The sequence below is a fragment of the Paenibacillus alvei DSM 29 genome, assembly GCF_000293805.1.
In the GTDB taxonomy this organism is placed as follows: Bacteria; Bacillota; Bacilli; order Paenibacillales; family Paenibacillaceae; genus Paenibacillus_B; species Paenibacillus_B alvei.
The window spans coordinates 488,700-546,127 of record NZ_AMBZ01000002.1 but is presented as its reverse complement, the minus strand read 5'-3'; the positions used below and the strand labels follow the sequence as shown (position 1 = coordinate 546,127).

General features: G+C 46.8%; 60 protein-coding genes and 1 pseudogene (2 of these 61 cut by a window edge). 30 read left to right on the top strand and 31 right to left on the bottom strand.

What is annotated here, in order from left to right; genetic code table 11:
* Positions 1-1,373 carry the 3' portion of a TerD family protein gene (locus tag PAV_RS08885; protein ID WP_005545310.1) on the top strand. 730 nt of this gene lie to the left of the window's left edge, so only the last 1,373 of its 2,103 coding nucleotides appear in the window; its start codon lies beyond the left edge, outside the window; it ends in the stop codon at positions 1,371-1,373.
* Positions 1,374-1,454: 81 nt separating this feature from the next.
* On the opposite strand, the gene PAV_RS08880 is transcribed toward PAV_RS08885, so the two are convergent.
* Positions 1,455-1,973, bottom strand: a complete 519-nt coding sequence (locus PAV_RS08880; RefSeq protein WP_081505713.1) for a DUF2798 domain-containing protein — start codon at positions 1,971-1,973, stop codon at positions 1,455-1,457.
* Between the two features lie 295 nt (positions 1,974-2,268).
* On the opposite strand from PAV_RS08880, the gene PAV_RS08875 reads away from it, so the two are divergent.
* The gene (locus PAV_RS08875; RefSeq protein WP_005545308.1) at positions 2,269-3,279 is read left to right on the top strand and encodes a LacI family DNA-binding transcriptional regulator; all 1,011 of its coding nucleotides are present in this window, start codon (positions 2,269-2,271) and stop codon (positions 3,277-3,279) included.
* A 119-nt stretch (positions 3,280-3,398) separates the two neighbouring features.
* The gene (locus PAV_RS08870; RefSeq protein WP_005545307.1) at positions 3,399-5,042 is read left to right on the top strand and encodes a glycoside hydrolase family 13 protein; all 1,644 of its coding nucleotides are present in this window, start codon (positions 3,399-3,401) and stop codon (positions 5,040-5,042) included.
* Between the two features lie 393 nt (positions 5,043-5,435).
* Here the strand turns inward: PAV_RS08870 and PAV_RS08865 are convergent, their stop codons facing one another.
* On the bottom strand, positions 5,436-5,660 hold the full coding sequence (locus PAV_RS08865; protein ID WP_005545306.1) for a hypothetical protein: 225 nt from the start codon (positions 5,658-5,660) through the stop codon (positions 5,436-5,438).
* 344 nt (positions 5,661-6,004) lie between these two features.
* Here PAV_RS08865 and PAV_RS34540 point away from each other — a divergent pair, with 344 nt between their 5' ends.
* Together PAV_RS34540 and PAV_RS08860 are read left to right on the top strand one after the other, a co-directional pair.
* A complete protein-coding gene (locus tag PAV_RS34540) occupies positions 6,005-6,478 on the top strand; it encodes a hypothetical protein (RefSeq protein WP_005545305.1) in 474 nt (157 codons plus the stop codon).
* Between the two features lie 337 nt (positions 6,479-6,815).
* Positions 6,816-7,400, top strand: coding sequence for a GNAT family N-acetyltransferase (locus tag PAV_RS08860; RefSeq protein ID WP_040735633.1), 585 nt, complete (start codon positions 6,816-6,818; stop codon positions 7,398-7,400).
* Positions 7,401-7,407: 7 nt separating this feature from the next.
* Here PAV_RS08860 and PAV_RS08855 read toward each other — a convergent pair whose 3' ends face one another.
* From PAV_RS08855 to PAV_RS08845, 3 genes are read right to left on the bottom strand one after another with little or no spacing between them, the layout of a single operon-like run.
* Complete coding sequence (locus PAV_RS08855; protein WP_005545303.1) at positions 7,408-8,013, bottom strand: response regulator transcription factor; 606 nt, start codon at positions 8,011-8,013, stop codon at positions 7,408-7,410.
* Complete coding sequence (locus PAV_RS08850; protein ID WP_005545301.1) at positions 8,010-9,122, bottom strand: sensor histidine kinase; 1,113 nt, start codon at positions 9,120-9,122, stop codon at positions 8,010-8,012. Before PAV_RS08850 ends, PAV_RS08855 begins: the two co-directional genes overlap by 4 nt.
* Before the next feature lie 15 nt (positions 9,123-9,137).
* Positions 9,138-10,271, bottom strand: coding sequence for a DUF418 domain-containing protein (locus tag PAV_RS08845; RefSeq protein WP_005545299.1), 1,134 nt, complete (start codon positions 10,269-10,271; stop codon positions 9,138-9,140).
* 184 nt (positions 10,272-10,455) lie between these two features.
* Here PAV_RS08845 and PAV_RS08840 point away from each other — a divergent pair.
* Positions 10,456-11,675, top strand: a pseudogene (locus tag PAV_RS08840) (cation:proton antiporter).
* Positions 11,676-11,695: 20 nt separating this feature from the next.
* Positions 11,696-12,184 (top strand): cation:proton antiporter regulatory subunit, encoded by a 489-nt coding sequence (locus tag PAV_RS08835; RefSeq protein WP_005545294.1) that lies wholly within the window; start codon positions 11,696-11,698, stop codon positions 12,182-12,184.
* 68 nt (positions 12,185-12,252) lie between these two features.
* Here PAV_RS08835 and PAV_RS08830 read toward each other — a convergent pair whose 3' ends face one another.
* Entirely contained in the window at positions 12,253-13,146 is an 894-nt protein-coding gene (locus tag PAV_RS08830; RefSeq protein ID WP_005545292.1) for a LysR family transcriptional regulator, read from the bottom strand.
* Positions 13,147-13,257: 111 nt separating this feature from the next.
* On the opposite strand from PAV_RS08830, the gene PAV_RS08825 reads away from it, so the two are divergent.
* A complete protein-coding gene (locus PAV_RS08825) occupies positions 13,258-13,686 on the top strand; it encodes a tautomerase family protein (RefSeq protein ID WP_005545290.1) in 429 nt (142 codons plus the stop codon).
* The gene (locus PAV_RS08820; RefSeq protein ID WP_005545288.1) at positions 13,667-13,996 is read left to right on the top strand and encodes a carboxymuconolactone decarboxylase family protein; all 330 of its coding nucleotides are present in this window, start codon (positions 13,667-13,669) and stop codon (positions 13,994-13,996) included. The genes PAV_RS08825 and PAV_RS08820 overlap by 20 nt, the downstream gene beginning before the upstream one ends.
* 77 nt (positions 13,997-14,073) lie before the next feature.
* Here PAV_RS08820 and PAV_RS08815 read toward each other — a convergent pair whose 3' ends face one another.
* From PAV_RS08815 to PAV_RS08805, 3 genes are all read right to left on the bottom strand, one after another.
* Positions 14,074-14,766, bottom strand: coding sequence for a Dph6-related ATP pyrophosphatase (locus tag PAV_RS08815; RefSeq protein ID WP_005545286.1), 693 nt, complete (start codon positions 14,764-14,766; stop codon positions 14,074-14,076).
* A gap of 297 nt (positions 14,767-15,063) precedes the next feature.
* Positions 15,064-16,158: an ETX/MTX2 family pore-forming toxin gene (locus tag PAV_RS08810; protein ID WP_005545285.1), complete on the bottom strand. Its 1,095-nt coding sequence runs from the start codon at positions 16,156-16,158 to the stop codon at positions 15,064-15,066.
* Positions 16,159-16,208: 50 nt separating this feature from the next.
* Entirely contained in the window at positions 16,209-16,454 is a 246-nt protein-coding gene (locus PAV_RS08805) for a hypothetical protein (protein WP_005545283.1), read from the bottom strand.
* A 192-nt stretch (positions 16,455-16,646) separates the two neighbouring features.
* Here PAV_RS08805 and PAV_RS08800 point away from each other — a divergent pair, with 192 nt between their 5' ends.
* Together PAV_RS08800 and PAV_RS08795 are read left to right on the top strand one after the other, a co-directional pair.
* A complete protein-coding gene (locus PAV_RS08800) occupies positions 16,647-17,573 on the top strand; it encodes a helix-turn-helix domain-containing protein (protein WP_005545281.1) in 927 nt (308 codons plus the stop codon).
* Positions 17,574-17,607: 34 nt separating this feature from the next.
* On the top strand, positions 17,608-18,168 hold the full coding sequence (locus PAV_RS08795) for an NADAR family protein (RefSeq protein ID WP_005545279.1): 561 nt from the start codon (positions 17,608-17,610) through the stop codon (positions 18,166-18,168).
* A 112-nt stretch (positions 18,169-18,280) separates the two neighbouring features.
* Here the strand turns inward: PAV_RS08795 and PAV_RS08790 are convergent, their stop codons facing one another.
* The 5 genes from PAV_RS08790 to PAV_RS08770 all read right to left on the bottom strand — a co-directional run bounded on the left by PAV_RS08790 (position 18,281) and on the right by PAV_RS08770 (position 23,466).
* Complete coding sequence (locus PAV_RS08790) at positions 18,281-19,108, bottom strand: carbohydrate ABC transporter permease (protein ID WP_005545278.1); 828 nt, start codon at positions 19,106-19,108, stop codon at positions 18,281-18,283.
* Position 19,109: 1 nt separating this feature from the next.
* Positions 19,110-20,066 (bottom strand): carbohydrate ABC transporter permease, encoded by a 957-nt coding sequence (locus PAV_RS08785; RefSeq protein WP_005545276.1) that lies wholly within the window; start codon positions 20,064-20,066, stop codon positions 19,110-19,112.
* 20 nt (positions 20,067-20,086) lie between these two features.
* Entirely contained in the window at positions 20,087-21,385 is a 1,299-nt protein-coding gene (locus PAV_RS08780) for an ABC transporter substrate-binding protein (RefSeq protein ID WP_005545274.1), read from the bottom strand.
* Between the two features lie 168 nt (positions 21,386-21,553).
* Positions 21,554-22,546, bottom strand: a complete 993-nt coding sequence (locus tag PAV_RS08775) for a helix-turn-helix domain-containing protein (RefSeq protein WP_238555785.1) — start codon at positions 22,544-22,546, stop codon at positions 21,554-21,556.
* Positions 22,547-22,725: 179 nt separating this feature from the next.
* Positions 22,726-23,466: an SDR family NAD(P)-dependent oxidoreductase gene (locus PAV_RS08770; protein WP_005545270.1), complete on the bottom strand. Its 741-nt coding sequence runs from the start codon at positions 23,464-23,466 to the stop codon at positions 22,726-22,728.
* A gap of 127 nt (positions 23,467-23,593) precedes the next feature.
* On the opposite strand from PAV_RS08770, the gene PAV_RS08765 reads away from it, so the two are divergent.
* The 3 genes from PAV_RS08765 (at position 23,594) to PAV_RS08760 (ending at position 25,038) form a co-directional block, all read left to right on the top strand.
* Positions 23,594-24,484 carry a LysR family transcriptional regulator gene (locus PAV_RS08765; protein ID WP_005545268.1) on the top strand — a complete coding sequence of 297 codons (891 nt, stop codon included), beginning with the start codon at positions 23,594-23,596 and terminating at the stop codon, positions 24,482-24,484.
* A gap of 143 nt (positions 24,485-24,627) precedes the next feature.
* The gene (locus PAV_RS33270) at positions 24,628-24,786 is read left to right on the top strand and encodes a DUF2975 domain-containing protein (protein WP_081505703.1); all 159 of its coding nucleotides are present in this window, start codon (positions 24,628-24,630) and stop codon (positions 24,784-24,786) included.
* Positions 24,787-24,828: 42 nt separating this feature from the next.
* Entirely contained in the window at positions 24,829-25,038 is a 210-nt protein-coding gene (locus PAV_RS08760) for a helix-turn-helix domain-containing protein (protein ID WP_206703677.1), read from the top strand.
* 106 nt (positions 25,039-25,144) lie between these two features.
* On the opposite strand, the gene PAV_RS08755 is transcribed toward PAV_RS08760, so the two are convergent.
* The 3 genes from PAV_RS08755 to PAV_RS08745 form a co-directional block, all read right to left on the bottom strand.
* The gene (locus PAV_RS08755; protein WP_005545264.1) at positions 25,145-26,635 is read right to left on the bottom strand and encodes a hypothetical protein; all 1,491 of its coding nucleotides are present in this window, start codon (positions 26,633-26,635) and stop codon (positions 25,145-25,147) included.
* A gap of 140 nt (positions 26,636-26,775) precedes the next feature.
* Positions 26,776-27,630: a Gfo/Idh/MocA family oxidoreductase gene (locus PAV_RS08750; RefSeq protein ID WP_005545262.1), complete on the bottom strand. Its 855-nt coding sequence runs from the start codon at positions 27,628-27,630 to the stop codon at positions 26,776-26,778.
* The gene (locus PAV_RS08745; protein WP_005545261.1) at positions 27,627-28,706 is read right to left on the bottom strand and encodes a Gfo/Idh/MocA family protein; all 1,080 of its coding nucleotides are present in this window, start codon (positions 28,704-28,706) and stop codon (positions 27,627-27,629) included. The genes PAV_RS08750 and PAV_RS08745 overlap by 4 nt, the downstream gene beginning before the upstream one ends.
* Before the next feature lie 351 nt (positions 28,707-29,057).
* Here PAV_RS08745 and PAV_RS08740 point away from each other — a divergent pair, with 351 nt between their 5' ends.
* A complete protein-coding gene (locus PAV_RS08740) occupies positions 29,058-29,399 on the top strand; it encodes a zinc ribbon domain-containing protein YjdM (RefSeq protein WP_005545259.1) in 342 nt (113 codons plus the stop codon).
* Positions 29,400-29,529: 130 nt separating this feature from the next.
* On the opposite strand, the gene PAV_RS08735 is transcribed toward PAV_RS08740, so the two are convergent.
* Positions 29,530-30,429 carry an SDR family oxidoreductase gene (locus tag PAV_RS08735; protein ID WP_005545258.1) on the bottom strand — a complete coding sequence of 300 codons (900 nt, stop codon included), beginning with the start codon at positions 30,427-30,429 and terminating at the stop codon, positions 29,530-29,532.
* A gap of 236 nt (positions 30,430-30,665) precedes the next feature.
* Between PAV_RS08735 and PAV_RS08730 the strand changes: the two genes are divergently transcribed.
* Together PAV_RS08730 and PAV_RS08725 are read left to right on the top strand one after the other, a co-directional pair.
* Positions 30,666-31,805: a DNA cytosine methyltransferase gene (locus tag PAV_RS08730; protein ID WP_005545257.1), complete on the top strand. Its 1,140-nt coding sequence runs from the start codon at positions 30,666-30,668 to the stop codon at positions 31,803-31,805.
* Positions 31,806-31,998: 193 nt separating this feature from the next.
* A complete protein-coding gene (locus tag PAV_RS08725) occupies positions 31,999-32,739 on the top strand; it encodes a Bax inhibitor-1/YccA family protein (protein ID WP_005545256.1) in 741 nt (246 codons plus the stop codon).
* Between the two features lie 167 nt (positions 32,740-32,906).
* On the opposite strand, the gene PAV_RS08720 is transcribed toward PAV_RS08725, so the two are convergent.
* Positions 32,907-33,473 carry a hypothetical protein gene (locus tag PAV_RS08720; RefSeq protein ID WP_005545254.1) on the bottom strand — a complete coding sequence of 189 codons (567 nt, stop codon included), beginning with the start codon at positions 33,471-33,473 and terminating at the stop codon, positions 32,907-32,909.
* Positions 33,474-33,606: 133 nt separating this feature from the next.
* On the bottom strand, positions 33,607-33,864 hold the full coding sequence (locus PAV_RS08715; RefSeq protein ID WP_040735630.1) for a hypothetical protein: 258 nt from the start codon (positions 33,862-33,864) through the stop codon (positions 33,607-33,609).
* A gap of 144 nt (positions 33,865-34,008) precedes the next feature.
* On the opposite strand from PAV_RS08715, the gene PAV_RS08705 reads away from it, so the two are divergent.
* A protein-coding gene (locus PAV_RS08705) for an IS3 family transposase (protein WP_085981350.1) occupies positions 34,009-35,153 on the top strand; the annotation gives its coding sequence in 2 pieces (ribosomal slippage) (positions 34,009-34,282 and positions 34,282-35,153; 1,146 coding nt in all).
* Here the strand turns inward: PAV_RS08705 and PAV_RS08700 are convergent.
* Entirely contained in the window at positions 35,128-35,556 is a 429-nt protein-coding gene (locus PAV_RS08700) for a hypothetical protein (protein WP_005545252.1), read from the bottom strand. The genes PAV_RS08705 and PAV_RS08700 overlap by 26 nt on opposite strands.
* Before the next feature lie 750 nt (positions 35,557-36,306).
* On the opposite strand from PAV_RS08700, the gene PAV_RS08695 reads away from it, so the two are divergent.
* The 3 genes from PAV_RS08695 (at position 36,307) to PAV_RS08685 (ending at position 39,528) form a co-directional block, all read left to right on the top strand.
* Positions 36,307-37,662, top strand: coding sequence for an extracellular solute-binding protein (locus tag PAV_RS08695; protein ID WP_005545250.1), 1,356 nt, complete (start codon positions 36,307-36,309; stop codon positions 37,660-37,662).
* Positions 37,663-37,810: 148 nt separating this feature from the next.
* Positions 37,811-38,698: a carbohydrate ABC transporter permease gene (locus PAV_RS08690; RefSeq protein ID WP_005545248.1), complete on the top strand. Its 888-nt coding sequence runs from the start codon at positions 37,811-37,813 to the stop codon at positions 38,696-38,698.
* Entirely contained in the window at positions 38,698-39,528 is an 831-nt protein-coding gene (locus tag PAV_RS08685) for a carbohydrate ABC transporter permease (RefSeq protein ID WP_005545246.1), read from the top strand. Before PAV_RS08690 ends, PAV_RS08685 begins: the two co-directional genes overlap by 1 nt.
* Before the next feature lie 240 nt (positions 39,529-39,768).
* Here PAV_RS08685 and PAV_RS08680 read toward each other — a convergent pair whose 3' ends face one another.
* The 5 genes from PAV_RS08680 to PAV_RS08660 all read right to left on the bottom strand — a co-directional run bounded on the left by PAV_RS08680 (position 39,769) and on the right by PAV_RS08660 (position 43,377).
* Entirely contained in the window at positions 39,769-40,092 is a 324-nt protein-coding gene (locus PAV_RS08680) for a hypothetical protein (protein ID WP_005545244.1), read from the bottom strand.
* An 87-nt stretch (positions 40,093-40,179) separates the two neighbouring features.
* Positions 40,180-40,968, bottom strand: coding sequence for a DODA-type extradiol aromatic ring-opening family dioxygenase (locus PAV_RS08675; protein WP_005545242.1), 789 nt, complete (start codon positions 40,966-40,968; stop codon positions 40,180-40,182).
* Positions 40,969-41,003: 35 nt separating this feature from the next.
* Entirely contained in the window at positions 41,004-41,756 is a 753-nt protein-coding gene (locus PAV_RS08670; protein WP_005545240.1) for an amino acid ABC transporter ATP-binding protein, read from the bottom strand.
* Complete coding sequence (locus PAV_RS08665; protein ID WP_005545238.1) at positions 41,719-42,471, bottom strand: amino acid ABC transporter permease; 753 nt, start codon at positions 42,469-42,471, stop codon at positions 41,719-41,721. The genes PAV_RS08670 and PAV_RS08665 overlap by 38 nt, the downstream gene beginning before the upstream one ends.
* A 48-nt stretch (positions 42,472-42,519) precedes the next feature.
* Positions 42,520-43,377 (bottom strand): transporter substrate-binding domain-containing protein, encoded by an 858-nt coding sequence (locus PAV_RS08660; RefSeq protein WP_005545237.1) that lies wholly within the window; start codon positions 43,375-43,377, stop codon positions 42,520-42,522.
* A 245-nt stretch (positions 43,378-43,622) separates the two neighbouring features.
* Between PAV_RS08660 and PAV_RS08655 the strand changes: the two genes are divergently transcribed.
* Positions 43,623-44,429 (top strand): helix-turn-helix domain-containing protein, encoded by an 807-nt coding sequence (locus PAV_RS08655; RefSeq protein WP_005545235.1) that lies wholly within the window; start codon positions 43,623-43,625, stop codon positions 44,427-44,429.
* 149 nt (positions 44,430-44,578) lie between these two features.
* Here PAV_RS08655 and PAV_RS08650 read toward each other — a convergent pair whose 3' ends face one another.
* The 4 genes from PAV_RS08650 to PAV_RS08635 form a co-directional block, all read right to left on the bottom strand.
* Positions 44,579-45,586 (bottom strand): FecCD family ABC transporter permease, encoded by a 1,008-nt coding sequence (locus PAV_RS08650; protein WP_005545233.1) that lies wholly within the window; start codon positions 45,584-45,586, stop codon positions 44,579-44,581.
* On the bottom strand, positions 45,583-46,593 hold the full coding sequence (locus PAV_RS08645) for a FecCD family ABC transporter permease (protein ID WP_005545231.1): 1,011 nt from the start codon (positions 46,591-46,593) through the stop codon (positions 45,583-45,585). The genes PAV_RS08650 and PAV_RS08645 overlap by 4 nt, the downstream gene beginning before the upstream one ends.
* A gap of 79 nt (positions 46,594-46,672) precedes the next feature.
* Positions 46,673-47,602, bottom strand: coding sequence for an iron-hydroxamate ABC transporter substrate-binding protein (locus PAV_RS08640; protein WP_005545229.1), 930 nt, complete (start codon positions 47,600-47,602; stop codon positions 46,673-46,675).
* Positions 47,599-48,399 (bottom strand): ABC transporter ATP-binding protein, encoded by an 801-nt coding sequence (locus PAV_RS08635; protein ID WP_005545227.1) that lies wholly within the window; start codon positions 48,397-48,399, stop codon positions 47,599-47,601. The genes PAV_RS08640 and PAV_RS08635 overlap by 4 nt, the downstream gene beginning before the upstream one ends.
* Positions 48,400-48,595: 196 nt before the next feature.
* Here PAV_RS08635 and PAV_RS08630 point away from each other — a divergent pair, with 196 nt between their 5' ends.
* A complete protein-coding gene (locus tag PAV_RS08630) occupies positions 48,596-49,654 on the top strand; it encodes an NAD(P)/FAD-dependent oxidoreductase (protein ID WP_005545225.1) in 1,059 nt (352 codons plus the stop codon).
* Positions 49,655-49,780: 126 nt separating this feature from the next.
* On the opposite strand, the gene PAV_RS08625 is transcribed toward PAV_RS08630, so the two are convergent.
* A complete protein-coding gene (locus PAV_RS08625; RefSeq protein WP_040735629.1) occupies positions 49,781-50,278 on the bottom strand; it encodes a DJ-1/PfpI family protein in 498 nt (165 codons plus the stop codon).
* A 242-nt stretch (positions 50,279-50,520) separates the two neighbouring features.
* Here PAV_RS08625 and PAV_RS08620 point away from each other — a divergent pair, with 242 nt between their 5' ends.
* From PAV_RS08620 to rlmN, 7 genes are all read left to right on the top strand, one after another.
* Complete coding sequence (locus tag PAV_RS08620) at positions 50,521-50,907, top strand: winged helix-turn-helix transcriptional regulator (RefSeq protein WP_005545221.1); 387 nt, start codon at positions 50,521-50,523, stop codon at positions 50,905-50,907.
* Positions 50,908-51,177: 270 nt separating this feature from the next.
* Positions 51,178-51,915, top strand: coding sequence for a UMP kinase (gene pyrH / locus PAV_RS08610; RefSeq protein ID WP_005545219.1), 738 nt, complete (start codon positions 51,178-51,180; stop codon positions 51,913-51,915).
* A gap of 409 nt (positions 51,916-52,324) precedes the next feature.
* Positions 52,325-52,765 carry a sigma-70 family RNA polymerase sigma factor gene (locus PAV_RS08605; RefSeq protein ID WP_005545217.1) on the top strand — a complete coding sequence of 147 codons (441 nt, stop codon included), beginning with the start codon at positions 52,325-52,327 and terminating at the stop codon, positions 52,763-52,765.
* A gap of 81 nt (positions 52,766-52,846) precedes the next feature.
* On the top strand, positions 52,847-55,243 hold the full coding sequence (locus PAV_RS08600) for a DUF4179 domain-containing protein (RefSeq protein WP_005545215.1): 2,397 nt from the start codon (positions 52,847-52,849) through the stop codon (positions 55,241-55,243).
* A 29-nt stretch (positions 55,244-55,272) separates the two neighbouring features.
* Positions 55,273-56,313, top strand: a complete 1,041-nt coding sequence (locus tag PAV_RS08595; RefSeq protein ID WP_005545213.1) for a hypothetical protein — start codon at positions 55,273-55,275, stop codon at positions 56,311-56,313.
* A 38-nt stretch (positions 56,314-56,351) separates the two neighbouring features.
* Positions 56,352-56,666 (top strand): hypothetical protein, encoded by a 315-nt coding sequence (locus tag PAV_RS08590; protein WP_005545211.1) that lies wholly within the window; start codon positions 56,352-56,354, stop codon positions 56,664-56,666.
* Between the two features lie 421 nt (positions 56,667-57,087).
* Positions 57,088-57,428 carry the beginning of a dual-specificity RNA methyltransferase RlmN gene (gene rlmN / locus PAV_RS08585; RefSeq protein ID WP_005545210.1) on the top strand. It continues 742 nt past the right edge of the window, so 341 of the gene's 1,083 nt are visible here — the first part of the coding sequence; the start codon lies at positions 57,088-57,090; its stop codon lies off the right edge, out of view.

Genomic DNA, 57,428 nt, shown 5'->3' with positions numbered 1-57,428 from the left:
AGAGACGGCTGTTGCTTGGCCTGCTGGAACAATGTGGAGCGATTACCGAGGATATGCTGAAATATAAGCAGCGCTGGATTCGATTAGGCGAGATTTTGCATCCATCTGAATATAAGCAGCAGTTTACAAAATGCAAGGATGCCTTTGATATTTTGCGCAATAACAAGCCCTTCACCACCTTTAACGGGAGCGTGGAGCTCGCTTTCCAATATCAGAATATGTGGACGCTGATCGATCTGTTGATGAAGCGCCCAGGCGAGTTTGCCAGAAGACTGGATCACATGCTTCGCATTGCGGAGCAGGCGGAGTACGTAGTGCTGGCATTCGGTGAAATCGCCAATCAGGTATCAACGCCCGTGCTTATGCAAGTAAAGTCCCATTTTACTCATCGTAACGAGCCTAAGGAGCTCCGTACCTTTTTCCCGAAAGGGAATGTTGCCAAGGCTGTAGCGATTCCCAATACGCTGCCGGAGATTGGCGAGGCGATATGCCAAGACATTGTGCGACTGTGCGATCAGACGCTTAGGGAGCGATTCTCGGCACTTCCAGTGCTCGGAAAAACATATGTTGATGAACGCATGAAGCGCTATAACGTGCCGTTCTCCCAGCGTTCGGCAAGCAAGGCGCTGCGTACGATCATTCGGGGAAGCCGTGTGCCGATGGAAGCAGGGGATACCGTTCGCTTCTTCAACTGGTGGAAGGAAGGTACGGTGAATGGAAATCCTACAGGCCGTGTAGATATTGATCTCTCTGCTGTCATGTACGATCGCAATTGGCAGTATGTTGAGCATATTTCATACACGAATTTGCGATCGTCAAAGTACCGAGCTGTGCACAGCGGCGACATCGTAGCCGCTCCACAGGGAGCCTGTGAATTTATCGATCTGCATATTCCATCCATTGTGGATTATGGCGGTCGTTATATTGTCGCTTCACTTCATTCCTTTACGATGCAGCCGTATTGCGACTTGCCGGAGTGCTTCGTAGGCTGGATGATGCGCAAAAAGCCCGGTTCCGGCGAGATTTTCGAGCCGGCGACAGTCTCCAATAAAATCGACGTCACCGCCGATACACAGATTGCAATCCCTGTCATCTTGGATTTGATAGAGCGCACCGTCATTTGGACCGATCTCTCGCTGACAAGACACCCGAGCTACTATAACAATGTAGAAGGGAATCAAAGCGGAATGGTCTTGATGGGCAAAGCGATGACTACGTTGCAAAAGCCGAATCTGTACGATCTGTTCATGCTCCATGCCCAAGCAAGAGGGGAACTTGTTGCAACGGCAGATCAAGCAGATACGATTTTCTCTGTAGACGAAGGAGTCACTCCATTCGATATCGAGCAGATCATGGCTGAATTCCTTGTATAGATGAACAAGCGGATGCAAGATCATCAGCGGTGAACGAAGAGGGTTGTAATAACGCCTTAGTTCACCGCTTGAACCTGTTAATTAGCCTTTTACCATTTCCGGCAGTCCTTTATGTTTGACGAAACGCTGAAAGAGGAACCGAACGATCGGCCCTATGATCAGGAGCTGAAGCGGAAACGCGAAAATGAAATTTTTCACGACAAATGAGAAGTAATTTTCAAGCAAGGATCCTTCCATGCGGCTGCTCGCAAGATAGGCTGTTATCAACCCGTACAAGGACATGCAAAGAACCATTCCACTCACCATAAAGAAGGCAACGGATACGACTACGTTCAGTTTCTTGGACTTGTCATAGGGGAAGGAAAAAGCAATTTTCTTCGCTACAGGTCCCACAATAAAGGATTCCAATGTGAACGCAATGAAGAGGGCCAAAATAAGTTGGGCTAGTATGCTTCGCCAAGATAATGTATTGAGCAAGCCGTGCAGGTATAGGTTATAAAAGGTCATGCATACAACCATCCCGGAGCACATCATCAGCCCAAAGTAGACTTGTTCTTTTTTGTTATCGGCAATGTGATCATCCTTTCTTTTCGACCTCATCATTATAGAAAAAGCAGACATCTTCACATAAGTGAACATTTTGCGAACTTTTCCGGTAGCAAGGACGATGTTTGCCGTATGAGAAAGTGCGCTTAATTATCAAGATCGACACACGACCACTGTGCCATATAGAAGTATCTAGTCGACAACAATTGAAAACGCTTCAAAAATACATTGACATAGCAATAACTAGGATCTAATATTGATTACGTAAACGTTTAACTAACAAACAGGATCAGCACTGCTCCTGTTTAAGCAAATTATTCAAAAACGTTTACTTACGAGAGGTGGTTAGATGGCAGCTACGATTAAAGATATTGCACGAGTTGCCGGTGTCTCTACCGCGACCGTATCGAGAGTCATCAATAATCTTGGCGGATATAACGAAGAGACGGAGAAGAAGGTTATCGCCGTTGCCAAGGAATTGGGATATCGGAAAAATGAAAATGCGAGAAGCTTGGTGCAGAAGTCGACCAATACGATAGGTATCATTATGCCAGATGTAGCAACCTCTTTTTATGGCGATATTATCAGAGGGATTGAGGATATTTCGTATGCGCATGGTTACAGCGTAATCCTGACCCATGCCGGCAGCAATGGTTCCCGAATTCAGGATTGCTTGAAATTGATGGGAGAGCGCAGAGTAGACGGGCTCATTATCGTTTCCATCGAGCTGCAAGAGGCTGCAATCGACGCTATGACATCACTCGAAATTCCTTTTGTTTTGCTTTCTACCAAGACGGATCGGGATGATGCGCCATATCTTAAAGTGGATGATTTCCGAGCGGCATATACCGCGGTTCAGTATCTGATTGAGCATGGACACCGGAAGATCGGGATGGCCGGGGCAAATCCTAGAGATCCGATATCCGGAGCGCCGAGAATCGATGGGTATACGCAAGCATTGCGAGATCAGGGGATCAAGGTGGATTTGAACCTGATTAAGCCCGGGAACTTTAGCTTCGAATCCGGCAAAAAGGCCATGCAGGAGTTCCTAGAAGAGGAAGCGGATATTACCGCAGTGTTCTGCGCAAGCGACGAGGCTGCACTAGGAATTATATCGACATGCTTTGAGCATGGTATTGAGGTTCCAGAGAAGGTATCCGTGGTCGGATACGATAACTCTAAGGTGTCGCGTATGTCAATTCCTCCGCTTACGACAGTCGCGCAGCCCTTGTATGACATGGGGAGAGAAGGCTGCCGGAAATTAATTGATGCGATTCAGCATAGGATTAAGATTGAGTCCGAAGTGATACCGCATGAGTTAGTGGTACGCAAATCAGTCAAGTCGTTGGAACAAAAGTAAGCATTTTAAAATATATGTATTTGCACACGGACGTAATATAGATGATTTTTACGCATTACGTAAACGTTTACGTTAGAATCTGACAGCTTCACATTAGAACCCGAAAGGATAGGTATCCGATGAGTGAAACAATGAAACAAGAAAAAGACGTGAAATGGTGGCAGACGGCCGTTATCTATCAAATTTATCCGCGCAGCTTTCAGGACAGTGATGGAGATGGAATTGGCGATTTGAGAGGGATCATTAATCGAATCGACTATTTGAAGCTGCTCGGCATTACCGCAATCTGGCTGTCTCCTGTATATAAATCGCCGAACGATGACAATGGCTATGACATTAGCGATTATCAAGATATTATGGATGAGTTCGGTACAATGGATGATATGGACGAGTTAATTGCCAAGGCCAATGAGGCCGGCATCAAGATCATTATGGATCTTGTCGTGAACCATACCTCTGACGAGCATAAATGGTTCGTTGAAGCGAAAAAAGGCAAAGACAATGAGTACCGCGATTACTATATTTGGCGCGATCCAGTGAACGGCGGCGTGCCGAATGGACTAGGCTCTACCTTTAGCGGCCCGGCATGGGAGTTTGATGAAGCAAGCGGACAGTATTTCTTGCATCTATTCAGCAAGCGTCAGCCAGACCTGAACTGGGAGAATCCGAAGGTTCGCCAGGAAGTGTACGACATGATGAACTTCTGGCTGGATAAGGGCGTCGGCGGCTTCCGCATGGACGTTATCGACCTCATCGGCAAAATTCCGGATCAAGAAATTACGGGCAACGGACCGAAGCTGCATGAGTATTTGCAGGAAATGAACCAAAAAACGTTCGGCTCCCACGACGTTCTGACGGTAGGGGAAACATGGGGGGCGACGCCAGAAATCGCGAAGCTGTATTCCGATCCGGCACGGAACGAGCTGTCTATGGTGTTCCAATTCGAGCACGTGGGATTGGATCAGCAGGAAGGCAAGGATAAATGGGATCTGAAGCCGTTGAAAATTGCGGACTTAAAACGGGTTCTTGCGAAGTGGCAGACCTCGCTTGGCGATCAAGGCTGGAACAGCTTGTTCTGGAACAATCATGACTTGCCGCGCATCGTGTCCAGATGGGGCAATGACAAGGAATACCATGAGCAAAGCGCGAAAATGTTCGCTGTTCTTCTCCATATGATGAAGGGTACGCCATACATTTATCAAGGGGAAGAGATTGGCATGACGAACCGCCCTGTGTCGAGCATCGACGAGGTAGAGGATATTGAATCCATCAATATGTACAATGACCGTTTGTCCAAGGGATACGCGGCAGAGGACATTATCGCCTCGATCAATGCAAAAGGAAGAGACAATGCCCGTACGCCAATCCAATGGGATGACAGTGCGAACGGAGGCTTTACAACGGGTACGCCTTGGCTGCACGTGAATGACAACTACAAGACGATCAACGTGAAGCGTAATCTGGAGAATCCGAATTCGATCTTCTATACGTATCAGCGCTTAATCAAGCTGCGCCAAGAGAACCCGATTATCGTATGGGGCGACTTCGAACTGATCGAGCATACACCGGAAGAGGTATTTGCATACTACCGCATCTATGAAGGCGAGAAATGGCTCGTGGCAGCGAACATGTCCAAGCAGGAGCATGGAATCGCTGTAGATGGTAAGGTATCCGAGATCATTATGAGCAACTACGACCGCGCTGAAATAGACGTTACTGCGTTTACGATGAAGCCATATGAGGTATTTGCAGTGAAGTTGTAAATCGTATATGTGATGGTGGCTCACACATTCTTTGTGTGGGCCATTTGTTGTACACCCATCTTGGGCGTTTTTCTTTAGAGTGAAAGTCTCAAATGGACTGACAAGCACCTCCATTAGCCAAGAGTAAGGGTGCTCATCGTGAAGTAGAATCTTACGGAAACTGTAGGCAAAGCAAGGCTTGAGGTAAACGAATCAAATTTTGAGCCGATTAGTTCTCCATTAATGAAAAAACGGCAGGATATGGGATCTCCTACCGCCTAACGAATAAACTTATAGCGAATGTGTTTAAGTATACACAGCAAATGATATTTTGCTAGCGGAACTTTGTCAAATACCTGCAGTTGCATCAATTTCTTCCGCGACAGTGTAATTGCATAATAGCAAGCCCAAACATCATTTTTTTTCTTTAAAGGATAAAGCAAAGAAGATAATAGACAGTATTAATGAACTCAGAACCAGCTTGTTATCTGTAATATCTGCATAAGTTGGAGTAGTATCATAGCCGTTTACCTGTCCTATTACTGCAATTGAAGCAGCGATTTTTGCTGCAATTCGTTCCAGAGTAAATAAAGTAGCACTACACAAAAATAAAACTAATCCTATCGTTGAATACTTCATATCATTTTACCTCCTTCCTAAAAATAGTATGAACTATGAAAAATAAAATAATAATCCCCTTTAATGTGTTATGTTACGTATTTAAGAAAAAACACCTATGAAGGTAGGTATGTGAAAAAGATTTTGGGTCTCTCATTGTCTTTATGTCTAGTATTTTCTTTGTTTTGCTGCAGTCTCATCCGCTCAAGAAAGTACACCAAAAAATCATGTTGCTTACAGTGTTTAGGTTAATGGAGTAAGCATCAAGTTGTCTGATAATGTGGTCGGTAAGGTTTCTCAAGAAGAATTGAAAACGATTGCCAGACAAGCACAAGCAAACGGGGGTGGAGACGTAACGATTCACAATGTTGTATATGCTTCTCCACAAACAGAAAGATTTACACCTTCCGCTTGGTATGACACAAGCGTTGACTGATCAGTTGTTAAGAGTAATAACACATAATAATCCCGATCAGGCGCAATTAATTATTTATGTAGCACGTGGAGCATCAAAAAAATTATCAAGTTCAGTTACAAAAAAGACAACAAGAAGTGTATCTTGGAGTGGAGGAGTATCTATACCATCAGGAGCTTCTAGCAAATTAGATGCTAGCGTAACCGAAGAAGAATCGAGAACATATTCCAAAGAAGAAACTTGGACTGGCCCATCTGAAGGTTCTCCTTACATCACTAGAAACCATTATTTCACAGGGTTTAGAGATTATGGTAGTTTTAAAATAACCGGGGTTGACTGGCCTTCTGGGGACTCATATGGTTCGTATACTGGTACCTATAAAGAGCCTACTCACTATCAAGAGTGGAGTCAAGATATAAAGTAAACAAAAGGGAATAGCTTTCATAAAAAGAGGATAGCCCTTTTTAATTGTACGCCCAGCATGGGTGTGATCTTTAGGGTGAAATTCTCGAAAGAGACTGGTAAGTACATCGTTATGGGCAGAGGAGGAGGTTGTCTAATGGGGATAATTACTCTAGTTCTGCCGTATTTAGCGGCAGCATTATTTGTTTTTATTGTTTATAAAGTAATCAAAAAACTAAAATAATATCTATCATATTGATAGATTGAGTAAAAATGATTCTATAAATAACAGTAGAAGTGACAGAAACGAGTTGCTCCTAATTTTCGTTTCCTGCGTCGAAACGTGAAAGAGAGAACTGATATTGACTATTACCGTACTATCAATAAATTATAATCTGGCACCTGCAACCCTGCGGAGAGAGATTGCCGTCTTACTTAATCGCGTATGGCCGGAGGAGGATGGATTGCCGGAGGATACGATTCCGACCGCCCATGATGAAGCGCTGAATGCGCGTTCCTTCTATGCCTATGCAGATGGAAAATTAGTCAGCTATACAGGAGTTATCACCAAAGCGATCGAGCATAAGGGAGAGAGGTTCGTTCTATCAGGGCTTAGCTGCGTAGCGACTGACCCTGATTATCGCGATCTGGGATATGGGCTCAAAACGGTCGCTGCCGCCACCCGATGGATGGAGCAGAGCGGCGTGGATCTCGGCATATTTACCTGCAATCCATCGCTGACAGATTTCTACCATCGTGCCGGCTCCTGGCCGGCTGTGCCCGACGTGAGCCTCATTGGCTCTCGTGATGAAGGGGCGTTAACAAGCGACTCGTTGCAGGTCGTCGTGCTGATGCGCCTGTTTTCAGCAAAGGCAATTGCCCACAAGAAGATGCTGCGCCACACAACGATCAATCTTGATCTCCCTGTCGGACAATTTCTGTAGGGATGGTTCAAAGCCATCCCTTCTCCTCGGCAATGGCCGCGGCCTGCTGCCTCGACTCGGCATCCAGCTTTTGAATAGCAGAAGACAGATAATTTCGTACCGTTCCAATCGTCAGGAAGAGGGATTTGCTGATTTCACTAGTCGTCATGCCTTCCTTCGTAAGCCGCAGCATCTCAGCTTCTCTCTCGCTTAATGGATTCTCATTGTTCATAAAGAGTACCGCAGCCAGATCAGTACTGATTACCCGTTCTCCGGCCATCACTCTGCGAATGGACTCAATCAGATAGTCGATCGGTTCATCTTTAAGCAGATAGGCATTCACTTGGGCATTCATTGCCTTTTGCAAATAACCAGGCCGGGCAAAGGTCGTAACGATCATGATTTTGCAGGGAAGGTTGGCGTTTCTGATCTGTATTGCCAACTCTAAGCCGTTCATGTGCGGCATTTCAATATCCACCACGCATACGTCTGGCTTATGCTGCTGAATGGCTTCCCATGCCTGCTTTCCGTCCGCCACTTCCGCCAATACTTCAATATCGTCTTCAAACTTCAGCAATGAGGCAAAGGCACCACGCAGCATCTGCTGATCCTCAGCAATCACAACACGGATCATGTAGCAGCACTCTCCTTTCTAAGTTGATAAAGGGGGAGCATCATTGTAACCGCAGTCCCTCCGGTAGACGAGCATTCTACAGTAAGAGTGCCGTTCAGCGCCTGCATTCGCTCCTTCATTGACAGAATGCCATTCCCGCCTTCTTTTTGATTCAGCCCGATACCGTCATCCGTTATGCATATGGTATATCTGCTATCTGCTGCCTGAAGCCGTATCGTGCAGTGCTGAGCCTGGCTATGCTTAATCATATTTGTAACTGCTTCCCGCACAGAGAGAGCCATCATCGTTTCCTCGACACTGGACAGCAGTGGGGGAGTCCCCTGCTCTACAATTTCAAGCTCAATGCCAGCCGTATGCAGCAGCTTGCGCGAGTGCGCCAGTTCGCTCGATAGTGATATGAACTTCATTTCGGAAACGAGTTCCCGCACTTGCTTCAAGGCAATTCGCGATGTGTCCATGATGTCCTTCAGCTCTTCCTTGGCCTGCACAGGGTCTTTATCTACCCATCTGGCAGCAAGTTCGCTTTTCAATTTGATCATCGTTAAGGTTTGCCCCAGCGTATCATGGAGATCGCGCGCGATGCGGTGTCTTTCCTCCTGCAGGACATAGTGTTCAAGCTGTTCATTGGCAGCGTCCAGTTGACCTTGTAGGCTGGCGGCTCTCGCTCTTATGTATAAAATAGAGGGCAGGAGCATCTGGATAATCATAATGGGGAGATACATGATATGATTGGCAATAAAATTACCTATTCCTCCCCATCCTGCAACTAGCGCAAGGGCTATGGCTGCAGTTCCGACGCCGATTTGCCATTTGGACTTCGATCTGCCCAGCAGATCGGCAAATATAAATCCGAACATGAGAAGATTGGGGTCAATATAGATACTGAGTACCGCAATCGTACCGAGACCAGATACAACAGCTGCTAGCAGATATATATTCCGATGCCATAATGCAATATAGAAGGAAATCAAAAATACGCTTAGGATCATAAGGGATCCCAAGAGACCAAGATCGGAACGCGTGCTTAGGACGAAGTAGCACAAATATACGATCGCAATTACATCTATGAGCAGAAAATGTTTGATCTGATCTCTTGGGTAGATCTTCATCGATAGCCTCCAGATTCACCTGGATTGAAAAATGCCTACCGCACGCTTGCGGACAGACTCCATAGGGCCAAGCTTGAAGACCCGCAGCCACCTTGAAGCAAACCATAGCTGGAATACGGAAATCTCAATCCAAATTGCGATAATGATGAAAGAATTCAACTTGCCGCCAAATGCTAGGCCCCAGCCATAACAGAGCATAGATGCAATCACATTTTGCATCACATAGCAGCTTAACGACATCTTCCCTGTGTTCTCAAACAGACGCCACAGCCGATCCCATTTATTATATTGTATCATTTTACCAATAATGGCTATATACCCAAGTGATAGAAATGGGGCAAATAAATAGCGGACAGGCATATCGAAAATGCCGCCGGGTATGAAGATAAGCAGGTTCAATGGCACCCCGGCGTAGAGGCTCAGCTTCAGAAGCTTGTTACGTTGACGCTGCCCATTCCCATCTGGAGCGAACACTCCGGAGCGCATAAGGCGAACGCCAAGCAAAAATAGAAATACATTCAATGGGATGACAAAAAGGGGTTCAAATCGAAGCTGTACAAAATGAGACAGTCGGTATTGGACTTGATCCAGCCATGAACCGTCTCGGTAAAGGGCGACCACCTGGTCAAAGTTCCCCAGTGACATATTGGCGCCCATTAACCCAAGCAGAAGCATGCCTAATATTACGATGACATGTACGCTGCCAATCACTTTCATCGTGATGGATATGGCGCGATCTCCACCTCGAATAATGAAGGCGGCAATCATGCCTGTTATGCCGTAGCTCATTAAGATGTCATACTCCATGACGAGCACGAAATGAAGCAAGCCCTCCAATAGCAAAATAAGAAGAACCCACATATACACGCCCGGCCAGGCCTTGCCTGTACGCTTCGCTTGCCGGTATTTCATTTCCATGCCTACTCCGAACATGATCGTTAATAAGCCGAGCATCTTGCCATTTACGAAAAATAATACGATCATACGGAGCAGATCATCAAGCTTCCACCAGCCCGTATAAGCATACGTAGTGAGATAAGATAAATCTCCTAGATGTGCAAATATCCAAATATTTGTCCCCAATGTGCCCAGAATCGCGAATCCCCGCAATATATCGAGCAGACGGATTCTCTCCTGACGTTGTTCCACATGTACTCATCCTTCCCTCATATCATCATGCAGCTTTATTGTAGTGGGGAAGAGGGGCGGCGGAACATTCACAGCTGTAAAGAAATCGAGATGACAGGTGTCATATTGTTTGGATTTGGATAGCAAGGAATATTGTTGCGCAGGATAAGACTACAGGATCTTGAAAGAGGGAGATAGCCGCCATATGGATCATATGATTTTTCAGGTTGGAACCGCCTTGCTGTTAGTTACCGCCGCTTCGCTGCTTGCGGGTAAACTCAAATTCTCGATCATTCCATTTCTCATCGTTCTCGGTATGTTAGTCGGCCCGCACGCTCCCGTGATCGGCTTGTTCGACTTAACCTTTGTGGAAAGTCAGTCCATTATATCCTTTCTCGGACGCATGGGGGTTCTGTTCCTACTCTTCTACATTGGGCTGGAGTTCTCGGTCTCGAAGCTGATTAAGTCAGGCCGCAATATTGTATTTGGCGGTACCGTATATGTTGTATTGAATTTTTTGCTGGCAATGGTATACGGCTTCTTGGTTCATTTTCCGCTGTATGAAACGTTAATCGTTGCAGGAATGATGTCTGTATCCTCCACTGCCATCGTAGCCAAGGTGTTGGTTGATCTCAGGCGCACAGGCAACTCCGAGACAGAGTTAATATTGGGCATGATTTTGTTCGACGATCTCTTCTTGGCCGTGTTTCTATCCGTCATGTCGGGCCTTCTGCTTGGAGGGGCAACTTCTGTTGGGGGAGTGCTGCTTTCCGTAGGTATTTCAATGGGGTATATGCTTGTATTTTTCATTATCGCAAGAGTAGGACCGCCTTTATTAAATAAGCTGTTGAACATCACCTCAAGTGAAATATTTATTATAGTTGTGTTTTCCTTGCTATTTTTCATTGCGGGGTTCTCGGAGACGCTGCATGTAGCCGAAGCGATCGGCGCGCTCTTATTTGGACTTGCTTTGTCCGAGACCGAGCACAGCAAGCGAATTGAGCATCTGGTTGTGCCATTCCGTGACTTCTTTGGCGCCATTTTTTCTTCAGCTTCGGTCTTAGCATTGATCCGCTGACGCTGGGCGATGCTGCTTGGATGGCGATAGGAGCTGTGCTGCTCACGGTGGTATCCAATATGGTTGCAGGCTGGATGGCAGGGCGTCAGGCAGGACTAACCTATAAAGCATCAACGAATATTGGACTTACGATCATGGCTCGCGGAGAGTTTACGATTATTGTCGCGAACCTCGGTATTTCAGCTGGATTGATGCCCTTGTTGAAGCCCTTTTCCGCTCTGTATGTTCTCGTGCTGGCGATTGTTGGACCGCTACTGGCAAAAGAGTCGAAATCCGTGTATGGTGGACTGAACCGGATATTTAAATGGAGCAGCACCAAAGAGAAAGCAAACATCGAAAATAAATAGGATTGAAGGGAGATGGCCATATGGCAACGATAAGGGAATCCGAACTGCCGGGAATCGGAAAAAAGTATCAGATGGAGACCGTTTCGGGAGATAAGGTAGTCGTCGTTATTCATGATGATGGCAGAAGGGAAGTCTATCATTTTGAAGATAATGATCCAGAGATGAGCATTTCCCAAGTGACACTGGAGGACGAAGAAGCAAGGCAGCTTGCTTCTATTATCGGCGGCATGAGCTATAAGCCCAAGGCGTTGGATACCATCCAGGTGGAGCTTGATGAACTGGTCATTGAATGGTGCAAGGTGGGGCAGTCCTTTCCATGCATTAATAAATCCATTGCTGAGCTGCAAATCCGTCAGCGCACGGGAGCGACGATCCTGGCTGCTATAGAAAAAGGAAAGCAGTATATCAATCCTGATCCTGAGGTACGGCTTACGCCCAATATGACGCTTGTGATTGCAGGAGAGCGCAAACAAATCAAGCAGCTCAAAGAGCTGCTCGCTCAAGGATAACCAATAATTGTGAAACGAGAGCATCTGCATGGTCAACAGCGGGTGCTTTTTTATTCCAATGAAATAACCTACCCTTTCTTACTTCTTCCTTCAATTTCTTCTCTGATGATTTTCATGAGCAAATGAACAGAGGATCTCTGCGTATACTCCTGGCCGCCTCTTTTTTGCAGGATACCGATTTGAATGAGGGGCTCGGCCATGTTGACGTCAATTGCTGCGACTTCCTTTATCAGCGATGTCGTATCCAATACAACCCCCACGGAAGAAGTGTTCTTCACAAAGTGAGGAATCGAGGATATTTGACTTATGGTGTTTAGGTTGGGCGACGATTCGAATCTGGCAAAATGCTTTGCTAGACGCAAAGAATACAAGCAGGTTGGCCCCCCAGCTATGATCGGGTAATGAAGAAGCTCATCCAATGAAATGGTTTGCTGTGTACACAATGGATGCCTTTTATCTGCTATGAAAGTGATCTTCTCGTGATACAGCGGCTGAAAATAGAAGGGAGATGCGTCAGACGGCTCGCCGCAGATGGCAAAGTCCAGCTCTTTTTGCAGGATGGAATGCGAAAGGAAATCGGTATTTCCCGTCACGACATGATAGTGCATGTTCGGCTTATGCTCCCGGAATCTCCGCAAGGCGTTCGGAAAAACCGTCTCCATCATGGAGTCAATGCCTCCTATCCGCATGGATTCAATTTCGTCATGCTGCAATGCCTTCGCTTGTTCCGCGACATAGTTCCAATGCTGTATGAGACTGTCGATTTCCGCTGCCAGCATGTGGCCGGCATGGGTCAATTCCGCATCCCAGCCTCTGTTGAACAAGGGTATGCCCAGCTCTTTTTCCAAACGTTGAATTTGACTTGTAATTGTTGATTGGGCGTAATTTAATTTCTCGGCTGCTCGGGAAAATGTCCCTTCTTCAAGTATGGTTTTGAACGCGGTTAGTTCTTTGAGATCCACTGGCTGACACCTCTATCGAAATAATCGAACAAGATTATGATTTTATTCAATTATACAAATGATTTTCCCAGGCGTACAATGGAGGCATCTCAGAGAAGGAGTTGATCGAACATGCCATTCATTCGGGTCAGTTACATGGAGGGGCAATACGACACCTGTCAACTTGAACAAATCAGTAAGACAATCATGTACGCTTTGATTAAACACTTCAAAGTGCCGGAAGATGATTATTTTCAAGTTTTCCATGCGCATCGGGCGGGGGAATTTTTCTTTAGCAAGAACTACTTGAATGTTGAACGGAGCGAAGGCTTGCTCTATATACAAATCACACTTAAATCAGGGAGGACGGAACAGCAGAAAATAGGCTTTTATGCGATGCTGGCGAAGGAGCTGTCAAATACGGTGAGCATAAGGAAAGAGGATGTATTTGTCGTGCTTGTCGATAATGAATTCGATGATTGGTCGTTCGGCAACGGCATTGCTCAAATGCTGGATCGTCAGAAAAAGGGGGATGCTGGGCATGGCGCATCGAGCAATTAAACCACATGCAAGCGAGTCGTTAAGGAAATTAGCACCGGCATTTATTGATTACTCAGAGAATGTGTTGTTCGGGGACTTGTGGCGACGAGAGCAGTTGTCGCTGCGGGATCGGAGTCTAGTCACGATTTCTGCGTTAGTTGCGGGCGGATTGACAGAACAGCTTCCTTATCATTTGCGCCTATCGGTAGAGAATGGACTGCAGCAGGAGGAAATCGTGGAAACGATAACGCATCTGGCGTATTATGCAGGCTGGCCGCGAGCTGCTTCAGCGCTGCAGGTTGTAGAGACGGTCTTCGAGAATAAGGGGTGATCAAGGATAGAAAAAGCACAGAACCTAGTGAATGGCTAAGAACTGTGCTTTTAGCGTTTCATCAGTTATGGCTGCCCCTAAGTGTTTTGCAGCTCTAAAGGCAAGAAGGCGTAATCTCCATCCCTCACGATCTCGCATTTTCGAACCGGAATTGGTTGCTTGAAAATTGGACCATCAATTACCGTTGTATGGAACTCTCCGCCTTCGCCGCATGGATCGATGCCGCGTGCGAGAAGCTCGTCCACGAACTCATGAGTCAGCACTCGCCCTAAATCTTCTTCCTTCATGCCCTTTGACAGATTTACAGTCACCAGAATGGTAACGAAGCCAAGGTTAATAAACTCCTGTACAGCTTCCAGGTGATCCATCCCCCATAGCGGCATTCCTAAGCCTAGCCCTGCATTTTTCGTCACTCGGTCATGCCAGCAGCCGTGTTCGGGCACATCCAGGTCTCCGGTTACTAATACTTCGGCTCCGCGACTCTTCGCTTCCGCTAACAGACCCATAAAGACAGACTCATAGTCTGTCCAGCTCGCCGCACCCGCTAACACGGGCAATCCAATGGCTTCTGCTTGAGCCCGAATCAACTCGGGGGGCATACCGTGGGAACGAGAGCGCTTGCCTTCTTCTTCCAGCATGACGATCAATCCTGCCGCTTCGCCGGCTTGCATGGCTTTATACAGTGCCAACGTGCTGTCCTTCCCGCCGCTGAAGGAAGCGATGAATGTATGTCCGTCAGCCCCGTTTTTCCAAGTTGCTGCGTCTGTCATGATTTTCTCTCCTTTGCTGTTTAAAGCGTTATACGCTGACTGGAATATGCCAATTGTATAAGATATACGAAGTTATGCATGTAATTGATGTCATTTTAACACGGACAGATCGAAGAAAGGGCATGAAGGTTCAGTATAGAGTGGGTAATCTTGACAAGTTGCAGTTACATTGGGGAAAGGAGCAGCCTGAAATCGACTCTATAACATGAAAATCCTCTCTCACTTTACTTTGCGAGAGAGGTGGATGTCAGGCCATCTAGGTGCTGTTATATTTAAACGAGGGGGAGGCACCAAGGATTACTCAAACTCCGCAATCATTTTGGATTGGACCAAATTGCCGTCCTTGTCATATTCTTTGAAGTCAGCTCGATAATAAGGAGTAGCTCCATTAAAAGTGAACTGCACCGGGGTATCGATGTACAACGTCGTTCCATTCTTTAAATAATTGCGAGGACCCATCATTTGGTATAAGTCTATTTTCGGCCAGCCGTTCCATTGGCTTATCGCATTGATTGTATTGCGTGCGTCATCTAACGTGATTGTTTTATAGTTCGGGTAATAGAATTTTTGAACCAATTCTTTATCGTCGAAGGTGATTTTCAAATCTCCCTTCAGATCGTGCGTTCCGGAGTATACCATCTTTCTCAGATCATGCGTGACGACCGCTTTATGACCTGGCGGAAGCGTGACTTCTTGGGAAGGAACGGTATATTTATCCGATTCCGTATACGTTTCCGTCTTGGTAGTGGATAAGTTATAGGTTACGCTCGTTTCAAAATCGGCCCCTGCCAAAGCGACTACGCCTTTGGCAGCCACTTTAAATCCTAGCTGCAAGCCGTTCGTGACGGAAATGGCTTGGGATTTTGTGTAATCCTTTTGGAAGCTGTCTGTTTTCATTTTCTGTGTTGAGGAAGTATAATTCGTCAATTCCGAAGTGCCGCGATATATCGTATCCCCTGTATTTGATGTGTACTGAATATTGGATACATTCATATCATTAACCGCTTCGATTTTTAATCCCATTTGCTCGGCAACGCTGTCATAGCCTCTGGAACTTGCCAGGTTGTCCTTGAACCAGGAAATAAACCGGTTGGATTGGTGGGAGGATTGATCTTTCAGAATCCAGTATCTAGCCAGGAACCAGCTATCCAATATTTGTTCCTGCATATTAATAGGCTGGTTCGTCATCTTTGCCTGTCTATCTCTCTCTTTGATTCTCAGATATACCGTATCGATATATGATTCTGCAAACGGAACCGCAATTTCGGAAGATGAAATGGCAACGCTCTGTACCGGAGCGAGATCCGCAGCCATGGCCGGCAAAGCCCATGCTGGAACCATACTTAAGGCCAGCGCGCCAGCGATTAGTTTTTTCTTGTTTTTTTCAAGCATTTCATGTGTCCTCCTTTTTGTTTAGAAGATCAGTACCTACTGTCTAGTGCCTAGTGCCCTCCAATCAGATGATGGTCGCCCCGCAAGTCCCCTTTTGCGACCGTGGGCGATGAGTCGGCGCCGGACAAAGCTGCTTGCTGATAACCGAAAAACAATGCAAAACCAAAAAGGCGCTCGCTATCTTCCGCATTCTCCTCCTCCTTTCGTCCTACCTTTTTGTTATTCACTGTTGCTAACTCAACGATAACACGGTTCGAATCCGAGCGATAAATAAGGATAGTTATATTGTGTTCCAATCATGTGAATCCGACCGGAAACTGTACTGCATCAGTCGAAAAGTATAAAAATCATTACCGAAAATCCATTAAAATGTGACTCTATCTTCCAAAAATAGAATTGGGGGCAATGCAATTCTTGCGGCGGGATGTCAAACTTATCTTCTCCACATCTTAGATACCAAGTGAAGTCGGCAAAGGGGAGATCATGTGGTGTATACGTTGAATGCAAGCGAAATCGGGAAAATTATTAAAGAATTGCGCCTAAGGCGAGGATTGAGTCAACAGGCGTTGGCGAAAGGAATTTGTACGCAGCCTCATATCAGCAACATTGAAAATGGCAGAGAAATGCCGTCTGGCTTTATTTTGTATTTATTGTCAAAAAAACTAAGAGTCAATGTGAAATATTTGTTTGATAGTCACAATGATTCCAATATACCCTATAAAAATAATATTAAATTTATTGTCCACTCGTTTATTCAAGAAAATGATTTCGATCAAGTCATAAAGATACTGGACGAAGAAAGCCATCTTTTTAAAGCACCCGAAGATCAACAATTCCTCCTTTGGGCAAAAGCCATATCACATTACTACTCTTATAAGGACTTTCATTTCAGCTTCATGCTGCTCAAAACGTCGTTAAGAAAAACGTGCAAATGTTTGAAGTTTTGTTCGGAACAGGAACTTACGATTATGAATAGCATCAGCATTTTATTATCTGAATCCGGTCAGAATCGCAAGGCACTCCGCATTTTGAAATGGACATACCGCCACATTCATCGGCATTACTATATCGAAGACAGGACACTTCCTATCAAAAACATCTACGCGCTTGCACGCTCATTATCGAGAAATCATGATTATCACGCCTGTATACACTATTGCAGCCAAGGAATTGAACAATGCTTGAAATATAATTCTCTCTATCTTTTTGGCGAACTGTATTATGAAAAAGGGTTGAATCACTATTTTTTACATCAGCATCAAGCGGCATTAGAGGATTTCGAGCAAGCCATTATGCTGTTTAAACTCAAGAAACAATACAACTTCCAGCGTTTTGTAGAAATGAAAATAAAGGAGTTTAAGCTTGGGGTGCATTGTAACCAGGATAGAAAGGAAGGGGAATTCACTCCGTTATAGTACAATGGGGAGAGGAACTAATGGAGGTGATAGTATGATTTATAATCTGGAAGATTTGCAGAAAGCGCATCAGGCGGGGAAGAAGATCAAATACTTATTTTTCTGGGGACATACGCCTCCAGCAGATGGAAGCATCAATCAGAGCTGCTTCAGCCAGTGGTGGAACTCTAGCTTTACGATAGACGGCCATAAATATCGCTGTACTGAGCAGTACATGATGGCAGAAAAAGCGCGGCTGTTCGGCGATGACGAGATGCTGGAAGCCATTATGAATGCGAAGCACCCGAAACAAATGAAAGCCTTCGGGCGGGCCGTAAAACGCTTTGATAACGACGTATGGAATCGCGAATGCTATGATATCGTGAAGCGGGGCAATCTTGCAAAGTTTTCGCAAAACGAGGGGCTGTGTGCATTTATAAAAGGCACTAAGCAGCGTATTTTGGTAGAAGCGAGCCCCGTTGATCGGATATGGGGGATTGGCATGGCGAAGGATCATCCTGACGTGGAGAACCCGATGAAATGGCGGGGCACCAACCTGCTAGGCTTCGCCTTGACTGAGGTGAGGGATCAGTTGTTAGCGAATGAAACCAAATAAAGACCAAGCTGAATTGGCTGCCCCAACGATTCATGTACGATTCGAAGGGCAGCCTCTCAGCCTATCTGCTATTTAGTTAATGATTGCGATTCATTCCAATCTCCCCCCTCTTTTATTTAAACCCGGTCAAGGCCGATCCAGACTGCATGAAATACTTCTGTCCGAAGAAATAGAGAATGATCATCGGCAGCGTCATAATGGTGGAGGCAGCCATAAGCTTCTCCCACTGTGCGCCGTGGTCTTGCTGGAAGCCCTGCAGGCCGAGCGTAATGGTCCATTTTGCTGAATCATTCAAATAAATAAGCGGCCCCATAAAATCTACATACGACCAGACGAAGGAGAATAAGGCTACCGTCACGAGCGCAGGCTTCAAAATCGGCAAAATGATGCGGATATAAATCCGGATTTCAGAAGCACCATCTATCTTGGCGGCCTCGGATAACTCTGTGGGTACCCCCATGAGAAATTGGCGCAGAAGGAAGATAAAGAAGGGAGCCCCGAAGAAGGCGCCGATCGTCAGCGGCAATATCGTGTTTACCCACCCAAGCTTCGTGAAAATGATGTATTGCGGGATAAGCTGCACCTGAGCGGGCAAAATCATGGTGGCGACAACGATGGAGAAGATGATACCGCGCCCTTTCCATGGAATTCTGGATATCGAATAGGCGACGAGCGGCGCGGCGAATAATTGTCCGACAATATTAATGGCGCAGATGAGGAGTGTATTCGTCATATAGCGGGCGAAAGGGATTGTCTCCAACGCTGCAGCATAGTTGGACCATTGAAAGGTGTCGGGCAAGAGACTGGGCGGAAGCTGGAAAATCTCGTCTGGCGTTTTCAACGAGGTCATGACCAGCCATAAGAACGGAAACAGAAACAAAATGGAGAACAGAATCAGCACGGCATGCGACAAAATGGATTTCCGAAGCTTCGAGGCCATATTAGTCACCTCCGTAATAGACCCATCGTGCCGAGGTCTTCAAGAGTACGAATGTAATGAGCAGTACGATGATGAATAGAATCCAGGCAAGGGCAGAGGCGTAGCCCATTTTCAAGTAAACGAATGCTTCCTGATACAAATTGACCGTATAGAACAGCAAGGATTGATCTGGCCCGCCGAGCGATTTCCCCCCATCTACCTTCCCCCCAGCCAGAATGTACGATTCTGTAAAAATCTGAAACGATCCTATCAACCCCATAATGAGCTGGAACAAGATGATCGGCGAGAGTCCCGGAATCGTAATGTTCCAAAATCGATGCCACCAGTTGGCTCCATCGACTTGAGCCGCTTCGTAATACTGCTTTGAAACGCCCTGAAGGGCAGCGAGGAAGATGAGGGCCCCTGCCCCGGTTCCCCATAAGCTCATTAAAATTAAAGAAGGCTTCGTATATTGCGGATCCAGCAGCCAAGCGGGGTCGGGAAGGCCTAGGGAGCGCAGAATCGTGTTCATTAAGCCGAAATCCGGGTTCAGCATCCACGTCCACAAGAGGGCGCTGGCAACGATCGGAATGACAGACGGCAAGTAAAAGATCGTCCGGTAATAATTAATTCCCTTCACCTTCGTGTTCAGAAGCAGCGCGATCATTAGGGATACAATGAGCGTGATGGGTACGGATATAAAGGTCATGAACAGTGTATTGCCAAGTGAACGATAGAAGCTCTCGTCTGCGAAAATGTGCTCATAGTTGCGTAGGCCAACCCACTGCGGGGAACGGAACAGATCATACTCGGTCAGGCTGAAGTACAAGGAGCCGAAGAATGGATAGACAGTAAAGGCTAGAAAACCAATAATCCAAGGCGACGCAAATGCCAGACCGAGAAAGAAGACATGCCGCTCTTTCTTCGTCCAGCCTGTTTTCTTTTGTTGCGGGACAACGACTGGGGAGATGTTCATCATAAGTACCCTCCCAACGGCTTCTATTTGACGAGTGGCTGAATCTTGTCTTTCACCTTCTTCAAACCTTCCTCCATACTGACAGTTCCCCTTAAAATTGCGTCAACCTGTACTGCGAACTCGGCAATGTACTCATTGGCGAAGGAAGTAGCGGGGAAGGAACGCAGGTTTTTGCTTGTAGAGTAGTCTAGGAACTCTTTGAATCCAGGTACGTCATGATAGACCGGATCCTTCAGCGCGGACAGTCTCGTTGGCAGGTTCCCAATCGCAGCGGTGAACTCGGCCATCTGCTGCGGCTCCGTCATCCATTTCAGGAACTTCCATGAAGCGTCTGGGTGCTTTACACCCTTCGGAATATAGAACACGCTCGTCGTGACATTGCCGGGGTTCTTCCGCTCAGAATGCTTTTCATCATATGGAATGGGAGCAATACCGTAGTTCAAATTCGGAGCGAACTGCTTAATGAAGGTCGGCAGCCATTCGCCGTCGATCGTCATCGCGTACTTGCCGGAGAAGAATGGATTTTGGGCGGACATATATTGTCCGAGACCGGAAGAGAAGCGATCCAGATTAGCTGAGCCGTATTGATCCCAAATGCCCTTGGATAGTTCGAGAGCTGATTTGACACCAGGGTTGTCGGGTGTAACCTGCTTTGCAGCTTCATCATAGAACGAACCGTTGTACGCATTGGCGAAGGTGTACGTGTCCATTCCCGGCCATAGTCCAAGCCGCTGCAGCCGTCCTCCATTCTCCACGATACTGAGTGCCTTAATATACGCCTTGAGCTGACTAATCGTCTCTGGCGGGCCATTAAAGCCGGCTTCCTTTAAGATATCCTTGTTATAGAACAGCATCGTGACGTGCATGGCAATGGGAAAGGCATAGGTTTTGCCCTCATGTTGCGAGATGCTGAGCGCGGCAGGAACAAAGTCTTTCAGATCGACACTGTCCTTGGAAATATAATCGTCAAGCGGCATCATCGCGCCACGAAGCCCCCAAGGCACGACATTTTGCCCAAATTGAGAGGCGATATCGGGAGGATTGCCGCCTGTAATTGCAGTGAGCTGCTTCTGATAGTCGCTTTGAGACAGCCCTTTTACCTGAATATCAGAGTTGGAGGCATTCCACTTGGCAATCAGCTTTTCCAGTGCAGCGGCCTCCGGCCCGGTCCACCCATACCAGAAGCTGAGCTCTACCTTATCTTTGGAGTCCGAATTGCCAGTCGATCCTCCTTCACCGGATGTGCTTCCCCCGGAGCAGCCAGCAAGCAAGGAGAACGCAACAATCAGTGCAAGGCACCACTTCATTGGCTTTCTTTTCATGCTTATTCCCCCTCAACACTCAGAAATGGGTATTATCGACACCGATTATACAGTTTTAGATTCGAAGGCAGTCTACTTGTGATAAGCAATACCGTGTATTCAGAGTAGTCGTCAATTCCCTCCTTATTCGTGTGAAGTATCCCCATGGTAGCATGTATGCGCTTTATTTTATTTCAAATTTGTGTGTAAAAGTGGGATTATCGTATGCGTGCATGGCTCTTGCTGGATCGCTTGCTTGCGGTAGGAGGTAGGGGAAATGCCGGTGTATTTCTTGAACATGCGGCAGAAGTAGGACAGTTCGTTGAATCCGATCGCATAGCAGACATCCGTAACGGACAATTCGGGCTGCTTCAGCATGGTAAGAGCATGGAACATGCGAAGGTCTGCCAGGTAACGATTGAACGTCTTGCCCGTCCACGTCTTGAATACACTGCAAAAGGTAGACCGCGACAAATTCGACAAGGAACACAGAGTATTCAAATGCAAATCCTCGTGATAGGCGGCATGGATATAATCAATAACCCCTGTCATAATCGATCTGTATTTCTCCTCCTTCTCAAATCCTGCTTGCACAACGTCTTTGTTAATTTCTCTTACGAGAATGGAGAGGAGAAGAAGTAAATGGGATTTCAACACCAATTGAAAAAAAGGAGAACGCCGTTGATATTCAGCGAGCATTTCCTTGAGTACGTTGAGTACGCGAATCTCCGCAACGTGTCCGAGCGTAATCTTCGATTGCATGCTGTCATCCCGGCGAAGGAAATATTCCAGGTAGGCAACGTCAAAAAAGAGAGGAGCCACCGGTTTTTCTTCAAAGCGTTCGTTAATAAAAGAAGGCATAAACTCGCAGCCATAGACTTCAATGTCTTGATCGGGAGGTATTTCAATCCGGTGCACGGTGAATGGGGAAATTACAAATATATCACCCTTTCCAATATCGAATCGTCGATTGCTGACAGTATGTTGGAAATTCCCCTTTGCCACATACCAAATTTGAAAATAGTCGTGACAATGATGGGTTAAGCTGTGCTGTCTGAGCAGCTTGTACATTTTGCAGGGAACATCCTCAAGCATCTCCATCTTGGAGGTGAAATAAATGATGCCTGAACGAGCCCATTTGCCAATTTCGGCTGTTTTCCACTGGATATCCAATGTGATCACTCCTGTTCATCTTGTAAATGAGAAAGCCTAACTCACTCACACTATACGATATTGACGGAGGATAACCGCAAGTTAGACATGATAGACAAATATCCTCCCGCAGAAGAGGTGCAGGAGGATTGGTTGCCTTACTGTAGTATATTCGCTTGATCGTCAGAACTTAGGCCCCGATTTTCAGGCTATAGGGTTTGCCCACTGTCTACCGTGATGATTTGTCCCGTCATGGCTTCCTGTTCTAGGACGGAGCAAATGAATTGTGCGATATCCTCCGATGTTGAGAGGTGCTGCAGCAATAGATTCGGGGCGAGCTGCTGCATTCGCTCCTCTTGTCCGCGCCACCATCTGGTCGCTACTGCACCGGGCGCGACGCAATTGACTCGAATGGCAGGCGCTAGTGCGCGTGCCAGCGATTTGGTCAGGCCATGGACTGCCGACTTGGATACCGCGTAGGGGAGCGAGGAACCGAGCCCTGTCTGTCCGGCAATACTGCCAACGTTGACGATTGCGCCATTCTGCGTCTGCTTCATGTAAGGAGCAACGGCCCGAGCACAATAGAACATCCCTTTTACATTAACGTTAAAAAGCTCATCCCATACCGCATCCGTTGCGGCATCCAGATCCTCTATCGGTATATGCTTCGTAATGCCCGCATTGTTTACAAGCACGTCAATCGTACCGAAGGCATGCACGATCTGGTTCACCATCATCTTAACTTCGTGATCCCGTGAAATATCTGCTTGAACAGCTATGGCGCGACCGCCGTTGGCTTGAATGCTTCGTACCGTTTCTTCCGCATCGGCTGCGGATCGGGAATAGTTGATCGCTACGAATGCCCCCCGCTTTGATAATTCGATCGCGGTCGCCCTGCCAATTCCAGTACCCCCGCCTGTCACCAATGCTACCTTATGCTTCAAGTCCATGCTTACGCCCTCCCGTTCCCTTTCTTTATCTGTTCATATTCATTGTACTGAGCTCGTATGTATTTGTATAATTGAATGTAATGAAGATATAGTTCAATTAAAATGAATTGATGAGTAGGGATTCCTGGTGGACATCAAAACCTTAAAAACATTCCAATGTATCGTAAAATCAGGCAGCTTTATCCGAGCGGCAGAGGAAATGAACTATGCACAATCGACGATCACGATGCAAATACAGAAGCTGGAGAAGGAAATCGGCGCACAGCTTTTTGATCGCGGGAAGGCGATTCATCTGACAGAAGCAGGCAGGCTGTTCTACGAGCAAAGTCTGGAAATCGTACACCGTATGGAGCAACTGCAAAGCAATATCGCGGATATGAGTAACGGAGAAGCCGGATCTGTTCGAATCGGCGTAACAGAACCTACAGCAAGCAGTCGCTTGCCCTACAGATTAGCGGAATTCATGGGCGACCATCCACAAATTCGTATCGCTGTTGAGATCGCCAGCACCCCTGCATTAGTAGAGCAATTGCTTCACAGCGATCTCGATTTTGCGATATGCTCGTCGCCTGAGGTAGGCACCGATCTGCATTTTGAGCCACTCTTTCTTGAAACATTTGCCATGCTGCTGCCAGAACATCATCCGCTAGCATCCCATGACATCATTCAGCCAGCAGACTTGGAGGGAAATCGCCTATTGATAACCGCAGATGCTTGTCCCTATCGGAAGAAGCTCGATTTTATCCTGCAGGACATGGGGCAGATCGGCATAGACACGATGGAGATTGGGAGCATGGGTGCACTGAAGCATTATGTGCAAAGCGGGCTAGGCATTGCCTTCGTGCCGGAGATCATGGTAGATTCTGCGCCATTAGGCACAGTGGTTCGCACAATGGAAGGAGCCTCGGTCGATATGCTGACCGGCATGCTTTGCAGAGTGCAGCCGCATCGAATGAGTTTGGCCGCCGCGAAGTTATATCATTTTTTAAAGAGGTCGCTTCATTTGAACGGACACTGACACGATGCGAGTTTCAATTACGGGCCTTCTTAATGGTAACGAACGTGCTTGTGTTATTGTTTTAAAGCTAATATTTATTGACAAACGATAATTCAATCTCTACAATGAGGAAATTCTTTTGTTTAATGGGTGTTCTATAATTTTTGTTGTATGCGTACGACATGTTTTTGGATGCACTGACCATCGTTCCGATGGTGGTTGTGTCATTCCTTGCACTCGCTATTGGTTTTTTGAGCCTGACCTTGGCTCAGCTATTTGAGGAGGCGACAAGAATCAAAGAAGAAAACGATCAAACGATATAAAGTGGGGTTATCATTGTGGCAATTCGAGTTAATCTGGATGTAATGATGGCCAAGCGAAAGATGAGCTCTACCGAGCTCTCCAGAAGATTAGATATTACGATGGCCAATCTTTCGATATTAAAAACGAACAAGGCGAAAGCGATTCGCTTCTCGACATTGGATGCCTTATGCAGCATCTTAGAATGCCAGCCCGGCGATATTTTAGAGTATGTAGAAGAGGAAGGGGATCACGCAGATCGTTCTCTCACATAAGAAAATATCGCGATTCGTCTGTAACCCAAGAGATTGTATCAAGAAAAATGCGAAAAGCAATCAACTATCCCCATAAGAACGCGGGAGCCGGTTGATTGCTTTTTTTCTATTCAGGCACTGTTATAATTGTAACGCCCTTCATAACATTGGCGGGGTTATCCTTGTTATACAGCCAATAGGCAGGCGTGTCGGCGATATGCTGAAGCCGCAGACAGAATTCTGTCAGTGGCAGCCTGTCAGAGTGAATAATCAGCCTATTTCCGTCCACGGTAATGGTTTCCGGGGGAAGAGGAAGCTCTCCCTTGCCCGTCACGATGCTCACACTGCCCGGACGCTTCGCAGAAGCCTCATCAATCCGCTTTTGAAAGGATACGACGGCCTTGTCGCGCTCGGGTCTGCTGACCGCAGTAGGGACAGGGGCTTCATCGTACATATATTTGCCGAGGTGATATTCGTAAGCGGTCCAAGTAGAGAACCCCATATCCTGGGCTACTTCGCCAAATTCAAGATACCAGTTCCGATCCTTCACCATTGAGAGCGTGGAGCCAATATCGGCCTGAACTCCTAGCGGGATGTCCGGGTGGACGGCTCGAATCTGATCCACAAAATTTTGATAGCTGCGAATATACTGCGGCGGCAGCTTGCTCTGGGGCTTCATCCAATCCGGCCAATGCGTCTGCAGGAAATGCAGATCAGGATGGACGGCTGTAATCATCGCGGCGGCATCGAGACCTTGCAGCTCGCGCAGCTTGGCAACAGAGTCAGGGCCTGCGTCTATCGCTAAGGACCAGGTTGCCACGAGAATATCGCATCTGGCTTCTCGAACCCCGCCTTTTCCGTTCATCAACTCATTCAAGAAGCTGTTCACCGCATTGACCCGAAATTCAACCCAATCTCGATATAATGCTGTATTGGTCAAATAATAATCGGGATCGCGCGGGTCGGTGAAGTTCGGAATACGCGGGTGTCCGTACTGTTCCTTGAACGCCGCTTGCGCCAGCGGGCCGACATCCCCGTACACGCCTCTTCGGATTCCGTCCCATTCAGGGAAATACGGCTCTGCTACCTCGATCCCGTCAAATGGATAGTCGCGTACCAATTGAGCAAGCTTTTGCTTTTTCCACTGGACATAATCCTTGTTATGCGGCGAGAAGCGGTAATAACCATCGTTCACTGGCTTCAGCAGCTCCATTTGCCAGCTCGGCCATTCCGGAGGGAAGCCTTCTACGGAGTAGGAGCCATTGCCGAGTACGAGTGCCCATACGTACAAGCCCCTTTGCTGGAAAGCCTCAATCAGCTCGCGGTTAACGTTATTTTCGTTTACGACGAAATAATGGACGCCCACATAGCCATTCTGAACCATTTCATCAGCGATGCTGGCCGTTGAGCGATCCTGATAATAACGGAATGTCGGATCGACCTGTATGGTGGGACCCGCAAGCGCGGAAGCGTGGTGTTTATTGGCGTTGTTTTTGCACAAATGCTTATGATGCTTGGTTGTGCTAGATTCCGCGGAAGACAGCAAGAAGGGAGGAGATATGTGAACCTCACGAGATCCGGGCGAACCGAATAAGCGAAATGTACGAAATGAAAACATAGCAATACCTCCTATATGTGCCGCTTCTTGCTGCCTCTGTTTCATTGTGATCGAGTTCCCATAAAGAATGGGTTCAGTTAGGAATTGTTATACCGAATCGGCCTTAGAAATGCAAATGGTTCGCTCTTCCCATCTGCTGATTACGAATGAACGGCAGCGCACGGCAGCTCAATCCATTCATACGGCCGCTGCATCGCTTTCATACCATTTTCAATAATAGAAATAATGGCGATAGTGTGCTCAGACGGTACCGTTGCATGGCCTGATTCGAAAAAAGCTACTAAATCGCGCATAAACAGCTGGAAAAAATCCGATTCCGGTTTCAAAATGCGGCAGCTTCCGGAGCGGTACTTCACTGCCAGCGTAAATGGGCATTCGTCGCCAAGGTGGCGAATCGTCGCTTGTCTGCCGCTCCCAAACTCGATAAGCAGGGCAGGAGCTGTTTCAGTTCCGATCGACATTACTCGCTTCGCATCCGCACCCATAAGCGATACGATCGGTTCGATCTGGTGAATGGAATAGTTCTCGAACGCGCCTGGCCCCAAGCTGGAAATAACCTCAATGCCTTCACGCTCGGCATCGGCATATTCCGTTGCATAACGCAGTGCGGATGAGGAATACAGCGGTGTTCCATGTTGAGCCGCCCGTTTGAATAGACGCTGCGCTGCTGCTTGGTCAGGAGTGAATGTCTTGTCAATGTAAGTCGGCTTGCCCGAAGCCAGCGGCAACTGAGCCAGCGCTTCATGCTGCTCTGGGTTGTCAGGGGAGAGCACAATCAAGCAGTCGCTTTTCTCAACGACTTCTTCTATGGAATCGAGCAGTTGCACGCCATGCTTGTCGGCCCATGCACTGTTGCTCAGTCCATGCTCAGAATCCTTCACGCCATAGGCATACGCCACTTCCATGTTTCCGCCGGATGCATTGCGAATCCACGCTGGATAGTTGTTGGCGTGCCATTCATCTAAATAAAAATCGATAAATCCGATTTTCTTCATGTGAATGTTCCTTCCTTGGCGAATGAGATTTCCTTGCCTTGTTCGGACGAATCATAAATTGCTTGCAGCATTTTTGCCGTCACGATGACGGTGTCGATGTGGGATGACAGCTTCTCACCAGACTTGATACAGGAAATAAAGCTGTCAATTTCGTTCTGGAACATATCTGTCTTAGTGAACTTCGGTGTGCTCTCCAGTAAGGCGCCGTGCTTTGCGCTGTAAATCGTGAAGTCTGCACCGTACTGCAAACGGATGCCGGCCTTGTCGCCGAGGAAGTCGATGTACATCTCGTCCACGCCGATATTTTGCGCCCATGCGCCATTGACGGTAATGGATGGGCCAGTGGTTCTGATCATTGCGGTTACGAAGTCATCGACATCATACTTTCCGTTATAGTTAGGAGGCCCTGCCCACATATTGAGATAGGAGTAGTTCTCCATATCCTTGCCCAGCTTGCAATACGTTTGCCCAGTTACCGTCTGCGGCTCCGGATCGCCTGTGCAGTACATGACGATATCAAGAAAATGTACGCCCCAGTCAATAAGCGCACCGCCGCCTGCGACAGACTTATTGGTGAAGTCCCCGCCCAAGCCCGGGATTGAGCGCTGTGAACGGAAGCTGACATAGACGTGGTACAAATCGCCCAAATCGCCGTCAGCGATCATTTTCTTTATAATATTTACTCCTGTGTTGAAGCGGTTGACGACCCCAATATTCAGCGTCACGCCTGTCTCATGCTGAACCTTCTGCATCTCCAGTGCTTCTGTGTACGTTCTGGCAGCCGGTTTCTCACAGAGCACGTGCTTGCCTGCACGCATGCAATCGATCGCGATGGAGGCGTGGCAATCGTTCGGGGTACAGATGGACACGGCTGCGACTTCAGGATCATTCAAAATGAGATGATAGTCCTCAATGGCTTCTCCGCATTCGTATTTCTCAACAGCCTGCTCTGCACGCTCCTTGCGAATATCGCAGAAGTACTTAATTTCGACTTCTGGATTCGCCATGTAAGATGGGATGTGGGCACTATTTGCAATCGTTCCGCAGCCGATAACGGCGACAATCGTTTTACTCATTTCAATCCCTCCAATGATTAGGGTCTGTATAGGACAGAGCCAGATTCCAATTCAGTATGGTGCTTCGGTAACAAGTACCCTCATGGTAGCATGTATGCGCTTTAATTAATTTGACTTTCGTATATAAAATTGGGATTATTGTTCGATTTTTGAGTGCGGATGGAAGGGGGCGGCAGGCATTTTGGGTAGGGGATGAACAAAGGATAGCCCTGCAAGCTCATGCCTCAACCCAAACAATTCGCATATTTTACAAATTACGAACAAATCCCATATATAGTGGAATCTATGGAGGTTATCCCATATACTTAGAGCTTACCTGCATAAAAAATAGAAGAAATGGAGATATGGAATATGTCTAATTTGCCTAATTGCCCTGCCTGCCAGTCGGAATATACGTATGAGGATCGCAATATGTTGGTGTGCCCGGAATGCGGACATGAATGGTCTGCGAATGAAGGAGCGGGCAGCAGCGAGGATCAAAAAGTCGTCAAGGATGCGAACGGCAACATATTGAACGATGGCGACTCCGTATCCGTCATTAAGGATTTGAAGGTAAAGGGCAGCTCGTCCGTTATTAAAATCGGAACTAAAGTGAAGAATATCCGCCTTGTGGATGGCGACCATGATATTGATTGTAAAATTGATGGCTTTGGCGCGATGAAGCTGAAGTCTGAATTCGTCAAAAAAATATAAGCTAGCCCAAGTTAAAACCCACCTAGACCGTGTGTCGAAGGTGGGTTTTATTGCAGCTTCGGGTTGGAGGCCCAGTCCAGTCTTGCATAGCGAATGGAGTGTTCATGCTGGAACCGTTGTTCTGGCTGTGTTAGCTTTCCGTCATGACACCGCCATTGACATGGAGAACCTGACCTGTGACATAAGAGGAGTCATCGGAAGCCAAATAAATATAAGTCGGCGCCAGTTCGAATGGCTGGCCTGCGCGTTTCATTGGGGTGTCGCGTCCAAAGGTCGAGACGTAATCGGCTGAGTAGCTGGATACGGTAAGCGGCGTCCATATCGGTCCTGGAGCGACAGCGTTGACGCGTATGCCTTTATCGACAAGCTGTAATGACAATGAACGTGTAAAGGATACGACGGCTCCTTTCGTGGAGGAGTAGTCAACAAGCAGCGGGGCGCCGGCATATGCGGTTACGGAAGCGGTAGAGATGATGGAGCTTCCCGGCTGTAGGTAAGGCAGGGCGGCCCTGGTTAAATAGAACATCGGGAATATGTTCGTGCGGAACGTATTTTCTAGCTGTTCGTCCGAAATGCAGAGCAAACTCTCCTGAGGGAACTGAACGCCCTGGTTCAGCACGAGCACATCGAGCCGACCGTAGTGTTCAATTGTTCTGCGAATGACCTCCTTGCAGTATGCTGGTTGACGGAGATCGACTTCGAGCAGCAGGCATCGCGCTCCATAGCTTTCCACCATTTGACGGGTTGCTTCCGCATCTGAACGCTCGTATAGATAGGCGATCGCAACATTTGCCCCTTCCTTGGCGAAGCCGATGGCAACGGCACGTCCGATGCCGCTGTCACCACCAGTAATAATCGCTATCTTGCCCGCCAACTTGCCGCTGCCCTTATAGCCTGGATTATCGGATATCGGCTGCGGGCACATCAAATATTCAAGTCCTGGCTGCACATTCTGATGCTGGGGTGGGAAGGGAAGTGGCAATTGGCGGCATTGCGTTTCATAGCTGTAATAAGGAATCATGGGAATCATGACAAGATCCTCCTGTGACTTTGTAAGCTTACAGGCAGGATATTCGCCTACTCCCAGATTGGTGACCTTTCGGCAAGGTGAAGGGCTGGAAGGGGAATGCGGTGTTGATTAGAGCAAGAACACGGAAAAAACGGAAACTTTCAAATAATGGATATGCCCAAAAGGGGGCCTTCATGGGCCTGTCAGGAAAGGAAATGCTATAATGCTATGTAGAACAACAGGTTGAGGTGGCAATTATGGCAACGGCAATTTCCTTCTTTGCAGGTGCTGGTGGACTCGATACAGGCATCCATCAGGCAGGCTTCGATATTCGATTATCACTTGAAATAGAACCTATATTTTGCGAGACGCTTCGGGCGAACTATCCGGATATGAATGTGGTTGAAGGCGATATCTCGGACTATTCTCGGGAGCGCATCTATCGAGAGGCGGGTTTGGATGAGGGGCAGGACATTGATCTCATGTTCGGCGGCAGTCCTTGTCAATCATTCAGCACAGCAGGCAAAAGGCAGGCATTCGAGGATCCCCGCGGCCATGCAATGCTGAAGTTCGGGCAACTGGTGGAGGAAGCCCGTCCCAAGGTATTCCTATTGGAAAATGTGCGCGGACTGCTGTCTGCTTCCTTAAAGCATAGACCGCTGCGTCAGCGGGGAGAGGAGCATTCCCCGCTTGAGCCGGAAGAGATGCCAGGCAGCGCGCTTGCACATTTGCTCCAATATTTTCATGAATATCATGTGACCTATGAGCTGCTGAAAGCGGCTGATTATGGCGTTCCTCAGTCTAGGGAGCGGGTATTCTTCGTTGGCGTGCGCAAGGACTTGAATGCTTCGTTCGCGTTTCCTGCCAAGACACATGATGCTGAAGGCCGAGATGGACTGCCAAGATGGGTAACGCTTGGAGATGTGTTGCGCGACATGGAAGTGGAGGAGCATCATTATCCTCGGTATTCACCGGAAAGATTGTATTATATGCGCATGATTCCGCAGGGTGGAGGGAACTGGCGGAGCTTGCCTGAGCAATTCGTCGAACTGGCGATGGGGGGAGCCTATGAGTCAGGCGGAGGAAAGGTAGGCTTTTATCGGCGCCTATGGGTCGATCGGCCAGCCCCAACGCTGCTGACCTCCCCCATTCAGAAGAGCACGAATCTCGGTCACCCGTACGAGGATCGTCCGATAAGCATTGAAGAATATATTGCCCTGCAGCAGTTCCCGAGCGGATACCAAGTAGCAGGAACCTTGTCTCAGAAGTATACACAGATTGGCAATGCAGTGCCTGTCCGTCTGGCAAAAGTGCTGGGCAATGCGATTATGGAACTGCTTGAGCGAATTACAAAAACACAGGAAACGAATACGATGGAAGCAGTGGCAAGCAAGTAGTGTGGTTCAGATACAAGGTGCAGGGATCATCCCTGCCCTTTTTTGTACAGCCATACGTATGGAAAAATGGGGAGAATCACCTTTCGTAGTTAGGACGTTAAGCTGTTTACATAAATAAACCAGTTGTCAATATAGGCTGAATGACATGCATATGATACAATGTACAAAACCAATAATTGGAGGGGGCTATTCATTGATCGGTCGCAGTGGAAATCCAACGCTTAACGAAGAAACATTTGCAAATCAGGGTCATTATGAAGGTCAAGAAAGAATGACGATTGGCGGTACCGTCAATAAATCGTTCATGGCGCTGGCGCTGCTCGTAGGAGCGGCAGTCGTATCATGGACAATGTTTACGAATGGATACAATATGAATCCTTATATGATAGGCGGAGTAATTGGAGGTGCGATTTTAGCGCTCATTATCAGCTTTGTTCCGACAACGGCTCCATTCTTGACACCTATTTACGCGATTGCGAAGGGGCTTTTCCTAGGCGCGATTTCGGCAATGTTCGAGGCAAAGACAGAAGGAATTACTATTCAGGCAGTTCTGCTGACGATGTGCATATTTATGGGCATGCTGCTGGTGTACAGACTGGGTCTGATCAAGGCGACATCGGGATTCCGCCGGGGCATCATTACAGCGACTGCAGGGGTTGCCCTTGTTTACTTGTTTAGCTTTGTTTTAGGATTTTTCGGCATTACCGTGCCGTATTTGCATGACAGCACGCCGATAGGTATTGGAATTTCGGTCGTCATCATTATCATTGCAGCATTGAATTTCATTCTTGACTTCAACTTAATTGAAGAAGGCGCAGAGCATGGCGCTCCGAAATATATGGAGTGGTATGGCGCATTCGGCTTACTCGTCACACTTGTATGGCTGTACATTGAGATTATCCGTTTGCTTGCCAAAATCGCTAACCGAGATTAAGAATCAAATGATGGCATCATTTCAAGCCCGCCCTCTTCTGAGGAGGGCTTGTATTATTTTAGTCAGGCATCATTATCGGTAATCAGTATACCGTTAATCAGTCCATTACAACCTCTAAGGTAGCAAGAAAGGTGAGGGCCTTAGCGTATATTTCAATGTTTGGGTTTTTAAAATGTTGTTTCTCCAGAAGTTCCAGACCCAAACCACCGCAATCTATAACCTTCTCTATATCGTTGGCGGGCTTTTTCGATAAATGAATCATTTTCAAAATGTATATATCCAGCTAAGTATAATGCCTTTAAATAGTCATTAAATTCTTCCTTGCCTGGAATCATATCTTCTTTATCTATTCCCCAAAAAATATCCAGTTCAATTAATAACAGTTTTGTTCCTACTTGTACGGTTCCACCCGACATATATATTTGATCTTCTGAATTAAGAATAAGATTACATCCATCTGAGTATGTACAATCTTTGTAAAATTCTATTTTTTCATCTGGAGACTCAAGGGTAAGAAGCTTTTCTACGCCGTCACTGTTACGGAATTGATAGGCTGTAACGGCAGTATGAAAATCTGCACAGGGGTCGTTTTTTAAGTCAGCAAATCGATTTACGTCTACTTGTGTTGCTGTGTATTGTTTAATTAATCTTTCATTGATCTGTTCCAGTGTAAAAGGATTGGGGATATTTAGGGTTAGGTATTTTTCATATAGTTGATTCATATCGGGTTGCATATAGAATCTCCCTCTTGTTTTAAATTAGGAAACTAGAGCCTTTTTTATTTAAAAACTGGTCTGTCCATAAATTTTGTAAAAACCCTTTTCAAGGGGGAAAGCTCAAAAATGAATACAAGCGCTGACTACAAGTTTACGTCCGTATTCCACCGCTAGCATCAATATGTTTTCCTTCTTTAGATTCTGTACCATAGAAGATATGACCGACTGTTCTTTCATAATCATGGTAATGCCAATAGTAGAAAGTTCCTTTATATCCGGTTTTACTGTGTTCTTCGGCTGCAGTAGCTCTTCCACTAAAAGATTCAGCTAATTTTCTGGCAGCTTCTTTGCTTGGAGTCCAAACATTGTGATACTTCTTTGCCTTTAACCATTTCTTAGCTTCTTCCAATGTTAGCGGTTTTCCAATATAAAGCTTCGATTGAGCTACAGCAGTAAGGGACTGACCCCATAACGTGAGACAAATCAAAACACCTTTAAGAGAAATATCCTTATATCGTAAGATAAGGGAGACAATCTTGGAGGTGTTTTTGCGTTGGCAACTAGAGTGAGTTACCCGGCGGAAGTGAAATTGAAAGCAATCGAAATGAGATTAGCTGGTATTCCTGTGAAAGAAGTAATGAACGAGCTAAACATCAAAAATGAGACTCAGTTAAAAGTCTGGATGAAATGGTATCGGGAAGGTGAACTCTATCGCCTGGAGCAGCCAGTAGGTAAGCAATACAGCTACGGCAAAGGCCCAGAATATCTATCAGAGCTTGAAAAAGTGAAAGCAGAGAATCATTTTCTTAAGCAGCAGTTAGAGGTTCTAAAAAAGTACAAGGATTTGGAAAGGAGGTGTCACCTGAAGTAGTTATCGCTTGGATGGAGTCCATTCGAGGAGAAATAAGTATTACTCAAGCCTGTGCATGGTTAGGGATTCCTCGATCTAATTATTATCGTTGGAAATCATCTTGCAGAGCTAAGCGTGTAGATAATGCCGTAGGGAAAATTCGAGAGCTCTGTACGGAACATAAATTCCGTTATGGGTACCGAAAGATCACGTCACTCCTTCGAATGGAACAACAAATTAATCACAAACGTGTACAGCGAATTATGCAACGTGAAGGACTACAATGCCGAGTTAAAGTGAAGAAACGCAAACCTACTGGACAGCCAGCACATGTCGCGGAACACCTGTTAAAGCGTCAATTTCAAGCAATTGCTCCGATGCAAAAACTCGTGACTGATATTACGTATTTGCCTTACGGCGGAAAAACACTATACTTATCAAGTATTTTAGACTTGTATAACGGAGAGATCGTGGCTTACAGTATAGCAGACAAGCAAGACACTTCTTTTGTTCTTGATACGCTGAATCAGCTTCCGCTACGTTCAGATATGATGCTTCACAGCGATCAAGGAAGTGTATATACGTCTCAGGTTTATCAAGAAGCAATAAAAGCAAAAGGCATTACCATGAGCATGTCCCGCAAGGGAACGCCCGCTGATAATGCCCCCATCGAATCGTTTCATTCCACACTAAAGTCTGAAACGTTCTATCTCGAAAAAATTACCTGTACAACGACCGCCATCGTTGAGCAGATCGTTCGAGATTACATTACTTACTATAACTCAATTCGCATTCAAACGAAACTAAATAACCAGTCGCCGATTAATTTTCGACGACTGGCTGCTTAAACTTGTAAGGTGTTTTGATCCCTGTCTCACAAACGGGGGTCAGTCCCGTAAAGTAAAGCGGTTTATCTTTCTTTTTGCTCGAGCTTAATGCATCTGCTATATCTGTAACAAGAGTATAAGCCTCGTTACCTATGTAGGCAAGAGCAGCTGCTGCACCAAGCCATTTTAAAAGCTCTCCAATTCCTAATCCTATCCAAGGAAGTGCCGGTACAAATCTTTTTTGTCTTTGAAACACATCGTTACTAGCATCATCAAAAAATTGTGATTGATGATACGTTGATTGAGTTTGCTGCACTTGCATGAAATGGTCTGGGTGTGCACTCAAAGCATAGGTTTGTGATGTTGTAATGAAAAATAGCAAAAACGCAAGAACCATCGAGGTAGTACGCATTATTTTTTTCATTTTCCACTTCCCTTTCTAGATCATAGCCCTAGTTTCCGTGTTAAATAATACCATAAAAAAGTAGAATTTGGAAGTATAAAACCTAAATTTAGAAGTAAAACCAACCGGGGATGTGAATCCCAAACTATGTATTTGTAGCCATACAGTCCCTTACCTAACGGAAGTCGGTTTGTAATCCTTTTTGTCTTGGATTTCAATTTACTAGATTTAAAGACAGATAGAACTATCCGTAAGATCGAAGACGCTTTTTGAGCTTGGCGGCTCAAGCATCTTCTTCATTCAGAAAAATATATAAGGGGTATTGTACCCTTTTTCTAAGCGTAAAATGGAATATCCCATAGTGGTATCGAATCTACAACATTAACCACACGAATATATCCGATGCTTTCGCATATTCATTCCTACTAACTACATCTGACATGATATCCCCATGATTCTGAGACGTATTTCCTTCTCAACATTCCGTAAGCGCTTTAATTACAGAGATTCTATCCCTTTCACATTTCTCAGAGCGGTGACTCCGTAACATTGCACGTTTATTTTTTGATTATGGCAAGGAGGTGAGCGCTGCTCCAACGGCTATGAAATAGGTATTTGTGATCATTCAAAAGAGAGTTATACCAGACAACAATCCAATGCCTCATTTCGCTGGCTCCAAGACACGCAGAAGCTCGAATGGTGGGGTTATGCCATTTTTTAGGTTTGGACAAATTTGAACATGCGGGAGTGTTATGAAATGAAAAAAGCTTAATGTTGTTATTGATTATCGCCCTGATGGGTATGCTGGCCTTGGCTGGCTGCATCAGCAAAGAAGCAGATAAGCCTGCTGAGCCGGCGAAGGATCAGACACAGACAGCAACACCGCAGGAGCCTGCCAAAGAGGAGAAGGCCGAAGAATTCTCCATGGTTATTCGCCACATCAACGTTCGTGACACTGCCAAAGCAACGTTGAAGCAGTTGGAGGATGTTGCAGCAAAGACGGAACAGGAAGTGCCAGGTTTGAAATTCAAGTTGGATGGGGTAGAGGACACAGTAAACCGTGACGTGAAGCTGAAGGCGGAAATGTCCGCAGGCACACAGCCTCCGATCTTCAATCTGTTCGGCGGTGATGATACAGTGAAATACGCCCAAGCTGGCCGTTTGCTCGAACTTAATGGAATTTTGGATGAGCTTGGTTTGAAGGATGCATTTTTCAACTTAAGAGAATTTACAGTGGACGGCAAAATTTATGGACTTCCTGAAGCCGGATTTATCGAAGGCTTTTTCTATAATCAAAAGCTGTTCAAGGATGCAGGTGTTGAAGTTCCTAAGACATGGGACGATCTGTTGAAGGTATGTGAAGCATTGAAAGCTAAAGGCATTACACCAATCGCTATGGGTTCAGGAGCAGGCGATGGTTGGTCAGCCAACATGCTTGTAAACTCTTTGTTCGTCGGCTTGGGTGGGCCAGAGCTGCAAGAAGGCTTCATATCCGGGAAAACAAAATGGACGGATCCAGCGATTGTCGATACTTTCAAGCGCATTCAAGATTTGAAAAATAACGGCTACATTGATCCGAACGTGCTTGGACTCAAGTATCCACAAGGTCAGGCAAACTTCTACACGGGCAAGGCTGCGATGCTGTTCGATGGCAGCTGGGCAGCGAATGCAATTACAGGGGAAACCTCTACAGTGAAGGATGTGGTTGGATTCTTCCGTATGCCTGATGTAGGCGGCCCTGGCGACGGCTTGATCAATGGCGGCTGGTCGAATGGCTATGGCTTCTCCGCTACACTGAAGGACAATGAGCTGAAAGCCGTTAAAGCATTCATTAAAAATTTATATACGATCGAGGAACAAAAACGCAGCCTCGTTGAATCCAGCCGCATTCCTGCAATGAAGGGAGTGAGCGGCGTAGAGGGCACTTCTGAACTGGTGAAGGCGCTTGGCGAAGCGCAAGGATCTGCAAAGGGGGCATTCCCAGCATTCGATGCACTTGTGCAGAAGAGTGTAAAGGTAACGCTGGAGCAAACCGTACAAGAGGTGCTTGGCGGCAAGCTCGCGCCTGAGAAGGCAGCCGAGCGTATGCAGCAAGCACAAGAAAAGGGCAATAAGGAAGGGAAATAGTCTTGTCGTATTGCATAGCTGGGGGCCGCAGCATCGCTGTGGTTCCCCTTTCATAGGGTAGATGCGTACATGCTTGTTAGGCAGGATTTTCCTTACATTTTGTCCCGGTTATGGCCCCACGCTCACCGGACAATGGGAGATGTGAATCATGAACAAGATATTCCGGAATCGTGTCGCTTTCTTTCTATTTGTTGTGCCGGCGCTGGCACTCTACATTACGTTCTATTTAGTGCCTTTATTCAAGTCTCTTCAATATTCCGTAACGAGTTGGGACGGCATTACAGAGCCTGTCTATAACGGATTCGACAACTTCGCCAAGGCATTATCAGATGAAAAGTTCTGGATCGCGTTCAAGAACAATATTTATTTTGTTCTGTTCTCGGTATGCATTCAAGTACCGATTATTGTATTCGTGTCCATATTGGTCAGCGGCGTGAGAAGGATGCTTGATTTTTATAAGCTGACGGTTTTTATGCCGAGTATTCTCTCAACCGCCTCAATTGCGGTTATTTGGCAATTTATTTATTCTCCAGATGCGGGGCTGCTGAATCAAATTTTGAAAGCAGTCGGTCTCGAATCGTGGACGAGGTTGTGGCTGGGCGATGATAATACCGCGATGCTGGCTGTGCTCGTGACCAATGCTTGGCAGTGGACGGGATTTTACATTGTCCTTGTGCTGGCAGGCATTTTCGCGATACCGAAGGAAATACTGGAGGCCGGGGAAATTGACGGAGCAGTCGGCTGGCGCAAGGCATGGCTGCTGACGATCCCATTGATTCGTCCGGTCATTGTGGTAACCATGCTGCTCTCCATCACGGGTGCCATGAAGGCGCTTGATATTGTACTCATTATGACCAACGGCGGTCCGTTCGGCAGCTCTGAGGTTATGGCGACGTACATGTATCAGCAGGCTTATGCGCTTGGCGATTTCGGTTATGCGAATGCCATTGCGATCATCATTACGGTATTTACTGCAATTCTCTCGCTTATTTACCATATCATTAACAAGAAGACGTCGAAGGAGGCGGAATACTAATGAAGGCTTATCGATCCAAGCGTATTCTGTCCCATGTCGTGCTTCTTATCTATGTGGTTATCGTTATATTCCCTTTATTGTTCGTTATGCTTTCTTCCTTTAAAGACAATACAGAGATATTTAATAACCCCTGGGGATTTCCGGCAAGGTTAAGCTGGGACAATTATGATAATGCCTTGTCAAGTGCGCACATCGGACGGTATTTCGTGAACAGCTTATATATTAGTGTAATCGCGACAACAGCAACCATACTCCTCTCTACAGCTATCGCGTATGCAGTTATACGAATGAGGTTCCCGTCCTTGAGCAAGCTGGTCATGGGGCTGCTGCTCTTGTCGATCCTAATACCGCCTGCGTCGCTGCTTGTTCCGTTGTATATCATGATCAAGGACTTCGGTATTTACAACACGCCGTTCGCCTTGATGATTCCGTACGCGGCCTTCGGCATCCCGTTAACTACATTCGTTATTGCTGCCTTTCTAAAATCGATCCCGACAGAGCTTGAAGAAGCAGGGGTTATGGACGGCTTATCCACATACGGATTGCTGGGCCGTATTATTATCCCGTTAACGATGCCAACCCTTGTTACCGTATTTATTTTGAATTTCATCGGCCACTGGAACGAGTACATTATGGCGAACCTGTTCCTGTCCGATCAGGAGCTGCGCACGCTGCCGGTTGCGGTTGTTTCCTTTGCCGACAAGTTCAATATGAACTATGGGGCGCTTACTGCGGCCATTACGATTAGTGTTGTTCCGGTCGTCGTCATTTACGGAATTTTGCAAAAGCAGATTATTGAAGGGGTCACAGCAGGAAGTGTGAAGGGATAAACGAAACGATTTAAGAACAATGGATCAGTCACGAGAGACTGGGCTGTTCTCCGTTTGTAGAGGACAGCCTTTGTTGCATGCGTTTGCAAGTCATGGAACGACAAGGATGTGTTTTACTGCTGAAAGGATTATCATGTGCTTGAACGGATTGCAATGTGGGAGAGACAGCCCCTGCGTACAAAAAGCCTACCTTTTAGGTAGGCCTCGCTGGATATTTGGATATTTATGATTATGTGCAGGTTAGTTTAGAGATATTGTTCCACTGCGAATCAAGTTTAATGTAGGAGCTCCCTCGGTAAGAATGAGCTTTTCTTCTGCATCGCGCGCTTCTTGGTTAGGCTCAACCACGTACCGATAATTCACGGCGTGTTCAAGTAAATAAGGCTCTTCCCCGTGCACGTAATCCAGATATCGCGCTCGCAAATTTGAGGCTTGCTCCACGTAAATAACCTTGTACATCTGGTTGTCCAACTGCTTCGTAAGGAATACAAATATGCCAATTTCTTCAGGGATGAGTTCTGCCGATTCGGGTGTAAACGGCAGAACTCGTGACCAATCCGCCATTCCCAGCACCTCCATTTTTCATTGAATATAGGACAAGGCATCTCTATCTCTCATGTTTCATTTTTGCCTGCAAGTGACAAGCTGCAATTAGAATTGGTAGCACAGGTAGCTAAGCAGTCCCGCATAGTCACGATAAATGACCTTAGCCTCACGCTCTGGCTCTCCACTGCCTAGTGCGATAAGGAGCGGAACGAAATGCTCCGGGGTCGGTACAGCAAGCTCCACATGGGGTGCTTGCTCCGCGTAGTTGAACAGTGCTTCATAATTTTTGTGTTTAATATTATTGATTAGCCAATCATCAAATTCCAGCGCCCAATCCTCCGTCACGTCACTATGCAAGCTCAAATTGTGAACGGTCACGCCGCTCCCGATGATAAGCACCCCTTCATGCTGCAGCTCTCGTATGGCACGGCCAATCAGGAACTGCTCTTTGGCGCTTAGGTTCGGATTGACCGATAACTGCACAACAGGGGTGGAGGCTTCTGGATCGAACTGCTTGAGCAGCGACCATGTGCCATGATCAAGTCCTCGTTCCGCATCCAGCTCACTCGCGATTTGGTGCTGCTGCAGCAGATTGTGAATGCGGAGGGCGAGCTCCCGATTTCCCTTTGCGGGATATTGCACAGCGAACATCTCATCCATCCACCATGGACCGAAGTCATGAATGGTGTGGTAGGTATCATCCGTATACGTAATCCGCGTACTGGACTCAACCTCCCAGTGCGCAGTGAATACGACGAAGGCAGTTGGCTTGGCAGACAAATCCTTGGCGAATTGGGCTAAAAAGCGGGTATATTCATTCTCCTGAATAGCGATGAGCGGCGATCCATGTGCAAGAAATAATACTGGCGCCGAAGTCGTTGTAGCGGTTGACATGATTCACGCACCTTCCTTTTACATTTCGATTAGCATTAAATAACATAGTCAGCAGGCCGGCTGACACGAGATAGGAACTGCTTCGTCCGCTCGTGCTTCGCTGATCTGAATATTTCTTTCGGTGTTCCTTCTTCTACGATCGAACCCTGATCGAAGAAGATCACTTTATCTGCAATTTCCTGAACGAACCCCATCTCATGGGAGACAATAATCATCGTCCGTCCTTCCTTCGCAGCTGTTCGAATGACGGCAAGCACTTCCCCGACCATCTCAGGATCAAGCGCGGATGTAGGCTCATCGAGCAGCATAACCTTCGGTTGAAGGGCGAGTGCCCGGGCAATGCCGACACGCTGCTGTTGCCCGCCTGATAGCTCGCGAGGGTAGTAATCTTTCCGATCCTGAAGACCAACTCGATCCAAGTAGGTGCTTGCGATGTCTTGGGCTTGTTGCGCCTTCATTCCTTGTACCGTCACGAGACCCTCCATTACATTCTCAAGAGCCGTCTTGTACTTCAGCAAATGGAACTGTTGAAATACCATCGCGGTATTGCGGCGCAAATAAAGAATGTCGCGCTTCGTCGCCTTGGACATATTCAGCTCATAGTCACCTAGTGCAATTGTGCCTGCCTGCGGCGTCTCCAGGAAGTTCAGGCAGCGAAGCAGCGTAGATTTTCCTGAGCCTGAGGGGCCAATGATGGCGACAACCTGACCTTCCTCAACCGTCAGATCCACATTGTGCAGCACGACGTGTTTACCGAATGTTTTGTGTAAGCCTTGAATCCGGATCATCTGCCGCCACCCTCCTTTCATTGACCTTCAGCCGCTTCTCCCAACGGGCAATCAGGCGCTCCAGTACAATCGTCACGACCCAGTAAATGATCGCGAGCGACACATACACCTCGAAGAAGCGGAAATTGCGGGAAGCCATCAGCTTGCCTGCGGCAGTCATTTCTACGACTGAGCATACAAAGGCAAGCGAGGTGCCCTTAATTAATCCGATTAGAGAGTTGCCGAGTGTCGGCAGCGCAACGACGATCGCCTCCGGCAAAATGATTCGGCGCAGAACCTGCGTTGTCGTCATGCCCATGGAATATCCGGCTTCAATGCCGCCTTTATCGACAGATTGTATGGCTGCCCGAATGCTCTCTGAATTGTAGGCCCCTTCATTTAAAGCGAAGGTAATGAGCACGAAGATCATCGGCGGTATATGATTCGTATTGTAGTTCGTCCCGTAGTAATAATTGATATACTGCATGGCTATCGGAACAGCATAGAAGGCCAGGTAGAGCTGAACGATAATCGGCGTCCCTCTCATGAAGGAGACATAGAATGCTGACAGAGATCGGAGTACGGGAATTTGCTTAATCTTAATCAGCGCCGTTGCAAGACCGATAAGCAGGCTAAGGATCATGGATGCAAAGGCAATCCCTAGCGTGATCGGCAAATACTTGAGAAGTTCAGGGATCTGACTGAATACAAGCTTTACATCAAATAAATTGGGCATCGCGCATCACTTCTTTATGGATATTTGGAATGGAACTGTGCTTCTTTGTTACCTCGTATAGTCGGCCCCTAAATATTGAATGGACAGTTCCTTTAGCTTGCCATTGTCCAGCAGTGTGCGCAGCGCGCCGTCGAATGCATCGCGAATGGCAGGGCCGTCGCCCGTTTTGCTGAATATGAAGTAGGCTTTCGGGTTTTGAATCTTTTCGATTTCTTCCTTAGGAAGCTCTACAGTATCAAGAGCAATGCCATATTCCTTCTCAATGTCCTTCAGCATAACCTTTTCGGCAAAGGTGAAATCGGCAGTTCCGTTAGCAATGTCTTGATAGGTCTTCATTTGATCTTGATCGGTATATGCTGCCTTAATTTCTTTGCCCGGATGCTCCTTGTTGAATTGTTCAACGAACAGCTGCTCGAACCCGCCGCCAGGACTGACTGGGATCGTTTTTCCGGCAAGGTCATCGATTGATGCAATGTCTGTACGACCTTTCTTTACAACAACCACGGTGCGATTGGAATAGTAATATTCGTTGCCGAACAGATACTTCTCTTCGCGTTCCGGTTTCTTAGTGATATTATTGGCGCCAATTTGATAGCGTCCGGAGTCGATGCCTGCAAATATGCTTGGGAATTCGGTTTTTTCGAACTGAATGTCATATTGAGGAAGCTGCTTATCAATTTCCTTCAGAACAGCAATGTCATAGCCATCTAAGTTATTATTTTGATCCACATATACATAAGGCTTCGGTCCGCCGCTTGTACCGACCAGCAGTGTCTTCACCTTTGTGTCGCCTGTGTCGCCAGTTGATAACGCTTGGTCAGGCGCCTTGCCGCATCCTGCTGCGATCACGGCAAGTGCCAATGTTGTTAATGTTAGTGCCCAAAGCACTCTTTTCTTTTTGTTCATATTCGGCGTTCCTCCCTCGATCTTTATATCCGAGTAATCCTATACGGTTATTTGTTTGCCATCATAAAGGATATTGGCCCGTAATTATAGTAAAAATCGGAACTGCCCTTACATTGTTTATGAGGGGAGAGCCTTCGGCTGTCAGGGAGAAAGAGGAGTTGAGGATTGACAGCACACAGAAGATTTGATTTTAATTAAATTAATCCGATAGGAAATATAAAAATTAAATTAGGGGGATCGGTGTCATGAATGCACTGCGCAACAATTTGGGATATTTCCCTCACCAGCCATCCTTTGAGCGGGAGCAGATGAACTATTTCGACAATCGGCTATCCGCTTATCCTAAACCAATGGGGGTTCAGTATTATACGTTCTCCCTAAACGAAGCAAACCACCATCCGATGATGATATTGCCTGATGGCAGTATTGATATTATGATTTGCTGTGATCAGGATCATCCAAGCGCGAATGTCTGTGGATCGGTTACTTCGGGCAAGCCAGGAGGGTTTCGTCAAGGGAACTGTGATGTGTTCGCGATTCGCTTCTTCCCAGGCTATGGCAGACATGTGCTGCGCTACCCGGCTTATGAGTTCACTGATCGCGAAATTCCCTTAGGCGAAGTGATGAGTAATTCCTCCAACCTTTTGGAGCAGATTGCGGCAGCGAATAATATGCCAGCAAGAATCGCGATATTCGAAGCGTTTTATCGTCAGCTTACCCAAGGAGAGGACAAAACACCGCCTTGGCTCAAGCATGTGACGAAGCAAATCATTAGCAGCAGCGGTTCACGAAGCATGTCCGGCTTATCGCAGCATACAGGTTATTCGTCGCGGTACATTGCAAAGGTATTCCATGAATATGTAGGCATGTCGCCGAAGTTATTCAGCCGTATCGTTCGTTTCCAGCATGTATTGGACGCATTGCTGCATGCGAATTATGAAGGCGCTATGGAAGAGATGATAGAGCTGGGGTATTATGATCAGAATCATTTCATTAAGGAGTTCAAGGAATTCAGTACGTTTACGCCTAAAAAGTACATGGAGCAGCTATGAAACCGTTCTGTTCGATATATTCACCTAATAGATCATCAATAGGAAAAAGCCACGACAGCAGATTAGACGTCCAGTTCGTTGCGCCAGTTCGTGAGCATATAAAAAGACCCTTCAACTCTATGCAAGAGTAGGAGGGTCATCATACTAAACTACTTTTTCAATAATAAATAGACAAAGTATGGCGCACCGATTAATGCGACAACGATTCCGACCGGAATGCCGTCAGGCTCAAGAATATTGCGCCCGATCGTATCCGCGAGCAGCAGCATCCAGCCCCCGAGCAAAATCGCTACGGGGAGGAACAACTGGTGCCTTGGACCAACCAATGCTCTGGCAATATGCGGAGCCATTAATCCAATAAAGGCGATTCCTCCAGCCACGGAGACAGCCGCGCCAGCAAGTGCAACGGCAGCAAGCAGCAGGGTCAGTCTTTCCTTCTCGATGGATACCCCTACACCAATAGCTACAGGCTCATTAAGCGCCAGCAGGTTCAGGCGGTTGGCCTTATATAACGTATAGGGGATCAAAATAACCAACCAAGGCAGTATTGCCCAGATGAATGGCCAGTCCGCTCCCCATATATTCCCCGCAAGCCATCTAGAGATGAAATCCACTTTGGCCCGTTCCGACGAGGAGATAAGCACAATCATTGTTCCTGACAGCGCCATGGAGAAACCGACTCCAGTCAGCACCAGCCTTACAGGCTGCAGTCCCGCAGTACGTTTGTACGAGAACAAATAGATAAGAGCTGCCGTAATCACAGCCCCGACAAAGGCGACAAGAGGCAGCATATATGCGAATGAGCCCATGTCTATGGGAACGAACAGGAAGAACACCGAAATAGATACACCGGCGCCAGCATTAATTCCGAGTATGCCGGGATCGGCCAGATCGTTGCGTGTTACGCCTTGCAGGATGGCACCTGATAAAGCTAAGGCCATGCCGGATAGGAGTGTAATCAGGATGCGAGGCATTCGGATAGAAAACAGCACGAAGTCCTCCTTGAACGTCCCCTGCCCAAGCAGGGTAGGGAGCAGCCGATCATAGGACAGTGATGAGTATCCGAGACCCATTCCGACGATGACAGTTAGTAGAATAAGCCCGAGCAGCAATACGAGAATAAGCCGCTGCTTTCTCAACAGAGAGGGTAAGATCATGAGAATGCTTTGCCTCCTTTATGTACAATGAACAGGAAGAAGGGCAGGCCAAGCATGGCAACGATGGCTGCTACAGGTGTCTCGTACGGGCTATTGATTGTTCGTCCAAGCGTATCGGCAAGCAGCATGAAGGCAGCGCCCGTAAAGACGGACATTGGCAGAATAAATCGATAATCAGTGCCGACCATAGCACGTACAATGTGAGGAATCATTAGTCCAATAAAGGCCATATTGCCGACAAGTGCTACAGATGCTCCGGCAAGCAGAACAATCACGATAAATAGGATGATCTTTACCATTAGTGTTTTTTGACCTAATCCCACAGCGACCTCTTCATTCAAGCTTAAAATCGTCAGTTGTCTGGAAAAACCGATAGCGATCAATATGCCGATGAGGATGACGGGAACGATAATTTGAAGCTGACTCCAATTGGTGCCAATGAGGCCGCCTGCTGTCCATAAGGAAATTTCCCGGGATAGCTTAAAATAAAGCCCTGTTCCTTCCGCTATTGCAACAAGAAATGCTGTGACGGCTGCACCGGCCAGCACGATTCGAAGCGGGGAGAACCCGCCTTTCTTCATCGCACCGATGCCGAATACGATAAATGCGCCAACCGCTGCACCAATGAAGCAGGCAATCGTAATTGCATAATAATTGGCGGAAGGAATCCATGCCAATGTAATGGCCAGTGCTGCGTTGGCGCCGGCTGTAAGCCCCAGTAAGCCAGGATCAGCAAGCGGGTTGCGCGTCATGCCCTGCATAATCGCACCAGCAACAGCCAGGGCGGCACCGACGACCATCGCACCGACTTCGCGGGGAAGGCGAATATCCCGCAAAACGGCAATGTTGTCGCTTGTCTCATTTGACGTAAGGGCAAGCCACACATCGCGCAACGAAGTGTCAGCGGCTCCAAATACCATAGCCACGACAAACGTCCCTGCACATATGAGGATTCCCACGATTAACTTGACCACAAATGGAATCGTATGTTGATTCGAGTTGACCATGCATAATGTCCCTTTCTAGTAATGGCGCTTAGAATACAGGAAAAGGAATTCTTAAAAATAAGAATTCCTTTTCCAGACGTTACTTGCTTGCCGCGAAATCTGTACTGAATGTCTCCAATTGGAAGTCCAATGTGAGCGGGTCATTGAAATAGAATTCATTCATATTAACCTCGAACACGCGATTGTTCTTCACGGCAGGGATATTTTTATACGATTCCGTTTCTTGGAATGAATTGTCGCCAGCTTTGTTCTTACTGAGAATGACATAATCGCCTGCGAATTGCGGAAGAACCTCAGTAGAGAGTGCGAAGTAGCCAGGTCCCAACGCTTTTTCTTTGACTTTCTCCGGCATGTTCAGCTTCATCGCTTGGTACAGAATCTCCGTTCCACGGCCCCAGTTGTTGCCGTACACATACAATTGCTTATTGAAGTTCTCGATAACCGAAACAGTAGCATTTTCACCGATTTTGGCTTTAATGTCTTTGCCAGCTTGTTCAGCACGCTTCTTGAAGTCGTCGATCCAAGCTTTCGCTTCCGCTTCTTTGTTCAAAAGCTTGCCGATCTCCAGATGCTGTGTTAAATAATCGACCTTGCCGTAAGTGAAAGTAACGGTAGGGGCAATTTGCTTCAGCTTGTCTGCGTTTTTAATGCCCGACAATCCGATGATCAGGTCCGGATTCAGTTCAATAATCTTCTCCAGGTTCTCATCAGACACTTCTGCAACATCTTTCAATTTGGACTCAAAGCGAGGATTCTGCTTCGCCCATGCATCTACTCCGACTACATTTACGTTCAGCGCCATGACATTACCAGCGAAGGATGCCAATACAACAACGCGCTTCGGATCAGCAGGAACCTCGACTGGCCCATTTTCGGATTGGTACGTAATTGTGCCGGATTTGCTTTCTTTGTTCTCTGCCGCATCTTTCTTCGGCTCGGCAGCAGGGCTTGCGCAGGCGCTAATTGCAAGCACAAATATGAGCATAAAGGGGATGAACCACTTTTTCATGATGCTGTTGCTCCTTTAATTAAGTTATATGTGATACACATCGGCTTGTTCGTTCGGGGATCCCGTCCGATTTCAGCGTCGATTTGAAACACCTTTTTCAGTACGTCTGAGGTCATAACCTCTTCACAATCGCCTGCCTTAACGATTTCGCCATTCTTCATTGCGATGATGTAGTCAGCGAATCGAGCCGCTTGGTTCAGATCATGGAGAACCATGACAATGGTGCGTTCCTGCTCTTCATTCAGGCGCTGCAGCAGCTCTAATACTTCAAGCTGATGAGCCATGTCCAAATACGTTGTCGGCTCATCGAGGAAGATGATCTCAGTCTCTTGAGCGAGGGCCATTGCGATCCAGACGCGCTGGCGCTGACCGCCGGAGAGGGCGTCTACAGGGCGATATTTAAAATCAATCGTCCCGGTCATTTCCAATGCCCAGTCGATGACCTCGATATCCCTCTTCGTTAAGCGTCCGAAGCCGCGCTGATATGGGAATCGGCCATAAGAAACGAGCTCGCCAACCGTTAACCCGCTTGCACTTTCCGGGGTTTGGGGCAGAATAGCCATCTTCTTCGCCAACAGCTTTGTATTTTCTTTCGCAATATTCCCTCCGTCGAGAATGACATTCCCGGATTGGTGAGGGATAATGCGAGTAATTGCTTTCAGCAGTGTAGATTTACCGCATCCATTGGAGCCAATGATCGTTGTGATCTTTTTATCGGGGATAGGGACACTGAGATTTTTGACAATTAAGCGTTCACCATAACCAATGCTTAAATCATCTGTATATAGGCGAGCCATGCTTCAACCTCCATTTATGGAAACGAACGAGCGTTATCGACATTAATTGATAATGATTATCAAGATCATATCTTTCCATAATATAAATTCCTGTATATCGGATGTCAATAGTAATTTTTGTTGTAAAAGGGTGATGAATCGGATATCATTGATAATGATAATCAATACCAATAGGTTTCTGAGGAGTGAAGGGGAAATGGATCAGGAACAATTATTTGATGTAACGGTAATTGGAGGGGGCCCAGCAGGGCTGTACTCTGCTTTTTATAGTGGACTTCGTGAAATGAAAACAAAGCTGATTGAGTATCAGCCTCAGCTTGGCGGCAAGGTGCATGTATATCCAGAGAAAATGATCTGGGATGTTGGCGGACTAACACCGGTCACAGGAGCGCAGCTAATTAAGCAAATGGTGGCGCAGGGGTTGACGTTCGACCCTGAGGTTGTGCTTAATGAGAAAATCGTATCGATTGCTCGCAATGAGGATGGCATTTTTGTTCTGGAAGCAACCTCTGGCCGAAAACATTACTCCAAGACGGTCATCGTGGCAGTTGGCGGCGGAATTTTGAACCCAACCAAGCTTGATATTGAGGGTGCGGAGCGCTTCGAAGTTACGAATTTGAATTATACGGTGAAATCGCTCCGAAAGTTTAAGGATAAAGTTGTGGTCATTTCAGGTGGCGGCAATTCTGCAATTGACTGGGCGAACGAGTTGGAGCCGGTTGCGAAGAAGGTATATTTGACGTATCGGAAGGATAAGGAGTCTTTGTCCGGTCACGAGGCAACGATTACGCAGTTGATGAACAGCTCTATAGCATGCTTTTTTAATACTTCCATTACGAAGCTGATTGCAGCGGACAACCATGAGACGATCGAACGAGTAGAACTGACGAATCAAGCGACAGGCGAGACTGCGATATTGCCGATTGATGAAGTGATTATTAACCATGGCTATGAGCGGGATTCAAGCCTGATTGGCAACAGTGCATTGAAGATTGAGCAGGTAGAGGACTTCTATGTAGCGGGCAATGCCAGCAGTGAATCTTCGATTCCGGGTCTGTATGCAGCAGGGGATATTTTGCATCATGATGGGAAGCTGCACTTAATCGCAGGCGCCTTCCAGGATGCGGCCAACGCGGTGAACAAGGCGAAGCAATTCATTCAGCCGGATGCTAAAAGCTGGGGAATGGTATCTTCCCACAACGATGTGTTTAAGGAACGCAACCGCGAACTGGTGAAGCAGATGATGAATTCATAAATAGAAAGACGCTCCACCGCTTGCCGTTATGATAAGTTGAGGAGCGTCTTTTGTTTAGGGAAGTCTTCGGCAGCTCAAGCTGATCCGAAGGCTTCTTATTTTTGCATACAGGATACAGGTAGTTGATTAGTCGAGCGCTTGTACCAAGCTTGCACCGAATTGTGCGGCGCCATCCGGGCCGTCGGCGGTAATAATATCATCATGAGCGACCACATGCTGGGCGATATACGTGACATTGTTATCTTTCAATTGGTCAATTTGGATATCAAGCGGGTAGCATGTCGCTTCTCTGTCTGTAAGCAGTCCAGTACGGGCTACCGTAACAGCGCCTGCGCAAATGCCGGATACAAGCACGCGTTCCTGATGCGCTTGCTTCAAGTATTGCTGCAGCTCCTTGTTATCCCATAGATAATCGTTCGTGCCAGAGCCGCCGATTACAGCAACAACGTCATAATCAGTTGCGGACACATCGGAGAAGATGACTTCTGCCGTGGCTTTGCCTTGAAAGTCGCCTGTGATCTCGCCGGTTGTGGTGCTGGCAATCGTGACGTTCACTCCTGCCTGCTCTAAGGCAGCTTTTGGCTGGAACAGCTCATCTTCATTGAATCGTTCAGGTGGTATAATAAATAAAGCTTTTTATTCATAAAATATGGCCTCCTATTTGTGGTACACAGTTAAGCTGGTGTCAGATCCGTGCTGCAGCACGTGCTGAACCACTACTGAATATAAAGTGGACTTGATGTTGCGATCATTGCTGTAAGATGTGTCTTATTGTACCGACGCTCTCCCATCCTGTGAAGAATGCACTTTTTTGTGCGGAGGTTACCTATAGGTTACTTATTGAAGAAATAAGGAGTTGCGAATCGATGTCAGATACATTGCGAGAAGAAATAAAAAAGAAAATCGTGAATGGTGATTTTAACTGTGAGAAGGAATTGACGCTGTCCATTATTAGTGGAAAGTGGAAGGTTGTCATTCTCTGGCACTTGGGCGTCGAAGGCCCCCATCGCTTCAGTGATCTCCAGCGCTTATTCCCGAAGGTATCTCATAAAATACTGACCAATCAGTTGCGCGAGCTGATGGAGGATGGAATTGTGCATCGGGAGGTGTATCCCGAGGTGCCGCCTAAGGTCGAGTATTCCATGACGGAGCTCGGCATGACGCTCCTGCCCCTCGTGGAAATGATGTATGAGTGGGGAAAAATGCGAATGAATCAGATCAAGCAGGGACTGGGGATCGAGGGCGAAGAATGACGCTCAGTCGTGTAAGTAACGGCGTGGCAGAGCAGGATAGCAGCCTTGTTGTCATGAGGCAGCAAGTGTGATCTAGATCATGTTGATTTTTATATATGGTTTCTTTACAATAGGTGGAAATCATGTTGAGAAGGAGTGGGGGTATGAGCAGGAAGCCGAAGACGAACCGTTCATTCGATATTTCATTTTCATATGTCCATTCCATAAGAACACTAAGGCATTCGCTGCTTTAGTGTTTTTTATTTTGCTAATTTCTACGGAGGTGTGGGGATGACGAGATATAAGCGGGTCATGATTAAACTTAGCGGCGGTGCTGTAGCAGGAAGCAGTGAATTCGGCTTTGCTCCTGACAGACTAGAGCATATCGCTAGTGAAGTGATGTCCGTCGTAAAGCTGGGTGTCGAGGTGTCGATCGTTATTGGGGGAGGAAATATATTTCGTGGAAATATGGCGGAGAGTTGGGGGATTGAGCGCGCAGAGGCCGATAATATCGGGACGCTGGCGACTGTCATCAACAGCCTTATGCTGCGAGGCGTTCTAAAGGCGAAGACTGATAAGGAGGTTCGCGTCATGACTGCCGTGCCGGTTACTTCTGTTGCGGAGCCTTATATTCGCTTGCGAGCGATTCACCACTTGGAAAAAGGATATATCGTCATATTTGCCGGGGGCAACGGCCAGCCGTATGTCACTACCGATTATCCCTCTGTGCAGCGGGCGATCGAGGTCAATTGCGACGCGCTGCTTGTGGCGAAGCAAGGCGTTGACGGTGTGCTTGAGGCGGATCCGAGAACGAACAAAGATGCGAGGAAATTCGCCTCTCTCCATTACAACGATGTGATCCAGCATAATTTGAGGGTGATGGATCAATCCGCATTTATTTTGGCGAGGGACTTCCATCTGCCGATTCATGTGTTCAACTTCGACCGGCCGGGGACGATGCGCGACATATGTGAGGGGGAAAATAATGGTACTTTAATTAGCGAAGAATCAATTTTACAGTTTGATTAATAACAAAGAGGAGCCACAAGTGTGGATCCTCTTTGTTTCAGTTACGTATTATTTTGTCACCGTAACAGAATAGACTACTCTTGTGCCACTATTCCACTCAGCTACTATGGTGCCATATCCCTCTTTAAAAGCAGTTAAATTCCCGTTCCCATCCGAACCCAAGCAATCTGTTGGGTTAGCGGAGGAGATAGAAAATCAACTACAATTTATCTGCCTTCTCCAACTCTCCTTGAAATATTCAGTTATATTCCATTGTTAGGTTATTTAGCTTGTTTTCTCGAATTAATCATAATTGTACATTTTAGGTTTCGTTCCGGTCATCCTTGGGATGATTTTTTTGTAACTTCAAAGCCAAAATTCCCCTTTCGTGCTCTAATGATATGAGAGGGAAGGGAGATAACGATGCCACATGGATATACATAAGCTCGTAAAGAAAGCGCAAAAGGGAAGCGATAGGGCGTTCTTGGAACTGTTCCAGCAGCACGAGGAAGCTATCTACCGGATGGCTTACATGTACGTGAAGAATAAGGATGATGCGCTCGATATTGTACAGGATACAGCGTATCAAGCTTTTAAATCGATCGACAGCCTGCGGGAACCGCAGTATTTTAAAACTTGGATTCTCAGAATCACGATTAATCGTGCTCTTTATACATTAAAACAGCGCAATAAAATCATTCCGTTTCCGCCCGAGTATGCCCATCAGCAAGTAGAAAGTTCTTGTGAGGAGGATATTCCCTTAGCCGTAACGCTGCAGGAATTGCTCGACGAATTGGATGCTCATGAGAAAAGTGTCATCCTGCTCAAGTTATCAAGGGTATACGTTTCAGGCAATTTCGGACATTCTTGAGATGCCCTTGAGTTCCGCAAAAACAATACTATACCGGGGTTTAAGCAAGCTGCGGAAGAGTTTGAAGAGAGGTGAAATCTCATGAGCCAGCGCAATCGAATTATAGATGAAATAGAGAAAATTGATATACCAAAGGAACTGCATGAGCGAAGCGTCATGGGCGTGCAGCAAGCGAAGCGGGAGCTTCGGCAAACGGGCGGCATCATGAGGATCGCGAAGGTGGCGGGCATAACCGCTGCAGGACTTGTTCTGGCCGTCGCGCTGGGGGCGGCAGCCTCTCCAACATTCGCTGAAGTCGTGAAATCATGGTTCTCGTTAAACAAGACGGATGAAGGCTTGAAGAAGGCGGCTGACGAAGGATTTGCGGTGCCGATTAACAAGCAGGTAACCGATCAGGGAATTACGTTGAAGGTGAAAGAAGCGATTCACGATGTATTGCGCATTTCGATCCTGTACGGTATAGAACAGGATGGAAAATCTATGGATTCGGATCGGTTGTTCGATACGTTTATCCCGAACGGAAACAGTGATGATCCGTACGTGAACCGATACGAGATCGTGGACAGTGAGGGGAACGTGCTTCCGCTTCGGTTGCAGCAGACCCATGCAGGGAACGATCGAATTCTAATCCTGTCGCTAGACGATCTTGTGCCCGGCCAAGAGATTTCAGATATGTCAGATCTGCCAAACCAGATTACGGTGCGCTTCGATATTAATCAGATCGGCAAGATGCGGGGGAAATGGTACTTGGAAGTACCTATCGACCTGATGAAGGCGAAGGCCTCTACAACTATCGTGCCTCTTAACAAGCGATATGAATCACAGATGGGGTTCAGCGTAGACTTTAACCAGCTTCGTCATGGGCCGAGTAAAACAGAGCTATTGCTGCAAGTCGATGAGACGCAGGCATGGAGAAGCACACAGAAAATGAATCCGATGTTCCGGTATGTGGTCAAAGATGGGAAAGGCAATATTGTAGCCTCATATGACGGTCTGATGCGCAGTGAATTGGCGATAGGAAATAGGAATGTTCTTCAACAGTCCTTGCATGGTCAAGGGACGTTGGGGCATATGAGGTACCGCCATGCGTTCGTGCCTTTTGAGGGGACAAAGGATTTGACCTTGGAAATGACGGCAATCTATACACAGGAACGATTCTCTAAAGGGGATTCTATAGTACTCGATCCAGCGGCGTTGATGAAGGAGACATTAAGGAAGGAGGTGAAGGGGAAGAGTATTGCTTTCAAGGCACGAATGAAGATGGAAGAAGCACCAGAGCAGTTGAAGGACGGCTACAAATTCTTTCAAGGCAAGGGGTGGATACTGGAGGCTGATCAGCAGTTGGGCTTCGATACGCTTGATTTGAACTGGCGCATAACGGACAAGCACGGGAAGGAAATTCGCGTGGAGTCGGCGACAGAGCTGGAGCAGGATTCGCAAGGGAAGTATCGCAATCGTACGCTGTTCTTTTTCGCAGGTCAGTCCGAGATCCCCGGCAGCCTGAACGTATCCTTGGAAAGTTGGACGAAGAAGACGCCAATCAGTTGGAGCATTCCGCTCGTGCCGTCGGCTGAACCGCTTCCTCCAGGTCACGATGAACCGATATATGAGAGGACAGTAGTGGAATTAAAGCCCGAGATCGTAAGCAAGGCGGAACAGGCCATGCATGATCTTGCTCCAAATAAGCCTGCAGAACTGTATGGCGTAGCAGATTACAGCGACCGGTGGTTCCTATATGCTAAGGATAACAGCGAGAGTTTTGTCATTGTGCTCAAAGAAGCGGAAGAGCCCATTATTGTACGACGGGCCATTCCATACCATGAATTGAATGGCAAGCTGCGACAGACGGTGGAGGATACCTTGCGGCGGATGAAGCCTGAACAACCGATTGCATTCGCGGAAGCTGTCCGCGTGAGATCTAAGGAACTTAATAGCTGGTCGTTCCATAATGACCAAGCTTCAATTACGATTGATGCGGTAACGGGCCAGATGGAAACGGCAGAGCTGCGGTATGAACATGGATTCTTCAATGAAAAGGCCAAAGCTGCTGCGGAGAAGGCGTATCCACTTTTTGCGGAAGGCAAGGAACTGCGATTTACAACCATGACGCAGAGAATGGCGCCAACGGAACATGTATGGGAGATTGGACGCGAGATGAGTCTCTTTGCCAGAGTGGGAGTGCGAACGAACCGAGTCTGGTCGGTTCAGCAGAGCTATAAAGATGATCATCCTGGCAATGAGCAGGCAGCACGCAAGAAGTACGCAACTTCGCTTTATTCGCCAGAGCAGGCTATTCGTAAGGTCAATTCGACCGTTAAGCAGGTATTCGGCATCGATATGGAAGGCTACGAAGCGAGCGTCAAGCTCAATGAATATACGTTCACGAAAAAGGGTTCGATGACGATGAAAGGAACCGTCAATGCAAAGGGTGAGTTCTGGAAGCTGGAGCTTATTCCGATAGAGGGAATACAAGATTAGACGGACTTGCTATGAGGAGGGCAACTTTTATGAAAATGAATACATTATTGGCGCTAACACTCGCATGCAGCTTGTTTGCTGCAACTCCGGCTATGGCAGAACGGGCCGGCGTGACTAACGGAGGGACGGGAATTGTTCAGTATAGCGATGTAGATCGAAAGCTGGCAGAGTCGGCAGAGAAAGCAATTGAGCAATACGGAAACGGAAAAGCATTTCAATTAGAGGAAGCGTTCAAGGACAGTTATTTTGTAGATAAAGAGCAAAAAGAGAGTTGGATTATCCAATCTAAGGATCGGAGCGCCGTTGTATCGGTCGATGCTGTTTCCGGCAAGGTACTTACCGTGTCATTGAGCTTCAAGATGGAGGAGGTAACTGGTGAATATGCTTCGTACCTGAAGGTAGCACAGTCAGCAGTGAAGCAGTTACATAAAAATGCGGAGCTTGTCTTTACGGAAGCTCACTTTTTCAAAAACAATAACGCGGCAAATATATCAGAAGTAATGACTTTCGGTGCGAAAGACGATCAATTTATACAAATCGATACGAAGACAAGTAAGCCATTAAACTACCGTTTTATATACAAGGCAGTGGATATGGATCGTAAAATCATAGGCGTGGCTGAACAGACAGTAAAAAGTATGGGGATCGACAAGGTTCAACCATTTACGAGCTTTGTGTACGAAAAATATGAAGGAAGAGAAGAGTGGAGGCTAACAAGAAAAATAGAAGTTAAAGGCGATCTCAGAAAAAATGGGGCTGTGAGGATAGACGAGAATAACCGTGCGTTCGTTGTCGAGGCCGTTGCCACAATCGAAGCAAAGACGGGCAAGCTTACCTCTATAAATGTTAAGCCAAATACGAATGATCAGAAGCGCAAATCATTGTCGAAGGAACAAGGCATTGCGATTGCTAAGCCTGTCGCGAAGAAATTGTGGGGCGTAGACTTATCTTCCTACGAGGTGAAGGTTAATAAGGACTGGGGCGACTACACGTTTAGCAGAAAAGGCAAAGCGGCTATCGTAGCTAAGTTCGATAATTTTGGCAATCTGGTTCGCATAGAGCGTAAATGAAATAATAGATTACATGTAAAAAATAACATAGTTATAGGTTGCTAAATCACGAAGGGACGATTCACTTCAGAGCAAAAGAAGAGCAAAGCATTGTACTTGATACAAAGACGAAAAAGCTGCTCCAGTACCGCATCAATTACAGAACAGCGGATGTGGATCGCAAGATAATTGCGGCTGCCGAAGAGGCGGTAAAGAGTATGGGGGCAAGTAAGGTACAGCCATTTACAAACTTTGCGCGTCAAAGTATTAATATTGGTTCAGAAAAAGAAGTGTGGGAATTGAGTCGGAGAATTGAGGTTAAGGGGGAACGCAGTCCCTATAAAACTTACGTTGTAGAGGGTCGCACTGATTAAGCCTGTCGCAAAGAAATTGTGGGGCGCAGACGTGTCTTCTTGCACACTAAGGATTGATGAAGCTTGGAGAGACTACATTTTTAGCAGCAATGGAAAGCCCTCAATTGTGGCTAGAATCAATGAGTTTGGGAACCTTGTGAACATCAGTCTGGATCCATTGAGAAAATAAAGATTTAGGAGTTATTACGAACGGAACAGAGTTATGCCATCATCATTTTATAATCATAGGAGGGCGCCGAAACCGGCGCCCTTTTCCCGTTTTAGCAATGTGCGGGAAAGACTCTTGTTATATTTCAGAAGTTCTGGGACAATAATAATCAGATTATAGAGGTGCAGTTATTTATACGTATTAACACATCTGTAGGTAAAGTACTGTTAGGAAGTAAGACAGAATTTTGACGTGTTGAAAAGAGGGCACTAGATGAATAAGCAATCCATCTATGGATTAACATTGGATCAACTAGCCGCTTGGTTGGAGGAGCGGGGACATAAGAAGTCACGTGCATCCCAAGTCTGGGATTATCTATATCGTAAGCGGGTTAAGGATTTCGCTGATATGGCAGAAGTAAATGAGGATAGCGCAGCGCTGCTGTCCGAGCACTTCGTCATCCATACGCTTAGCGAGCATGTGAAGCAGCAATCGGCTGATGGCACGATTAAGTTCTTGTTCAAGCTGCAGGATGGCAACCTGATCGAGACAGTATTGATGAAACATAAATTCGGATTGTCGGTTTGTGTGACGACACAGGTTGGCTGCAATAT

Bases quoted from the DNA above. Each gene is read 5' to 3' on its own strand.
- PAV_RS08880 (WP_081505713.1), bottom strand. From the start codon at position 1,973: ATGAGGTCGAAAAGAAAGGATGATCACATTGCCGATAACAAAAAAGAA.
- PAV_RS08875 (WP_005545308.1), top strand. From the start codon at position 2,269: ATGGCAGCTACGATTAAAGATATTGCACGAGTTGCCGGTGTCTCTACC.
- PAV_RS08870 (WP_005545307.1), top strand. From the start codon at position 3,399: ATGAGTGAAACAATGAAACAAGAAAAAGACGTGAAATGGTGGCAGACG.
- PAV_RS08865 (WP_005545306.1), bottom strand. From the start codon at position 5,660: ATGAAGTATTCAACGATAGGATTAGTTTTATTTTTGTGTAGTGCTACT.
- PAV_RS34540 (WP_005545305.1), top strand. From the start codon at position 6,005: ATGTTGTATATGCTTCTCCACAAACAGAAAGATTTACACCTTCCGCTT.
- PAV_RS08855 (WP_005545303.1), bottom strand. From the start codon at position 8,013: ATGATCCGTGTTGTGATTGCTGAGGATCAGCAGATGCTGCGTGGTGCC.
- PAV_RS08850 (WP_005545301.1), bottom strand. From the start codon at position 9,122: ATGAAGATCTACCCAAGAGATCAGATCAAACATTTTCTGCTCATAGAT.
- PAV_RS08835 (WP_005545294.1), top strand. From the start codon at position 11,696: ATGGCAACGATAAGGGAATCCGAACTGCCGGGAATCGGAAAAAAGTAT.
- PAV_RS08825 (WP_005545290.1), top strand. From the start codon at position 13,258: ATGCCATTCATTCGGGTCAGTTACATGGAGGGGCAATACGACACCTGT.
- PAV_RS08820 (WP_005545288.1), top strand. From the start codon at position 13,667: ATGGCGCATCGAGCAATTAAACCACATGCAAGCGAGTCGTTAAGGAAA.
- PAV_RS08815 (WP_005545286.1), bottom strand. From the start codon at position 14,766: ATGACAGACGCAGCAACTTGGAAAAACGGGGCTGACGGACATACATTC.
- PAV_RS08810 (WP_005545285.1), bottom strand. From the start codon at position 16,158: ATGCTTGAAAAAAACAAGAAAAAACTAATCGCTGGCGCGCTGGCCTTA.
- PAV_RS08795 (WP_005545279.1), top strand. From the start codon at position 17,608: ATGATTTATAATCTGGAAGATTTGCAGAAAGCGCATCAGGCGGGGAAG.
- PAV_RS08790 (WP_005545278.1), bottom strand. From the start codon at position 19,108: ATGGCCTCGAAGCTTCGGAAATCCATTTTGTCGCATGCCGTGCTGATT.
- PAV_RS08785 (WP_005545276.1), bottom strand. From the start codon at position 20,066: ATGATGAACATCTCCCCAGTCGTTGTCCCGCAACAAAAGAAAACAGGC.
- PAV_RS08780 (WP_005545274.1), bottom strand. From the start codon at position 21,385: ATGAAAAGAAAGCCAATGAAGTGGTGCCTTGCACTGATTGTTGCGTTC.
- PAV_RS08770 (WP_005545270.1), bottom strand. From the start codon at position 23,466: ATGGACTTGAAGCATAAGGTAGCATTGGTGACAGGCGGGGGTACTGGA.
- PAV_RS08760 (WP_206703677.1), top strand. From the start codon at position 24,829: ATGATGGCCAAGCGAAAGATGAGCTCTACCGAGCTCTCCAGAAGATTA.
- PAV_RS08755 (WP_005545264.1), bottom strand. From the start codon at position 26,635: ATGTTTTCATTTCGTACATTTCGCTTATTCGGTTCGCCCGGATCTCGT.
- PAV_RS08750 (WP_005545262.1), bottom strand. From the start codon at position 27,630: ATGAAGAAAATCGGATTTATCGATTTTTATTTAGATGAATGGCACGCC.
- PAV_RS08745 (WP_005545261.1), bottom strand. From the start codon at position 28,706: ATGAGTAAAACGATTGTCGCCGTTATCGGCTGCGGAACGATTGCAAAT.
- PAV_RS08740 (WP_005545259.1), top strand. From the start codon at position 29,058: ATGTCTAATTTGCCTAATTGCCCTGCCTGCCAGTCGGAATATACGTAT.
- PAV_RS08735 (WP_005545258.1), bottom strand. From the start codon at position 30,429: ATGATTCCCATGATTCCTTATTACAGCTATGAAACGCAATGCCGCCAA.
- PAV_RS08730 (WP_005545257.1), top strand. From the start codon at position 30,666: ATGGCAACGGCAATTTCCTTCTTTGCAGGTGCTGGTGGACTCGATACA.
- PAV_RS08720 (WP_005545254.1), bottom strand. From the start codon at position 33,473: ATGCAACCCGATATGAATCAACTATATGAAAAATACCTAACCCTAAAT.
- PAV_RS08700 (WP_005545252.1), bottom strand. From the start codon at position 35,556: ATGAAAAAAATAATGCGTACTACCTCGATGGTTCTTGCGTTTTTGCTA.
- PAV_RS08695 (WP_005545250.1), top strand. From the start codon at position 36,307: ATGTTGTTATTGATTATCGCCCTGATGGGTATGCTGGCCTTGGCTGGC.
- PAV_RS08690 (WP_005545248.1), top strand. From the start codon at position 37,811: ATGAACAAGATATTCCGGAATCGTGTCGCTTTCTTTCTATTTGTTGTG.
- PAV_RS08685 (WP_005545246.1), top strand. From the start codon at position 38,698: ATGAAGGCTTATCGATCCAAGCGTATTCTGTCCCATGTCGTGCTTCTT.
- PAV_RS08680 (WP_005545244.1), bottom strand. From the start codon at position 40,092: ATGGCGGATTGGTCACGAGTTCTGCCGTTTACACCCGAATCGGCAGAA.
- PAV_RS08675 (WP_005545242.1), bottom strand. From the start codon at position 40,968: ATGTCAACCGCTACAACGACTTCGGCGCCAGTATTATTTCTTGCACAT.
- PAV_RS08670 (WP_005545240.1), bottom strand. From the start codon at position 41,756: ATGATCCGGATTCAAGGCTTACACAAAACATTCGGTAAACACGTCGTG.
- PAV_RS08665 (WP_005545238.1), bottom strand. From the start codon at position 42,471: ATGCCCAATTTATTTGATGTAAAGCTTGTATTCAGTCAGATCCCTGAA.
- PAV_RS08660 (WP_005545237.1), bottom strand. From the start codon at position 43,377: ATGAACAAAAAGAAAAGAGTGCTTTGGGCACTAACATTAACAACATTG.
- PAV_RS08655 (WP_005545235.1), top strand. From the start codon at position 43,623: ATGAATGCACTGCGCAACAATTTGGGATATTTCCCTCACCAGCCATCC.
- PAV_RS08650 (WP_005545233.1), bottom strand. From the start codon at position 45,586: ATGATCTTACCCTCTCTGTTGAGAAAGCAGCGGCTTATTCTCGTATTG.
- PAV_RS08645 (WP_005545231.1), bottom strand. From the start codon at position 46,593: ATGGTCAACTCGAATCAACATACGATTCCATTTGTGGTCAAGTTAATC.
- PAV_RS08640 (WP_005545229.1), bottom strand. From the start codon at position 47,602: ATGAAAAAGTGGTTCATCCCCTTTATGCTCATATTTGTGCTTGCAATT.
- PAV_RS08635 (WP_005545227.1), bottom strand. From the start codon at position 48,399: ATGGCTCGCCTATATACAGATGATTTAAGCATTGGTTATGGTGAACGC.
- PAV_RS08630 (WP_005545225.1), top strand. From the start codon at position 48,596: ATGGATCAGGAACAATTATTTGATGTAACGGTAATTGGAGGGGGCCCA.
- PAV_RS08620 (WP_005545221.1), top strand. From the start codon at position 50,521: ATGTCAGATACATTGCGAGAAGAAATAAAAAAGAAAATCGTGAATGGT.
- pyrH (WP_005545219.1), top strand. From the start codon at position 51,178: ATGACGAGATATAAGCGGGTCATGATTAAACTTAGCGGCGGTGCTGTA.
- PAV_RS08605 (WP_005545217.1), top strand. From the start codon at position 52,325: ATGGATATACATAAGCTCGTAAAGAAAGCGCAAAAGGGAAGCGATAGG.
- PAV_RS08600 (WP_005545215.1), top strand. From the start codon at position 52,847: ATGAGCCAGCGCAATCGAATTATAGATGAAATAGAGAAAATTGATATA.
- PAV_RS08595 (WP_005545213.1), top strand. From the start codon at position 55,273: ATGAAAATGAATACATTATTGGCGCTAACACTCGCATGCAGCTTGTTT.